Origin of the sequence: Lysinibacillus sp. NPDC097287 (genome assembly GCF_044761695.1) — a bacterium.
Lineage (GTDB): Bacteria > Bacillota > Bacilli > Bacillales_A > Planococcaceae > Lysinibacillus.
This window is the reverse complement of sequence record NZ_JBIWCX010000013.1, coordinates 57,672-115,342: the sequence shown is the minus strand read 5'-3', so window position 1 is coordinate 115,342 and position 57,671 is coordinate 57,672. Positions and strand designations below refer to the sequence as shown.

The window sequence follows — 57,671 nt, the reverse complement described above, 5'->3', positions numbered from 1 at the left end:
CAATTGCAACGACTGCAGTGCCAACGTGGATCCCACAGGCATTGCCAAACTTTTCTTGAAAACTTAATAAGAATAACTGGTATATCGATTTCTCTCGCGAAAGTAATGGCCAAATCAATTACCCAATTGTCTGCATTAAGTGCCATAAAAAGCTCTTTCACTGAACCAGCTCGCATTGCTTTTACTGCTTGCTTTATACCTTTTGATTGCTTGACCAGCCTATTTTACTTTTTCATAGGACATTTACATATCCTCCAAAGGATAGACAGTTAACTATCAACCTTCAATATATTATCATTATAGAATTCGACTGTCAACCAATATCTAAAAAAGTCCAAAGGGATAATTAAGTAATCATCCCTTTGGCGCTTATTTTGAAGCTTATTCAGCAGAAACCGTTTCTTCTAAATCAAGCTCATCTTTTTCAATACGGATTTGACGGTAACGTTGCATACCAGTACCTGCAGGAACAAGTTTACCGATAATTACGTTTTCCTTCAGACCAAGAAGTTCATCACGTTTACCTTTAATAGCAGCATCCGTTAACACACGAGTTGTTTCTTGGAATGATGCAGCAGATAAGAATGATTCTGTTTCAAGAGAAGCTTTTGTAATACCAAGAATAACAGGACGGCAAGTTGCAGGGTTTTTGCCATTTAACACAGCATCTGCATTTGCTTCTGAGAATTGGTGGATATCGAGTAATGAGCCTGGTAGTAGTTCTGTATCACCAGCTTCAATTACACGCACTTTACGTAGCATTTGGCGAACCATTACCTCGATGTGTTTATCTCCAATTTCTACCCCTTGCATACGGTATACTTTTTGTACTTCTTTTAACAGATACACTTGAACTGTTGAAACGTCTTTTACTTTTAATAATTGTTTTGGATCAATAGAACCTTCTGTCAATACTTGACCACGTTCTACAAAGTCGCCTTCTTGTACTTTCAGACGAGCATTGTAAGGTGCTGGGTATTTACGTGTTTCTACTTCACCTTCAATTGTAATCTCTTTTAGACCTTCACGAATTTCAGTGATGTCTGAAACTGTACCTGCGATATCAGAAATAACTGATTGACCTTTAGGATTACGAGCTTCAAAAATCTCTTGGATACGTGGAAGACCTTGTGTAATATCATCCCCGGCAACCCCACCTGTATGGAATGTACGCATTGTTAACTGTGTACCTGGTTCACCGATTGATTGAGCCGCAATAATACCAACTGCTTCCCCAACTTCAACCTCTTCACCTGTTGCTAAGTTCATGCCGTAACATTTTTTACATACGCCATGTTTTGTATTACATGTAAACGCAGAACGGATTGTAACTTCTTCGAATCCTAGCTCAATAATAGCACGAGCAATATCCTGATCAATTAAACCGTCTTTCGCTAAAATCACTTCACCAGTTTCTGGATGATAGATCGTTTTCTTCGTATGGCGACCAACAATACGTTCGTCTAAGCCTTCGATTAACTCTGTACCTTCCATTAACGCACCAATTGTTAAACCACGGTCAGTTCCACAGTCATCTTCACGAACAATAACATCTTGTGCTACGTCTACTAGACGACGAGTTAAGTAACCTGAATCGGCAGTTTTTAGGGCTGTATCGGCAAGACCTTTACGAGCACCATGCGTAGAGATGAAGTATTCCAATACTGTTAGACCTTCACGGAATGAAGATTTGATTGGAAGTTCGATGATACGACCAGCCGGGTTGGCCATCAGACCACGCATACCAGCTAACTGTGTAAAGTTAGATGCGTTACCACGGGCACCCGAGTCAGACATCATGAAGATTGGGTTTGTATTCTCAAGTGATTTCATTAGTTTTGATTGGATTTCATCTTTCGCTGCACTCCAGCTAGAGATAACACGATCATAACGTTCTTCTTCCGTGATAAAACCACGACGGAATTGTGCTTGAACTTTATCCACTTTGTCTTGTGCGATTGCTAAAATATCACCTTTGTCCGGTAAAACCACGATGTCAGATACACCAACAGTAATACCAGCTTTAGTTGAATATTTGAATCCAAGATTTTTCATACGGTCAAGCATTTTAGACGTTTCAGTAATGTGGAAACGTTTGAATACTTCAGCAATGATGTTCCCTAAGAACTTTTTGCGGAATGGGTTTACAACTGGCGCTGATGCAAAGTATTTGCGAAGTACAGCTGAACGTTGTGCCTCGACTTTTTCTTTTTCATCAAGTTCATTGTAAGCTGCATCAGCTTCAAGTTCTTTTAACGTTTCTTCATCAATTGTTAAGTTAACGAAGTATTTTGCTGGTGTTTCTTGCTCTAAATTGAAATCAGTCGGCTCGTTGATGTAAGGGAATGATTCAGGCAAGATTTCGTTAAAGATTACTTTACCAACAGTTGTTAATAGGAATTTGTTATTTTGTTCTTCTGTAAATGTTTCGTTTTGTAACGAACCTGCTTTAATCGCGATACGTGTATGCAGGTGAACATGACCTGTTTGGTATGCGATTAACACTTCATTTGGACCATAGAAGATTGTACCTTCACCGCGGACACCTTCACGCTCAAGTGTTAAGTAGTAGTTACCTAATACCATATCTTGAGATGGTGTTACGACTGGTTTACCATCTTTCGGGTTCAGGATGTTTTGTGCAGCAAGCATTAGTAAACGTGCTTCAGCTTGCGCTTCTGCTGATAGTGGTACGTGAACCGCCATTTGGTCACCATCGAAGTCAGCGTTATAAGCTGTACATACTAATGGGTGAAGACGAATTGCACGACCTTCAACTAATGTTGGTTCGAATGCTTGGATACCAAGACGGTGAAGCGTCGGTGCACGGTTAAGTAATACCGGATGCTCACGGATAACGTCTTCTAAAACGTCCCATACATCGTTGTTTAAACGCTCAATTTTACGTTTAGCCGATTTAATGTTATGTGCAAGACCACGTTCTACTAACTCTTTCATAACGAAAGGTTTAAATAGTTCGATAGCCATTTCTTTTGGTAAACCACATTGATACATTTTTAAGTTTGGACCTACTACGATAACCGAACGACCAGAGTAGTCAACACGTTTACCAAGTAAGTTTTGGCGGAAACGACCTTGTTTACCTTTCAGCATATGTGAAAGTGATTTTAAAGGACGGTTACCAGGACCAGTTACTGGACGACCACGACGACCGTTATCGATTAAAGCATCTACAGCTTCTTGTAACATACGTTTTTCGTTTTGTACGATGATGCTTGGTGCACCAAGGTCTAATAAACGTTTTAAACGGTTGTTACGGTTGATAACACGACGATATAGATCATTTAAGTCAGACGTTGCAAAACGACCACCATCTAATTGCACCATTGGACGAAGCTCTGGTGGGATTACAGGTAATACGTCTAAAATCATCCACTCTGGCATGTTGCCTGAGTTACGGAATGATTCTACAACTTCAAGGCGTTTAATCGCACGAGTACGACGTTGACCTTGTGCAGTTTTTAACTCTTCTTTTAAAGAGTGTGTTTCATCTTCAAGATCGATTTTGCTAAGAAGCTTTTTAATTGCTTCTGCACCCATTGCTGCTTCAAAGCCAGTACCGAACTTTTCACGGTATGCGCGGTATTCTTTTTCTGAAAGAAGTTGTTTGCTTTCTAAATTCGTTGCACCTGGTTCGATGACAACATAAGAAGCAAAGTAAATAACTTCTTCTAAGGCACGTGGAGACATATCTAGGATAAGACCCATACGGCTAGGAATACCTTTGAAGTACCAGATATGAGAAACTGGTGCTGCTAATTCGATGTGACCCATACGTTCACGACGAACTTTCGCGCGTGTTACTTCAACGCCACAGCGGTCACAAACTACGCCTTTATAGCGTACACGTTTGTATTTACCACAGTGACATTCCCAGTCTTTTGTTGGACCGAAAATACGTTCACAGAATAAACCATCTTTTTCTGGTTTTAGTGTACGGTAGTTGATTGTTTCAGGTTTTTTGACTTCACCATAAGACCAAGAACGAATCTTGTCAGGAGAAGCTAAACCAATTTTCATATATTCAAATTCATTAACATCTATCAAGGAGCCTACCTCCCTTTAGTATAGGTCTTTAAAAAGACTCTTTTACGCAGCTCGACAATCGTTTGCAAAAAATGTGTTTCTTTGACAAAAGATTAAAATTTTTATCTTCCAATAATAAAGAAAAAGTCGGACAGGGCATTAAATCCTGCCCGACTAATTTGAAATTAATTATTCAAATGACTCTACTGGCTCTTCTTCTTTATCTACATTTGGTGCAATGTTAAGCGCATCAGCTGGTTGAAGATCTTCTTCTTCGTCTAAATCACGAAGCTCTACTTCTTCATCATTGATTGTTAACATTTTTACATCCATACCTAGAGATTGAAGTTCTTTAATCAATACTTTGAATGATTCTGGAACGCCTGGCTCTGGTACACTTTCACCTTTAACGATGGCTTCGTATGTTTTCACACGACCTACCACGTCATCGGATTTTACTGTTAAGATTTCTTGAAGAGTGTATGCAGCTCCATATGCTTCAAGAGCCCATACTTCCATCTCACCGAAACGTTGTCCACCGAATTGTGCTTTACCGCCAAGTGGTTGTTGTGTAACAAGTGAGTAAGGACCAGTTGAACGTGCATGAAGTTTATCGTCAACCATGTGGGCAAGTTTGATCATGTACATGATCCCAACTGATACACGGTTATCGAATGGCTCACCTGAACGTCCATCATACAGGATTGTTTTACCGTCACGGTTCATACCTGCTTCTTCCATTGTCTCCCAAACGTCATCTTCGTTGGCACCATCGAATACCGGTGTTGCCATATGAATACCTAAGTAACGAGAAGCCATACCTAAGTGTAGCTCTAAAACTTGTCCGATATTCATACGAGAAGGTACGCCAAGTGGGTTTAACATGATATCAACAGGAGTACCATCTGGCATGAATGGCATATCCTCTTCCGGTAAGATACGAGAGATAACACCTTTGTTACCGTGACGTCCGGCCATTTTGTCACCAACGCGGATTTTACGTTTTTGAACAATATAAGCACGAACTAATTGGTTAACGCCTGGTGGTAATTCATCGCCGTCTTCACGGTTGAATACTTTAACGTCAAGTACGATACCACCTGCACCATGAGGTACACGTAATGAAGTATCACGTACTTCACGTGCTTTTTCACCGAAGATTGCGTGTAACAGACGTTCTTCAGCAGTTAGTTCTGTAACCCCTTTAGGAGTAACTTTACCAACAAGAATGTCACCGTCACGTACTTCCGCACCGATACGGATAATACCGCGTTCGTCTAAGTTACGAAGCGCATCTTCCCCAACGTTTGGAATGTCACGCGTAATTTCTTCAGGTCCTAATTTCGTATCACGAGATTCTGATTCATATTCTTCAATATGAACAGATGTATATACATCATCTTTTACAAGGCGTTCGCTCATGATTACAGCATCCTCATAGTTGAAGCCATCCCAAGTCATGAACGCAACTAGTACGTTACGACCAAGTGCAAGCTCACCACGTTCCATAGAAGGACCGTCTGCTAAAATATCACGAGGTTTTACACGTTCGCCAACTTTCACAAGTGGACGTTGGTTGTACGAAGTACCTTGGTTTGAACGAATGAATTTCTGTAATTTATATTTCGTTAAATCGCCTTTAACTTCTTTACCGTCAACAGTTTCAATACGACGAACGTGAATTGAGCGTGCTTCTACATGCTCTACGATACCGTCATATTTTGCTACAACTGCAGCACCTGAGTCACGCGCATCTACGTGTTCCATACCAGTACCAACGAATGGTGCTTCTGGGTTTAAAAGAGGAACCGCTTGACGTTGCATGTTGGCACCCATAAGTGCACGGTTAGAGTCATCGTTTTCTAAGAACGGAATACAAGCTGTCGCAGCAGATACTACTTGTTTAGGAGATACATCCATGTAGTCAATTTGCGATTTGTTGAACACCGTATTATCTCCACGGAAACGACCTACTATTTCGTCCTTCGTGAATGTACCATCTGGATTTAATAGTGAGTTCGCTTGTGCTACATAGTAGTTATCTTCTTCATCAGCTGTTAAATAATCTATTTGGTCTGTTACTTTACCAGTTTCATGATCGATACGACGATAAGGTGTCTCGATGAAACCAAATTTATTTACTTTTGCGAATGAAGATAATGAGTTAATTAAACCGATGTTCGGACCCTCTGGCGTTTCAATCGGACACATACGACCATAGTGAGAATAGTGAACGTCACGTACTTCGAAACCAGCACGCTCACGTGTTAAACCACCAGGCCCTAATGCAGATAGACGACGTTTGTGCGTCAACTCAGCTAATGGGTTTGTTTGGTCCATGAATTGAGATAATTGAGAGCTACCGAAGAACTCTTTAATTGACGCAATTACAGGACGAATATTAATCAATTGTTGTGGCACGATAGAAGCTGTGTCATTAATAGACATACGCTCACGTACTACACGTTCCATACGAGATAAACCAATACGGAATTGATTTTGTAATAACTCACCAACAGAACGCAGACGACGGTTACCTAAGTGGTCGATGTCATCAGTTGCTCCTACTTGGTAAAGTAGATTGAAGAAGTAACTTACTGATGATAATACGTCAGCAGGTGTAATGTTTTTCACTTCTTCATCAATGTACGCATTGCTGATTACATTGATTTCTTTTTGTGCTTCATCTTTTGGTGCATAGATTTTAATAGATTGGATTGTTACATCATCTTCAAGTACACCACCGACTTGTGTTAAAGTACGGAAACCAATACCTTTTGAAGTATCTTCTAGGTACGGTAAGATTTTGTCTAGTGTACGACGATCAAGAACTGTGTCTTTTTCTACTAAAATTTCGCCTGTCTCTGGATCTACAAGCGTTTCTGCAATCGTTTGGTTGAATAAACGATTTTTAATATGAAGCTTTTTATTCATTTTGTAGCGACCAACATTCGCTAAATCATAGCGTTTTGCATCAAAGAAACGAGAATATAATAAACTCTTCGCACTTTCAACTGTTGGTGGCTCACCTGGACGTAGACGTTCGTAGATTTCTAAAAGTGCTTTCTCAGTACTTTCAGAGTTATCTTTTTCTAACGTATTACGTAAATATTCATTGTCACCGATAATATCGATAATTTCTTGGTCTGAACCAAAACCTAAAGCGCGTAGTAACACTGTTACTGGTAATTTACGTGTACGATCAATACGTACATACACGACATCCTTCGCGTCAGTTTCATATTCTAACCAAGCACCACGGTTTGGAATTACTGTCGCACCGAAGCCTTTTTTACCGTTTTTATCAGTTTTATCATGGAAATACACACTTGGTGAACGAACTAATTGTGAAACGATAACGCGCTCAGCACCGTTGATGATGAACGTTCCTGTTTCTGTCATTAATGGGAAATCACCCATGAATACATCTTGTTCTTTCACTTCGTCTGTTTCTTTGTTATGAAGACGTACTTTCACGCGTAATGGAGCTGCGTAAGTTACATCTCGCTCTTTACACTCATCTACATCATACTTAGGATCGCCTAATGTATAATCGATGAATTCTAATGAAAGATTACCTGTAAAGTCCTCGATCGGCGAAATGTCACGGAACATTTCACGTAAACCTTCTTCAAGGAACCACTCGTAAGACGCCGTTTGAATCTCAATCAGATTTGGAAGCTCAAGCACCTCTTTAATACGCGCAAAGCTTCTACGCTGGCGGTGTTGTCCGTACTGAACTAGTTGACCTGTCAACTCATTCACCCCTCAATAAAGCGATATTAGGTCTTTGCAAAATCATACAAATAGTGTATGATTCCGAAAGACAAAAAGAAAACGAGTCTTCAAAAAGATCTCATTTTCGGTTAACTAAACTTATCTTGGCAAGTATACCCAACTAAAAACATTCATATACAAAAGGGCATACGACCTCAAAATAATATTTTTGCATTGTATCATGTTATCATAGCCGATTTGTCAAGTCAATATTTTATACATATTTCATTTATTTTTTCGCGCGTACTATCCAGTACCCTTTTTTCTTTTCTACAACATCGACTTCTGAAAATTTTTCTTCTAAGTAACTCACCGTTGATGGAGCACCTTGCTTTTTCTGAATAACAACCCACAACTCTCCCGATGCCACCAACTTCTCATACGCACCATCATAAAAACGATAAATTGTGTCCTTCCCCGCTCGAATTGGCGGATTTGTTAAAATTGCAGCAGCTTTCGTTTCACCATCAACACTCGATAGTCCATCACTAACAAATATTCGTACATTTTGAACACCGTTCACTTGCGCATTTTTCTGCGAAAGCGCAACTGCACGTTCATTAATATCCATCATAAAAACAGTACGTTCCGGATTTACTTTGGCAATTGACAACCCAATCGGTCCATAGCCACAACCCACATCAAAAATCGCACCTTCAACTTCAGGCATTTCAAACGTATCAATTAACACACGGGATCCAAAATCTACTTCGCTTTTACTAAATACACCTGCATCTGTTTCAAATGAAAACGTATGCCCAAGCAACTTGAATGTCCAATGACGTGGCTTACTCTCAGTTTGAGGCTTGTTTGAATAATAATGTTCTGACACTCTTTACGCCTCCCCATATAGAAAAGAACTAAAGCGTACATTCATGCTAAACGAATGCTAAGGTTCCTTAACGAAAGTGTCTCACAACCTTCCTAAAGAATCAAAGCAGGCGCACATTACAACGCTTAAGTCTCGATACAGAAATAAGTTTTACTTCCCTATCTTAAATGAAGAAAAAGCTCGCCACAAATGACGAGCTTCCCTTTGTATAAAAGTAATTAGAAATTACTTAACTTCTACAGATGCGCCAACTTCTTCAAGTTTAGCTTTGATGCCTTCAGCTTCATCTTTAGAAATACCTTCTTTAAGAGCTTTAGGAGCGTTGTCTACAACTTCTTTAGCTTCTTTAAGACCTAAACCAGTGATTTCACGCACTGCTTTGATAACTTTGATTTTTTCTGCACCAGCAGAAGCTAATACTACGTCAAATTCAGTTTTTTCTTCAGCTGCAGCAGCACCGCCAGCAACTACTGCTACTGGAGCAGCAGCTGTTACACCGAATTCTTCTTCGATTGCTTTTACTAAATCGTTTAATTCTAGAACTGTCATAGCTTTGATAGCTTCTAAGATTTGCTCTTTGTTCATTATAATTTCCTCCTAATTGGATAATGTTTTTGTTTTTTGCGGTCAAGCCGCAGAAGTTATGCTACGTAAGTAATTACGCGCCTTGTTCTTCTTTTTGTTCTGCAACAGCTTTTGTTGCAAGTGCGAAGTTGCGCACTGGAGCTTGAAGTACAGATAAAAGCATTGAAAGAAGACCTTCGCGTGATGGAAGTTCTGCAAGTGCTTTAACATCTTCAACAGATGCGATTGTACCTTCGATAATACCAGCTTTAATTTCTAAAGCTTCGTTTTTCTTAGCGAACTCGTTGATGATTTTAGCAGGAGCTACAACATCTTCAGTTGAGAACGCAACAGCGTTAGGACCAGTTAATACTTCATTGATTCCTGCAACGCCTGCAGCTTCAGCAGCACGACGAGTTAAAGTGTTTTTGTAAACTTTGAACTCAACGCCAGCTTCACGAAGTTGCTTACGAAGTTCAGTCACTTGTGCAACATTAAGACCACGATAATCCACAACTACTACAGAAGCAGCGCTTTGGAATTTTTCAGTGATTTCTTGTACTTGTGATTGTTTGTTTTCGATTGCTTTGTTCATGATGACACCTCCTATTAGAATGGGTCATTTATACCGACAAAAGAAAAGCCTCTGGGTCATATAGACACAGAGGCTGAAAGTCATCATCTTTAAAATAAGAATCCGAATTCCGATGTCCTCGGTAGGATCATTAAGTGACAAGTCACTCCTACTGTCTACGGTACAAATGGATGATTCACAACAGCATCCATCTTACCAAAGATACGGATTGCTGTCAACCGTTATATATTAAATACTATTCAATTTTGCTCAAGAGCAATGGTTGAATAAATATAAAAGATATTATTTTACTACAACACTAGCAGCGTCGATTTTAACAGCTGGACCCATTGTAGTTGTAACATTTACAGATTTCATGTAAGTACCTTTAGCTGCAGCAGGTTTTGCTTTTTGAACAACGTCAAATACAGTTAAGAAGTTTTCTACAAGTTTTTCTGTAGAGAAAGAAGCTTTACCGATTGGAGCGTGGATGATACCAGCTTTGTCAGCACGGTATTCAACTTTACCAGCTTTAATCTCTGCGATTGCTTTAGTTACATCAAAAGTAACTGTGCCTGTTTTAGGGTTTGGCATTAAGCCTTTAGGTCCTAATACACGACCAAGTTTACCAACTTCACCCATCATGTCAGGAGTTGCTACGATTACATCAAAGTCAAACCAACCTTGTTGGATTTTTTGGATGTATTCTGCATCGCCTACATAATCAGCACCAGCTGCTTCAGCTTCTTTAAGTTTTTCACCCTTAGCAAATACTAATACGCGTTGAGTTTTACCAGTACCGTTTGGAAGTACTACTGCTCCACGGATTTGTTGGTCGTTCTTACGAGTATCGATTCCTAAACGGAAAGCAACTTCTACAGTAGCGTCGAAGTTTACTGTGCTTGTTTTTTGAGCAAGTTCGATTGCTTCTTGTGCGCCGTATGCTACGTTACGGTCGATTAATTTTGCTGCATCTTGCAGTTTTTTACCTTTTTTAGCCATTTTAAAATTCCTCCTTGATTGTGGTTATAGCGGATTTTACCTCCCACGAATAAAGGTTGCGCGTTCACAAAGAAACTCCGCAACCTTCCAAAAACAAATACATCATCAAGTAAATGGGATTAGTCTTCGATGACAATACCCATGCTTCGTGCAGTACCTTCAACCATTAACATAGCAGCTTCAACTGAAGCAGCGTTAAGGTCTGGCATTTTTTGTTCAGCGATTTCGCGAACTTTATCACGTTTAACCGTTGCAACTTTATTACGGTTTGGTTCACCAGATCCAGATTGGATACCAGCTGCTACTTTAAGCAACACTGCTGCAGGTGGAGTTTTTGTAATAAAAGTGAATGAACGATCCTCAAATACTGAAATTTCAACCGGAATAATAAGACCAGCTTGATCAGCAGTACGCGCATTGAATTCTTTACAGAATCCCATGATGTTCACACCCGCTTGACCTAATGCAGGACCAACCGGCGGTGCTGGGTTTGCTTTACCAGCAGGAATTTGAAGTTTTACAACTTTAATAACTTTTTTAGCCACGAGACACACCTCCTTAAGTCCGTGATGTGGTAATTGGGTTGCCCCTCCCACTCAATATCTGTCTGTCAGCTAATTGCCGATAACATTAAAATTATCATTGTAGACGTCTAATAAACTTATGACAGTCTGACCTATGAAATGATACCACTTTTAATTTCGTTAAGCAAGTAGTAATCTTTTATAGTTTTTTGATTTGTTCAAAATCTAGTTCCATTTTCGTTTCGCGACCGAACATATCAACAGTCACTTTCAGTTTTCCTTTTTCCGTGTCAATCTCTTCTACACGTCCTTGGAAGTGTGCAAATGGTCCTTCTAATACCTCTACTACTTCACCGACAGTAATATCCATCTCGTAAACTTTTTCTGTCATGCCCATTTGCTGTAACAAACGATCCGCTTCTTCAGGTAATAGAGGTGTTGGTTTCGCACCACCACCTGATGAACCGATAAACCCTGTTACACCTGGTGTATTACGTACAACATACCAAGAATCATCTGTCATGATCAGTTCTACTAATACATAACCTGGGAAAACTTTACGCATCATTGTACGTTTTTTTCCGTCTTTCATTTCTGTTTCTTCCTGTTCTGGAACGATAACACGGAAGATTTTATCTTGCATCCCCATAGTTTCAACACGTTTCTCTAGGTTTGCTTTTACACGGTTCTCATACCCTGAATACGTATGAACAACATACCAATTTTTCTCCATAATAAATAGGACTACTCGTCCGTCCCTCCCTTACAAATAAAAGTGAAAATCATCATAGATATGAAAATTAAAATATATCTTAATTTTTCCACGGATTTCTCAATAATAAAACATAGCTTCCACCAATAGTAGCGAAAGCATGATGACTATACACCGCATAATGGGTAGTCATCACTAGCTGCTTTTCATTCATTTTACTAGGACAGCATAATCTTCATAATGAAAATATTTTACAGCTGTTTCTTTCATAAAACAAACGAAAAAACCCGTTATTGGAATGGACGGGCTATTTTCAAAAGTATTAACATTCACTTCATTAAATTTACAGTTCTAAATACCAACGGAATAGTTTAGAAATACCTAAATCTACTAACACAAAAAATAAAGCCATGATTACTACAGTCGAAATTACAACTACAGTATATTTCGTCAGTTCTTTACCTTTTGGCCAGCTAGTTTTGCGCATTTCTGACATTACGTCGCTGAAAAAGTTTTTAATCTTTCCCATTCTAGCCTAACCTCCGAATAAATCATCTTTGTTCTATTTACAAATCATTTATAACGTTTGTTTATGCACTGTATGTTCATTGCAGTGCGAGCAAAATTTCTTTAATTCGAGGCGTACAGTTGAACCTTCCTTTGCTGGAAGTGTGTAGTTTCTCGAGCTACATTTCTCGCAACTTAGCACGACTTTCTTTGCCATTTAATCACCTTTTCGGCAGTTAGTCTTTTAAAGACTAACACCTAATATTCTCGCTGTCAACAAGCGCTAACACTGGTTAAGACATTTCCTCAAGCACCAAGTGACGCTCTAATTTTCGTTTTACTCGCTGCAAAGCATTATCAATCGATTTCACATGACGATTTAACTCTGCTGAAATTTCATGATAAGATTGCCCATCTAAATAGAGTCCTAACACCTGTAATTCAAGCTCACTTAAAATCTCACTCATCTTTTCTTCTAAATAACCAAATTCTTCTCTATGAATCATTAATTCTTCAGGGTCATCCATAATGGCACCTGTTAACACATCCATAAGTGTGCGATCTGACTCTTCATCAAAAATAGGTTTATCTAAAGATACATAAGAATTCAACGGAATATGTTTTTGCCTTGTCGCAGTCTTAATCGCTGTAATAATTTGTCTAGTAATGCACAATTCAGCAAACGCACGAAAAGAAGATAGCTTGTCCCCTTTAAAATCTCGTATTGCTTTGTACAAGCCAATCATACCTTCTTGCACAATATCTTCCTTATCAGCACCAATCAAGAAATATGATCTTGCCTTCGCTCTCACCAACAAACGATATTTTGTAATTAAAAAATCTAAGGCATCTGTATTACCTTGATGCACCATTTCAATAAGTTCTTCGTCATTGAATCGTTCAAAATCTTGTGTCACTTGTACAATACTATTTTTAAACATGGTATCACCTCAGCTACAACAGATAATTAGGAACAGTATAACGGAATTGGAAAATATGCGTCAATCAATCGTTCATTTTAAATCGCGACGCCACTTTTCAAAAGCAATCGCTACATCTGGCTTTAATTCAATCCGAGATGGGGGCTTACTATCCTGTTTTCGTTTCACATCATGCGAAATTTTATGTTGAATAATGCCCATATCAATTTCTAGTTCTCTCGCCGATTTGCGCAGAGCACCATTACCAAAAATCACACTTTGCTCTGCCATATCGGAAGTTGCTACATGTATCTGTACCTGTCTACTTTTCAAATCATGCGTCATCTTTTCAATCCGCTCATCTGCTGTCTCGTTTTTTCGTGTATAAATGATTTCTACACCATTTTCTATATAAGATTGCTCTACACCTGGCGAGAGATGCGCATCAAATACGACAATGACACGCCATCCCATCGCTGCTTTATATTCAGCCATAAGCTCAATTAACCGTTTACGTGCATCCTCAAAATTCGAATCCCGTAGCGGGCGCAGCTCATTCCAAGCACCAATCATATTATAGCCATCAACAAGCAAAATGTTCTTCATACTTATTTGATCGCTTCTTGACGTTTACGATACACTTCGTACATTAAGAGTGCAGCAGCTACAGAAGCATTCAATGAATTTACATGACCAACCATTGGTAAGTGATAAAGGAAATCACACTTTTCTTTTAACAGACGGCCCATTCCCTTACCCTCACTACCAATAATAATCGCTAGTGGCAGTGTCGCGTCCATTTTGCGGTAATCTGCAGATCCTTTTGCATCTGTACCTGCAATCCAAACGCCACGCTCTTTTAATTCATCGACAACTTGGGCTAAGTTATTAACACGTACTACAGGCACATGTTCAATCGCACCTGTAGAAGCTTTCGCAACAACAGCCGTCAAGCTAACCGAACGGCGCTTAGGAATTATAATACCATGTGCTCCAATCGCATCTGCAGTTCGCATAATCGAACCTAGATTATGAGGGTCTTCCAGTTCATCTAAAATTAAAAAGAACGGATCCTCTTGTTTTTCTTGCGCCACTGCAAATAAATCATCTAGCTCTGCATAACTATACGCCGCAACAGAAGCTACAATTCCTTGGTGATTGGCATCTGATAGCTGATCGACCTTTTTCTTCGGAACGAATTGAACAATAATACCACGTTCACGTGCTAAATCGAGTAGTTCGTTGACACCTGATTTTTTTACACCTTCTGCAATCCATACTTTATTCATATCGCGGCCTGAACGAAGCGCTTCTAACACTGGGTTTTTACCGGCAATAATTTCACCATTTTGTTCTACCATTATTTTGACACTCCTTTTGATTCCTCGATTATCTGAATAGCGTACGCAATAATTTCATAAACACGCTCAAGCTCATTTAATAAATATAGACTACCAAGTACCGCCTCGAAACCCGAGCTATTGCGGTACGTTCTAACATCTGTATTTTTAGGAACAGAGCCAGATTTGGCATTGCGTCCACGACGGAACACAGCCAACTCTCCCTCTGTTAAAAAATCCTCATCCATCATACGATGCACAATCATAGACTGTGCTTTCGCTGATACATAGTGTGTCGCTTCTTTATGCAGTGTATTCGGCTTTACACGTCCAGCACGCAATAAATACTCACGTACTTTTTGTTCTAAAACCGCATCACCCATATAGGCAAGCGCTAAAGCATTTAATTGTTTTACATCTTCATTTCGGAGTTTATCCAAATCACTTACCCTCGTTTCCATCTAGTGCCTTGGCGTGTATCTTCTAAAATGATACCTTGCGCTTGCAAATGGTCACGGATTTCATCTGAACGAGCGAAATCACGGTTTTTACGTGCCTCTACACGCTCCTGTAATAGGGCATCGATTTCCTCATCTAACAGTTCATCTTCTTTAGCAAATCCAATACCTAAGACGTCACCAAGCACCTCGAAAGTTCCCACAAATGCTGTTAATACTTCCTCAGCTGTATTCGCTTCGTTTAAGTAAATATTTGCGATACGCGCAAGTTCAAATAGCACAGAAACAGCATTTGCAGTATTGAAATCATCATCCATCGCTTCTTCAAATTGCGCTTTTTGCACAGCAATTTTTTCCAACCACTCTTCTGTATGATCACCTAGACTCGCTGTTGCTGTTAAACGATGTTTTACGTTATTGTAAGCTGTACGAATACGTTCCAAACCCGTTGCTGCTGCATCCACTAGATCCTTCGCAAAGTTAATTGGGTGACGATAATGAACAGATAACATAAAGAAACGTAAAACTTGCGGGTCAATTTGTTTACGAATATCGTTCACAAGTACAAAATTACCAAGGGATTTTGACATTTTTTCATTATCGATATTAATGTATCCATTATGCATCCAATAACGCGCAAACGTTTTATCGTTATGAGCCTCTGATTGGGCAATTTCATTTTCATGATGTGGGAATGTTAAATCTTGACCACCTGCATGAATATCAATTGTATCACCTAAATGCTCTCGCGCCATGACCGAGCACTCAATATGCCAACCAGGACGACCATTACCCCAAGGGCTCGCCCAGTAAATCTCACCTGGTTTCACCGCTTTCCATAAGGCAAAATCTAGTGCATCGTCTTTTTTCTCACCAGCTTCAATGCGAGCACCAATTTTTAAATCATCTACTGCTTGGTGTGACAATTTCCCGTAACCATCAAATTTACGTGTACGGTAATATACATCACCTGCAGATTCATACGCATAACCTTTGTCGATTAGAACTTTAATAAATTCAATAATATCATCCATATGCTCTGTAACGCGTGGATGCGCATCTGCCTTTTTGCACCCTAGAGCTGTAACATCTTCGAAGTAAGCGGCAATAAAACGCTCTGTTAACTCATGAACTTCCTCACCTAGCTCATTTGCAGCTTTAATAATTTTATCATCCACATCCGTAAAGTTTGATACGAACTTAACATCAAAACCCTTGTATTGTAGGTAGCGACGTACTGTATCATAGACGATGACAGGTCGTGAATTCCCGATATGGATATAGTTATACACCGTCGGGCCACACACGTACATTTTGACCTTACCTTCTTCTAATGGCACAAACGCTTCTTTTTGTCTCGTTAAAGTGTTAAAAATTTGTATACTCAATGCTTTTCTCTCTCCTTCTGTAAGTGTCCGATTTCCTCTTGCAATACTGCAATCTGTTTCTCGAAACCTAGACAACGCTCTTCCACAGGGTCAGGGATATTTTGATGATCTAATTTTTTCTCTAAACGGATACCATCTTTCATCACAATTTTCCCTGGAATTCCAACTACCGTAGAATTCGGCGGTACTTCCTTTAACACGACCGAGCCGGCACCAATTTTACTATTCTCACCAATTGTAATCGAACCAAGCACCTTTGCACCAGTCGCTACAAGTACATTATCCTCTAATGTTGGGTGACGCTTTCCTTTTTCTTTCCCGGTACCACCTAATGTGACACCTTGATACAAAGTTACATTATCGCCAATTTCACATGTTTCACCGATGACTACGCCCATACCATGGTCAATAAAGAAGCGGCGACCAATTTTGGCACCAGGGTGAATCTCAATACCTGTAAAGAAACGACTCACCTGTGAAATCACACGTGCAATAAAATAAAACCGTTTTTTAAAGAACCAGTGTGCAATGCGATGCGACCATGTAGCATGTAAACCTGAATACGTTAATACAACTTCAAGCACACTACGCGCCGCTGGGTCATTTTCAAAAATTGTCGCAACATCTTCTTTCATTCTTTTAAACACAAGTAAATCCCCCTTTTTTTGTCATGATATGCGTTGTAATAATCCGCTACATTTGATGCTTTTAAAAAAATAAAAAGCGCCCCTATCATCTCTCCTAAAAAGAAATGACAGAGGCGCTATAATTGCGCGGTTCCACTCTGATTGAAGGCATATGCGATACCTTCCACTCGAATGCCCTATAACGGGGACTAGCCGACAAAGCCTACTAAATAATTTCAGCTTTATGCTCAAAGGTGCAATTCCGTTTTACCTAGGCTCAGACCACTTTCAGCCGGTGATGGTCCTCTCTTTTAGAGCGTGCGCCACGTACTTCTCCTTATCAACGCTTTCTCAATGTAAATTCATTTTACAACGAAAGTACAAATTGTCAATAATTTTCTATTATTTCGCGTATTTCTCTACACGAGCAATTGTTTTTTCTTTACCAATTAGGCAAATAGCATTTGGTAATTCTGGACCGTGCGTTTCACCTGTAGCTACAACGCGAATTGGCATGAATAAATTTTTACCTTTATGACCTGTTTCTTTTTGGACAGCTTTAATAGCTGCTTTCACAGCATCTGGTGTGAATTCTTCTAAAGCTTCAAGTTGCACTTTAAATGCCGCCATTACTTCAGGTACTTGTTCTCCACCTAAAACTTCATTCGCTGCTTCATCATATTCAATATGATCGTTGAAGAATAGGCTCGAAAGTTCCACGATTTCAGCACCAAAACTCATTTGTTCATGGTATAGCGCGATTAAATCAGTCGCCCAAGCACGTTGTTCTGCCGATAATTCCTCTGGTAGTAACCCTGCTTTTTGTAAATGTGGTAATGCTAATGCCACCACTTCTTCTAGCGATAATTTTTTAATGTATTGGTTATTCATCCAAGTAAGTTTTTGCTTATCGAACATAGATGGTGATTTAGAAAGACGTTTTTCATCGAACATTTCGATGAATTGTTCTTTCGAAAAGATCTCATCTTCACCTTCTGGAGACCAGCCTAATAATGCAAAGAAGTTGAACATTGCTTCTGGCAGGTAGCCAAGGTCTTTATATTGCGTAACGAATTGGATAATTGACTCATCACGTTTTGATAATTTTTTACGATTTTCATTAATGATTAAGGTCATATGACCGTAGCTTGGGTATTCCCAGCCGAACGCATCAAAAATCATCATTTGTTTTGGTGTATTTGATAAATGCTCTTCGCCACGGAATACATGTGAGATTTCCATGAAATGATCATCTAACACTACTGCATAGTTGTATGTTGGGATGCCGTTTGCTTTAACAAGTACCCAGTCACCCACATCTTTTGATTCGAATGATACAGTTCCACGTACTAAATCTTCGAATTCATATGTGACATTTTCAGGCACACGCATACGAATTGTGAATGCTTCACCGGCTGCTTCTTTTGCTGCTACTTCTTCCGCAGATAAATGACGGCAAGTACCATCATAAGTTGGCGCCGCAACCCCGCGTGCTTTTTGCTCTTCACGAGATGCTTCTAACTTTTCTGATGAGCAGAAACATTTATAAGCTAAACCTTTTTCTAATAATTGTTCAGCGTGCTCTTTATAAACATCTAAACGCTCCATTTGGCGATAAGGGGCATATGGTCCACCGATATCAATAGATTCATCATAATCAATACCTAACCATCTTAAGTTATCTAGCTGAGATGCTTCTCCGCCTTCTACATTACGCTCGATATCTGTATCCTCAATACGTACGATAAATTTACCGTTATGATGTCTTGCATATAAATAGTTGAATAACGCTGTACGTGCCCCACCAATATGTAAGAAACCTGTTGGAGATGGCGCATAACGAACGCGAACTTCTTTCGTCATAAGTAAAAGCCTCCTAATTTTCGTTCATATATCAAATACGCCTCGGCGTATTTGCGTCCAGATTTCGGACTCGAAACTATTCGAGTCAATTCCTTTACGAAATCTGTGACATCTGCCAGAGGCTTGACTGTTCACAGTCGACTTTGTTCATTTTACCACTCCGCTATAAGAATTAAAAGCGGCGATCATCCGCTTTACTTCTTAATTAAAAGAATCGTCGCCATTGACGCAATTCCTTCCTCACGCCCTGTAAAGCCTAACTTCTCAGTTGTTGTCGCTTTGACATTTACTTGTGAAGGTTCTGCATTTAGTAATTCTGCAATACGGTTTCGCATTTGCTCAATATAAGGTGCCATTTTAGGACGTTGCGCCATAATTGTACAATCTACGTTACCAAGTACGTAGCCACGGTCCTCAACGATTTTCCAAATATGTTGAAGTAGCTTTGCAGAGTCCGCATCTTTGAATGCTGGATCTGTATCTGGGAAGTGACGACCAATATCGCCTTCACCGATTGCGCCTAGTGCCGCATCTGTTACTGTGTGTAATAATACGTCTGCATCTGAGTGACCTACTAAGCCCTTCTCATGCGGGATTGTAATTCCCCCAATAATTAATGGACGCCCCTCTTCAAATGCATGTACGTCAAATCCTTGTCCTACTCGAAACATGATTAATTTCCTCCTAACTTGCGCTTGTGTAAAATTGCTTCACCAAACACTAAGTCTTCTTTAGTAGTCATTTTAACATTTTCATAGCTACTTTCCACGATATGTACCGCATGACCAAGACGTTCAACTAGCATCGCCTCATCGGTGCCGAGGAACCCCACCTTTTCTGCGACATCCTCTGCGTGAGCAATCAAATCAAATCGGAAAGCTTGTGGCGTTTGAATCATCCACAAGCTTTCACGATCAACCGTTTCCTCAATGACACCGTCACGTACTTTCTTCATCGTATCCTTCGCACGAACACCTGCAATCGCTGCACCATTATCATGCGCACTTTGTACAAGATTAGCAATAATATCATGCCTGATAAATGGACGTGCCGCATCATGGACAAGCACAATATTGACCTGATCCATCTCCTTCATGCAGGAATGGACGGAATGCTGACGTTCAGCACCCCCATCCGGTAAGCCCTTCACCTTTGATATACCATACTCTGTGAGCAACTCCTGGATAAATCCTCGCTCCTCAGGTTTTACTGCAAGCCAAATACCTGTACAGTTACTATCTTGCTCAAACACTTCGAGCGTGTGAATTAAAATCGGTTTTTCTAATAGCTTTAAAAATAATTTATTTTGACCTGCGCCCATACGCTTACCGCTTCCTGCAGCAGGTAGCACTACTTCATACTGCAATCTGTTCACTTCCTAAATGAAATTCGACATGATATGAATGTTGCTGGCACTTCATGTGCACACAGCAACTATATACTCAGATGACATTAATCCTCGTTTGGCTTAGCAAAAATCATACGACCGGCAGATGTTTGGAGAACACTCGTTACGGTAACTTTAATTGCCTGTCCGATATAACCACGACCGCCTTCCACAACAATCATCGTACCGTCATCCAAGTAAGCAACACCTTGATTGTGCTCTTTCCCCTCTTTAATCACAACAATTTGCATATCTTCACCAGGAATAACGACAGGTTTAACTGCATTTGCTAAATCGTTAATATTCAACACTTTTACCTGATGTAACTCACATACTTTATTTAAGTTAAAGTCATTCGTAACAATTTGCGTGTCATTCCCCATTTTTTTCGCTAGACGCACAAGCTTTAAGTCCACTTCTTGCACATCTTCGAAATCTTCTTCGGTAATTTCAACTTTTGTCATACGTTCATCCTGTAGCTTTTTCAGAATATCTAAGCCACGTCGCCCCCTCGTACGTTTTAACGTATCTGAGGAATCAGCAATATGCTGTAGTTCCGTTAGTACAAACTGTGGTACGACTAACGCACCCTCGATAAAGCCTGTTTGAGAAATATCCGCGATACGCCCATCAATGATGACACTTGTATCTAACAGCTTATAACTGCCAGGAGCTTCATTTGGCTCACTGCCTTTTTTCTTTGCGCTACCACGTAGTGTAAATAGCTGTAGTAACTCATCACGCTTTTTAAAGCCTACACGGAAGCCTAAATAGCCTAAAACAAACGACAATATAATTGGTAAAATCTCCGTAATGATTGGTAAACGAATGCTATCAATCGCAAAACCTAAGAAATATGCCACAATCAGGCCAATAATCAAGCCAAGTGTACCAAACAGTAACTCACCTACTGGGACTTTAAAAAGTACTTCTTCCAACCAACCTATAAGCTTTACAAAATAATCCGAAACGGCAAACGATAATGTGAACAATAAAAGTGCCCCTAAAGCTACTGATACGTAAGGATTATCAAGCCAAGGATTAGATGATAAATGAAGTAATTCGTATAATGGCGGTAAGAAAACGAGACCTAAAGCTCCCCCAATCAATAAAAAGGCAATTTGAATAAATTTTTTCATAAACTTTCACCTCCTAAGTATAGAGTTTATTATACAATAGCTTCTCTAGAAATTCGCTTTACAAGCCCATTACAAATTTATAAGGTCTTATGTAACCTTAAGATACTTAAATGCTGAAACTTTCAGTATTCTCCAAAAACATCCCGAATAAAGGTCGCAAAAATACATTAAAAAATGTGTATTTTTCCCTCGTTAAACTCGAAATTTTGGTAAAAAATTAACATACTGCAGTTCCTAAGTAATGAATAGTATAAACTCTACTTATTCGAGAAAAATTATATCATGAGATAGGAGAATCATCATGACTCAAACGCACCATGTGAAAGTTACTACAGCAGATCCATCAGCTATCGGTTTATTTGGACTGGCGATTGTTACATTTGTCGCTTCAACTCAAAAGCTTGGCTGGACAGAAGGTTTAGGTTTGGTTATTCCCTGGGCAATTTTCTTGGGTGGTATTGCACAATTTTATGCTTCAATTTTAGACGCGAAGCATAACAACACCTTCGGCACAACTGCATTTGGGGCATACGGATTATTTTGGATGGGTGTCGCAATGTCTTGGTTTGTACAAGCAGGTTTATTCGGCGAAACGCTCCAGGCTAGTGCAGACATACGTCAATTAGGTGTTGTTTACTTAGGCTACTTAATCTTTACAGTGTTTATGACGATTGGCGCTCTAGAAACAAACAAAGTATTATTCTTTATTTTCTTTTTGATTAATTTATTATTTATCGGCTTATCATTTAGCTCGTTTGGCATTATGGAACACGGTATGCATTTATTAGCGGCTTATGCAGAGTTAGGGATTGCGTTATTATCACTTTACGGTGCAGGCGCAAATGTATTAAATAAACACTTCGACTTTGAGTTCCTACCACTCGGCAAACCATTTGGCTTAATTACTGAGGAAAATTTACAAAAAAAGCATTCTACACAAGCCGTTCATAAGTGATGTAAAAGAGGTGTTGCCATTATGGCGACACCTCTTTTTTATCAATCACGGAAACTCATATTCAATGCATCTTTAATTGTCTCAACACCGACAATCTCAATACCTTGTGGAAAATCCCAACCACCAATATTGGAAGATGGAATAAACACACGCTTAAAACCTAACTTTGCTGCTTCAATCACACGCTGTTCAATACGTGATACCCTACGCACTTCTCCTGTCAAACCTACTTCCCCGATAAAACAATCAGTAGCACGTACAGCCTGGTCCTTGAAACTTGAGACAATGCTCGTTAAAACAGCAAGGTCAATCGCCGGTTCATCTAGTTTTACACCACCCGCTACTTTAATATACGCATCTTGTGCTTGTAACATGAGACCCATTCTTTTTTCTAACACAGCCATTAGCAATTGCACACGGTTTTGGTCTACACCTGTCGCCATTCGCTTAGGGTAGTTAAAGCTAGTCGGTGTAACAAGTGATTGAATTTCTACTAGAATTGGTCGTGTCCCCTCCATCGATGCGACAATCGTTGAACCCGCTGCCCCTTGGGAACGCTCCTGTAAAAATAACTCAGAAGGATTTAACACTTCCTTCAAACCGCCCTGTAACATCTCAAAAATTGCAATCTCATTTGTCGAGCCAAAGCGATTTTTCTGACTACGTAAAATACGATGATTATGATGGCGTTCTCCTTCAAAATATAAAACCGTATCTACCATATGCTCTAAAATACGCGGACCAGCAATTTGCCCTTCCTTCGTTACGTGCCCAACTAAGAAAATGGCAATGCCTTTCGTTTTCGCAATACGCATTAATTCAGCGGTACATTCACGCACCTGTGAGACACTGCCCGGCGCACTTGTTACTTCTGGATGGAAAACAGTTTGAATCGAGTCTACAATTACAAACTTCGGTTTTACCTCATCGATAGTTTTATTTAGTAACTCTAAATTCGTTTCCGAATATATATAAAGCTCCTGCGACATAACACCTAAACGTTCTGCACGTAGCTTCGTTTGACGGATCGATTCCTCCCCAGAAATATAAAGCACACGATGCCCTTTATTTGAAAGAAGCGCCGATACTTGTAATAACAACGTCGATTTCCCGATACCTGGATCACCACCGATTAACACAAGCGATCCCGGCACGATGCCACCACCTAACACGCGGTTCAGCTCATTCATTTCTGTTGCGACACGAGATTCTTCTGCCACTTCTATTTGCATAATCGGCAATGCCTTTTGTGTAACAGTTGCCGAATGCTGAAACGCCCCACGAGGTCCTTTTGCTACCATTTCTACTTCTTCCACCATCTTGTTCCACTCACCACAGCCTGGACATCTTCCCATCCATTTAGCTGACTCATAGCCACAGCCTGAGCATACAAATTTTGTTTTTTTCTTTGCCATGTGTTCGTCTCCTCGAATATTTGTTCTTATTTTAAATTGTACATGAAAAGTAAAGATCCACCTACTAATTTCAGTTGAAATAATAAATACTTCATATCTTTGTAAACTTCACAACAAAATCATACACTGCTATTTTGATTCATTTAAGTAGATTCGAAACTATGTCATCAAAAAAAGACAGCGAGGCTCAAATGCCAAGCTGTCTTTTAAAATTATTTCGAAAGCGTTACTTGCTCTTTTTTCTGAACAACAAATTCATCATTTATAAAATCAATGACAACATTGTTCCCCTTCTCAACATTACCTTTTAGCAGTTCTTCCGATAGACGGTCTTCTACTTGTTTTTGTAATGCGCGGCGAATTGGGCGTGCTCCATATTGCGGATCATAGCCTTCATCTGCAATTTTCTCAAGCGCAGCGTCGGTCAATTCTAAAGTAATATCTTGCTCTTTCAGACGTTTCGTTAAGGCACTTGCCATCATTGCAACGATTTCTTTTAAGTGACCCTTTTCTAATGAATGGAACACAATCATTTCATCGATACGGTTTAAGAATTCAGGACGGAATGCTTTTTTCAATTCCTCGAGCATTGTACCTTTCATATCTTTATGCTTCGAATCTACGCCGCCAATATTGAAGCCCAGATTTTTCTGGTATTTCAATGCATCTGCACCAACGTTTGACGTCATAATAACAACCGTATTACGGAAATCTACAACACGGCCTTTAGAGTCTGTTAAACGGCCATCTTCAAGCACTTGCAATAAAATGTTGAAGACATCTGGATGAGCCTTCTCAATTTCATCGAGTAATACTACTGAGTATGGTTTACGTCGAACTTTCTCTGTTAATTGACCACCATCGTCAAAGCCTACATAACCAGGAGGTGAGCCAACTAAACGAGAAGTCGAATGTTTTTCCATGTATTCAGACATGTCAACGCGAATCATCGCATCCTCGTCACCGAACATAACCTCCGCTAATGCGCGAGCAAGCTCAGTTTTACCTACACCCGTAGGACCTAGGAAAATGAATGAACCAATTGGACGTTTTGGGTCTTTCAAGCCCGCTCTTGCACGACGGATTGCGCGAGAAATTGCAACTACCGCTTCGTCTTGACCTACAACGCGTTTGTGTAATTCTTCTTCAAGTTGTAATAGTTTTGCTGATTCTTCATGCGCAATTTTTGACACTGGAATTCCAGTCCACATTGATACTACTGCAGCCACATCATCTACTGTCACTTTCGATTCAGCTTTACCTTGTTCTTCTTTCCACATTTTGCGCGTTGATTCAATTTCATCCTTTAACTTTTGCTCGGTATCTCTAAGGGATGCAGCTTTTTCAAATTCCTGGCTTGAAACAGATGCATTTTTTTCCGAGCGGATATTTTCTAGTTTATCTTCAAGTGCTTTTAAGTTTGGTGGTGTTGCAAATGAACGTAATCGAACTTTTGAACCTGCTTCGTCAATTAAATCAATTGCTTTATCCGGTAAGAAACGGTCTGAAATATAACGATCACCCATTTTAGCTGCAGCTTCGATGGCTTCATCTGTAATTTTCACACGGTGATGCGCTTCATAGCGGTCACGCAAGCCATGGATAATTTGAATAGCTTCTTCAACAGTCGGTTCATCTACTTGAATTGGTTGGAAGCGGCGCTCTAAAGCTGCATCTTTTTCGATATATTTACGATATTCATCTAACGTTGTTGCACCAATACATTGTAGTTCTCCGCGTGCTAAGGACGGTTTTAAAATATTTGAAGCGTCAATTGCACCTTCTGCACCACCTGCACCGATTAATGTATGCAACTCATCGATGAATAAAATAACGTTTCCTGCTTGGCGGATTTCGTCCATTACTTTTTTCAGACGGTCCTCAAACTCACCACGATATTTGGTACCAGCAACAACTGTCCCCATATCCAGTGTCATCACTCGTTTATCACGTAGGATCTCTGGTACTTCGTTGTTGATGATTTGTTGTGCTAAGCCTTCTGCAATAGCTGTTTTACCTACACCTGGTTCACCAATCAACACAGGGTTATTTTTTGTACGACGTGATAGTACTTCAATAACACGTGTAATTTCTTTGCTACGTCCAATTACCGGATCTAATGTACCTTCGCGTGCAATTTGCGTTAAATCTCTTGCAAGGCTATCTAGTGTCGGTGTATTGGCAGCTTGTGCAGCTTGTTGCCCACTTTGTGTACTATCGTTATTACCTAATAGTAATAACACTTGTTGACGCGCTTTATTTAGCCCAACACCTGCATTATTTAATACACGAGCTGCTATCCCTTCACCTTCGCGAATTAACGCTAATAATAGATGCTCTGTACCAATATATGAATGACCTAGTTTACGTGATTCATCGACAGAAAGCTCAATTACTTTTTTTGCTCGTGGTGTATAGTGAACGATTGGACCAACATCCTCTTTGCCTTTACCCACTAATTCCTCAATGCCCGCTTCAATCATTTGAGGGCTAATATCGATGGCTTCTAAAGCTTTCGCTGCAATTCCGCCACCCTCACGAATAAGCCCTAACAAAATATGCTCTGTTCCTATTGATTCGTGTTTCCAACGAATAGCTTCTTCCTGAGCAAGTTGTAATACCTTTTGTGCACGCTGTGTAAAACGATTAAACATCATATGAATCCTCTCCCTTTCCCCTTATCATAGACTTACTCAATTTTTCTTCTGATAATGTCTCGCGGAGCATCTTCGCTCGCACTCGATCACGCTCGGTAGGTTGCAATGTTTCACCTGCATAATGTTGTAAAAAACCTGGTTGCATACTAACAATACATTCATTCATTGTAGCCGCTGTTACATGGTTAATTAATTGCAGATCAATACCTAATCGAACATTAGATAAACAAGTGGCAGCTTCTTCACTCGTCAATATCCGAGCATATGTTAAAGTCCCTAAGGCACGATAAATACGATCTTCTAAAGCAAGCCCTGCCTTATCCATCAGCTTGCTTCTCGCTTGTCGTTCTTTTTGAATAATTTTTTCAGCGACACTTTGAATATCAGCTAATATGTCATCCTCTGTTTTACCTAGTGTAATCTGATTTGACACTTGGTAAACATTACCCAAATTTTCACTACCTTCTCCGTAGATCCCTCTAACCGTCATGCCTAATCTAGTCATTGCATTTATAATTTGATTCATTTGACCAGTTAACGTTAGAGCTGGAAGATGCATCATCACAGACGCCCGTAGCCCTGTTCCTATATTTGTGGGACAGCTTGTTAAATATCCAAAATCATTTCGGAATGCATACGGCAAAGAAACTTCTAAGGCTCTATCTACTTTATTCGCCTGCTCATATGCCTTTTGCAATTGAAAGCTTGCCGTCATACATTGAATGCGTAAATGGTCTTCTTCGTTCACCATGATGCTTATTGATTCATCCGATGATAATAGAACGGAGCCCACCACTTCTTTACTTGCTAACTGCGGGCTGATTAAATGTTTCTCCACAAGTATTTGCCGTTGTAAGAGTGATAAATCTTTAATGGCAAAATAAGAAAAGTTTTCATCCAGCTTTGTACTATCCTGAACGGCATGTGTCACAGCTTGCTCGACTTGTAACGCTTCGTCTTCTGAAAATGCTAGTGGAAAACGGTAACCGTCTAAATTACGTGCTAGACGAATCCTAGTACTAATGACGATATCTGAATAGCCATCTTCTACATGCATCCAATCGGGTGTTGCACGCTCTAAAAAGCGTTCGATTGTCACGACACATCACCCCCTTCAAGTTGTAGCTGTTTTTCAATTTCCCTTGCTTCATCGCGAAGTTTTGCAGCTTCTTCAAATTGTTCTTCGTCAACGGCTACTTTCATACGTTTTCGAATATCTTCAATTTGTTTTTTTAAGACAAAAATATTGCTTCGTGAACCTGGCATTTTGCCAATATGTTGCGACCCTGCTTGAATGCGATTAAAGAGCTTTGGTAAATGTTCTTCAAACGTATCATAACAATTAGGACATCCGAATTTTCCTTCTTTTAAAAATTGCTTATACGTAAATCCACATTGTGAACATGTCTGTGTCTGAGGCTGTGTTTGCTGCTTTTCGTCTACTTTTTGCTGCCATGTAGGGGAGCCGAACCAATTGGATAATAGTTGTTGGATCGATACTGGTTCTTGCTTGAACTCTGCATGGAATGGATGAAATTGCGATGCGCAGACGTCACAATAATGATGTTCAACTTTTTGACCATTCTGAACTTGTGTTACGGTTACAGTAGCATTTCGCTGCTTGCAATGTTCGCAAATCATCTCCATCACCTCTTTACTTTTGCTTCTCGTATTTAATCGTCGTCAACATCGCGCGCATAATTTTTGCGCGTATGATATCTCTTAACGGTAATTGTAATTCCAACGTCGAACGATCTACCGCCGCTAACATTAATTTCGCCTCTCGCTTTGATATTACCTGCTCATCAATTAAGCGATAAACTAAATCTTCGGCCTTCGTTTGCGATGCACCGCCCTCAATTTGATATAGCACGTCATCAATCAAATCAATTTGTGAATTTGCACGGACACGTAAAATTCGAATGTATCCTCCGCCGCCACGCTTACTTTCCACTAAATAACCACGCTCGGCTGTAAATCGTGTATTAATAACATAGTTAATTTGTGAAGGCACACATTGGAACTTTTCAGCTATTTCACTGCGCTTTATTTCAATATGCCCTTCTCCGCCTAATTCGAGTACTTGTTTTAAGTAACCTTCTATGATGTCTGAGATATTACGCATTTTAAGAATCCACCTCGTTCACTTCATTGACTTTGACTATCTTTGACTATATTATACAAAACGCTAGAAAATAAATGCAATTGATACGCATACAGAAATATCGAAAATCTTATTTACTTACCTTACCCTCTTTAACAATAAAAAAACGCAAGTATATGCTCTTAGCATATACTTGCGTCTATAGAAATTATACCCATCGACCAACAATTGGATAACGCCATGGTTCATCAGATAAAGCCTTCACAATTCCGATGATTGGTACGATAAAATTCATGACCCCGAAAACCAACAAGAATGGTAATCCAATTATAATGAAGCTTAAAATCCCTGAGATCGCAATTAATACCCACATTACGATTTGGAATAACAAGGCTTGCACAGAAAAACTTTTTACTTCTTCATCTTTACTAATTATAAAAAATAAAATAGGTATTAAAAATGGTGCAATAAACGCACTAGCATGTATGATAACTTTAGACCATTTTGTTTCCATTTATATCAACCGTCCCTTTTTTTAAATCATTTTTATTTATACTAATGTTTACGGTACTATTCCCAAAAAAGTTTCAGATTTATCCGGTTTTTATCAAAAAAATATGGAGAGGCTTGTGATAGATGATGAAATTCAACACTGAACTAGCGACGGAATATGAAAAAGGTATTCGTCGTACCTTACCAAGTTACGATGCAATGCTACGCTTAACGCAAACTTTTTTCCAATCAGTGCTTCCTGATGAAGCAAAATTCATAGTGGTAGGTGCAGGCAGTGGCAACGAAATTTCACAGCTCGCCGAGCAAAAACCCCTTTGGTCATTTGTGGGTGTAGACCCAGCTGAAGCGATGCTACATTTTGCAAAGGAACGTTTAAAACCTTTACCAAATAACATTACATTACTACACGGCACCTTGCTCGAAACAGAGTTGCCAGTCACTCAATTTGATGCTGCCAGTTGTATATTGGTCCTTCACTTTATCGAATCTTATGACGAAAAGCTCGCTACATTAAAAGCGATTGCTCATCATTTAAAACCTGGTGCTCCATTTGTGCTCGTGTCCAAATACGGGCAACTCGGTTCTTCTGAAACTGAGCTACAGTTTGATTTATGGCGAGCGTATTGGCTACAACAAACAAAACTAACTTCAGCGCAAGTAGCCGATATGGAACAGTCCATTCGTGCTCTTTCCTTTATGCGTGAAGAGGATATTTTGACCCTGCTACAGGAAGCAGGATTTACTTATCCATCACGATTTTTTGCAACAACATTATTCGGAGGCTGGATTTGCCGTAAACAAAATTGAGGTGAGATAAATGCTACATACGATGGGCATCACAAAGAACCAACAACTCGTAAAAGGATTCTCCCTTGAAAATATTAAAGAGCATCAATTTGAATGGTATTGGGTTGATTTTAATTGTCCCACAGTTGAGGAAGAATTATTACTCGATACATTTTTCCACTTTCATCCGCTCGCTATTGAAGATTGTTTAATGCGCCTACAACGACCAAAGTTAGATTTTTATGATGATTATTATTTCTTTGTCATCCATAAATTGAATGAGGAGACACTCGAAGCTGAGGAAGTAAATATTTTCGTATCTGATAAATTTATCGTTACGTTTCATAAAAATGAAGCTTCTGAAATTAATAAGGTACAAAAGTTTTTAGAAGGTCAACCAAAGAATTGGGAGCGAGGCACCATTTACCTCACTTATCAAATCATCGATAAAATTGTCGATGGCTACTTCCCACTCGTCTATAAAATTGAAGATCACCTGAATACACTCGAAGATGCACTGACGTATCAAAGTAGTGTCAATACGATGCAGGATGTATTCGAGTTCCGCAGTGATCTATTACATTTAAGACGTACAATTTTACCAATGCGCGATTTATTGTATCGCGTACTCAGCTCTTATCGCTTCTCGTTAAAAAAACCTGAACTTGCGTACTTCGGGGATATTCACGACCATTTAGCGAAGCTGACAGAAATGGTCGAGTCGAATCGCGAGCTTACGGCCGATATGCGGGATAGTTACATGGCGATGAGCTCAAGCCGAATGAACGGCATTATGATGACGTTAACAATTGTCTCGACAATATTCATACCTCTGACATTTATCGCAGGTGTTTACGGTATGAATTTCGATAATATGCCTGAGTTACGAGGAAAGTATAGTTACTTTATTGTACTAGGTATTATGATATTTATTGGTGTATTCATGCTTTCATTCTTTAAGTACAAAGGTTGGTTTAAACTGTTTAAACCATAAATAAAAGCAGCCACATTTTTGTGGCTGCTTTTTACATTTTAATGAGGCCAATGGTCGTCCACTTTATTTTCACCTTGCTGTGGAAATAAAAAGTATGCCAACACACCCGATAGTAACGTGGCCCCAATTGTAATTAATAATCGATCTAAGCTCGGTACTTCAGCGTAATACTTATCTATCATAAACATAGATGAAATAGCGACAATCACCATTATAGGAATCACAAATTTAAAACGCTTTTTCTCCATAAGACATCTCCTCTCTGAATAAATTAATACGTTATACTTAATTCTCTTATTTATTATAACACCCAAATAATACAAGTGCTTGTCCATGAAAATAGTTTTATCTATCCATAAAAAATATAGAAAAAAGTTAAATTATTAACCAAAGACATTTCAATAATAGTAGAATAGATTAAATAACAAATATTTCGACATATTCAAAATATATGATTCAAACTATTAATAAACTTATTTACACTTACTCAGATCAAACAGAATGGAGCAAACTTAAATGGGTTGGTTTACAAAGCAGAAAGATAGTAATTATTCAATTACATTAACACCCGAGTCATACAAACATAATGTACAATTAGATGTTTCAAGTTATCCCAAATTGCAAAAACAATTACAATTATTAAATTTAACAACGGAAGACTTAGCAATCGTTAAACAACTTCAGCCATTAGCGAAAGATCTAATTCCAGAAATGGTTAATCAATTTTATGCTGCTATAAGTCTGAGCCCTGATTTACTAGATATCATTCATAGAACGTCACAAATTGATCGTTTGAAAATTACTTTACATAAACATCTAAGTGATATTTTTGAAAGTCAAATTAATGAAGCCTACATTCAAGAACGACAAGCAATTGCCGAAACGCATGTCCGTATAGGGTTACAGTCAAAATGGTATATTGGATCATTCCAATCATTGATGTCGACATTTGCTAACTTCGCGAGTGAATTGGATATTTCAAAACAAGATGCCATTCGTGCAATTAATTCATTCTCGAAACTTATTAACTTCGAACAGCAACTTGTTATTGAAGCTTATGAAAAAGAGGAAGAACGCATACGCACGGCTTCTGACAATACTAAATTCGCCCTTGTCACAACTATTCAAAGTACAGCACAGGAGTTAAATGCGATTAGCGAAGAAACATCTTCATCACTTCAAGTTATCTCTGCTCAAACGGATGATATTGCCGTTGCTACACAACAAGGTCTAAACTTCGTCGCTGATACACAAGAAAAATCTAAAAGAGGTCAAAACCATCTACAGGAACAAAATGAATTAATGCACGTTATTTTACAAAGTGTAAATGACCTCGAAGTAACAATGAATCAATTGCGCTCTTCTTCACAAAAAATTTCTGAAATCGTCGGACTTGTCACAAGTATCGCCGATCAAACAAATTTATTAGCATTGAATGCTTCCATTGAAGCTGCACGTGCCGGGGAGCACGGAAAAGGCTTTGCCGTTGTAGCAGATGAGGTTCGAAAATTAGCAGAGGAAACTAAAAATGCGGTACAAAATGTTTCACATCTTATTAAAGAGACGGAAGTAAACATTACGACAATGGCCAGCTCTGTGACAAGTGTCGACCAAAAAATTCAACATAGCGTTGATACACAAGCAAGCCTTTCAAAATCGTTTAATGATATCGCTGACGCAGTCGCTGGTATTCAACAACAATACGTTCATACAGCAAAAGATATTTCTGCAATCTCTCATTTAATTACAGAACTTTCACAAGGAGCTGCACTTGTTTCATCATCTTCGGATTCACTTATTGAAGTCGTGACTGAATTAAATATCTAATACACAAAAAAGGAAATTGACGTAACTTCGTCAATTTCCTTTTTCGTTAATGTGATAATAAACGCTTTTGTTTCCGGTGCTCTCTACGGGCTGGTCCTGTTTCAAACAAACGCTTTTCTGCATCTGTTTCCGGATAAATCCCAGGAATAGTCTTTGGTTTACCCTCACTATCTACAGCAACCATTGTTACAAACGATTCTGTCGTTAACTTTTCTTCGCCTGTTTCAATGTTCCGTGACACTACTCGGACATAGACCTCCATCGAAGAACGACCTGTAGAAGAAACGATGCTTTCAATTTCAAGAATATCTCCCACATGTGCTGATGATAAAAAATCAACTGAATCAATGGAAGCTGTAACAACATGTCCCTTTGCGTGCTTCATTGCTGTTATTGCAGCAATTTCATCAATATAAGCTAACACTCTTCCACCAAAGATGGAATTGTGGTTATTTGTATCTGGTGGCAATACAAGACGCGATTGAACCGTACGTGATTGGCTCATTGGAACCGCATTGTTAGTCATAATAGGTTTTACTTCCCTTCGTGTATATGATTCCACCATCGTATCGTGATTATTATTTGAAATCAATCTTCTCTTACTAGAATGTTTTTTTCATCGTAATAAATTTCACGTCAGTCATTTCCTCAATGGCCCATTTAATGCCTTCACGGCCATATCCACTCATCTTAACGCCGCCATATGGCATATTATCAACACGGAATGTCGGAATATCATTAATAATAATTGCACCTGCCTGTAATTCATCTGCAGCACGTAATGCATCTGGCAATACATTCGTATAAATCCCTGCATTTAAGCCAAGTTCCGACTCATTCACGAGTCGAATAGCGTCGTCTAATGTTTCATATGAAACAATTGAGACGATTGGCGCGAATGTTTCCTGACAAATAATCTTCATATCCGCCGTCACATTTGTCATAACGGTCGGTGTTAACGTGCGTTCTGTAAAGCTTCCACCTGTTGCTACAACCGCCCCTTGCGTCTTCGCTTCTTCAATCCATTCCTGAATACGCGCTACTTCTCCAGGATTAATCATCGCACTGATGTCTGTATTTCTATCAAGTGGATTACCAACAACTAGCTTCTCGGTTTCAGCAACAAACGCTTTAGTAAATTCATCGACAATTGAGGCGTGCACATAAATGCGCTGTAAGGAAATACATACCTGTCCAGCAAAGTTAAATGCCCCATTAACACAACGTGAAATAATTTTATCGATTGGTATAGATGGCTCTACAATGACCGCTGCATTCGAGCCAAGCTCTAGCGTTACTTTACGTAAGCCAACCTTTTCTTTTATCCCTAGCCCAACCTTACCACTACCTGTGAACGTCACTTTCTTCACAAGCGGATGTGTGACAAGAGTATCACTTAACTCGCTTCCACTACCTGTCACTATCTGCAATGCCCCATCTGGCAAGCCTGCCTCCTTAAAGATATCAGCCATTACAAGCGAGCTAAGCGGCGTTTGTGTAGCTGGTTTTAGCACAACTGTATTTCCGACCGCAAAGGCTGGACCTAATTTATGGGCGACCAAATTGAAAGGAAAATTAAACGGGGTAATCGCAGATATTACACCTAGTGGTTCACGTTTTGTCCAACCAATACGATCGCCGGCTCCTGGTGCAGCATCCATTGGTACTGTCTCTCCCATTGGCTGCTTTGCACCCTCAGCCGCAAATTGATAGGTTGCAATAGTACGATCAATCTCAGCAAACCCTGCTGACAAAGGCTTACCTGCCTCTAACGCTAATATTTCCGCGAACTCTTCCTTGCGACCTCGCATAATGTCGACAACTTTATATAAAATTTCTGCACGCTCATAAGCTGTCGTCTTTTTAAATGATTGGAACGCCTTATGTGCACCTTCTATAGCACTCGCCACATTGTGAATAGAACCCTTCGCTACTTTCGCAATCACTTCACCACTATACGGCGAAGTAAGTTCATATGATTCAGTTGTATCTTGCCATTGTCCATTAATCCAAAGTTTTGTTTCCTTCATTATTAAAAAGCACCTCCGAATAATCTCACTATTCCTTATCTTATCACGAAGAACTTGAACTAGATGCAACAGCTGCAGCCGTTATCGTTGCCATCATTGCAGCCTGTTGAGCTTGTATCAATAACTCAATGGATGACATAATTGCCATCGATAAAGACTGCTTCACAATTGCCAAATCGTAAATTGCTATTTGAACAGCCATAAATAACACGAATTCACGATGCCATTTTAATAACTTCATACCCTTTAATTCATTGTACAAATCAATTATTTGCTGTAGCTGTACTGCATTCAATTTAAGTATTGCTAAAAAACCGAGTAATGGGTAGTGCATATACTTCACTTTCACATCCTGTTTTTTTAGCGTATCTCGTATTGTCGCAACGCTAGACACAAGATTACTATCATACTGTGCTGAAGAAAATGTCATCACCTGTGATAGCCACTGTAGTTCATTACCCCCGCCAAAATTATATGTGCGAAGCTCTTTATAATAACGATTCATTGTTTCAGCACGTAATACGACATCTTCATTTGGACCGCTTAGTAATACGGTATATGGAATATCATCAAATGATGTCAGGAAACGATGATGCTTACGAATTGCCTCATATAAAGCTCTCGCATTTTGAGCATGCTCTCTCTTCTCGTTATCGTCCTTCGTCAAAAACTGTGCACCGATAAAGCTAAAACTACCACTTTTAAACTTTGCTTCTTTTAGTATTTTTTCATTTTTAATTAGGTTTTCCACAGCTTGTTTTGAGTTTTCATCCTCCATTAAGCTCGCTGCAATGCTATGGCCAACAGAAGTACGCAGCGGAGACACCCAAGATGTTTGCTTTTTCATTTCCTGCAAAATCTCTTTATATTTCTTCGCATCAAACGTTTTACCCGAAGCTACATACGTACTGGCAATCGCCAAAACGATTTTGCGGTCAACTGTCCAACCAATTGCTTTTGCTACCTCATCTACCGTTTGTGTAAATTGATTTTCAATTATGACAAAATCCATTTCCAACACACTCCCTTTTTAATATTTACGCATTATGTATTACAAAAGATTCGATAATTTGTAATATTCGCAATAAAATGCAACGATAAATTAATGTATAAGAGTATGTTTAATATGTTTTAATAATATTAATAATAAATTAATTGAGGTGTTCCTAATGATTACAACCATTAGTAAAAAATCTTTATTCAACGTAAATCTGCAAGAACGCGTGCGATTATTTTTACTTTTACAAAAGTCTCAAAAAAATAAAAAGCTCAGCACATTATTCAAATGAATGAAAAACAGCGGCAAGAAAAATACAAGATTTTTCTCATCGCTGCTTCAACTAAACTATTCAAATCAAATTTAACTCTGTTAATTCTTCTTTAGAAAACGCTCTAGACCTTGTTAAAAATCGCTTACCTTCCACACCTTCAAGTGAAAACATACCGCCTCGGCCCTCGACAACATCTAAGATAATTTGTGTATGCTTCCAATATTCATATTGATTTTTGTGCATATAAAATTGGGCATCACCAATTTCACCAAGACATACATCTTGATCACCAAGTATTAAATCCCCAACTGGGTAACACATTGGCGAAGAACCGTCACAACAACCACCTGACTGATGAAACATAATCGGTCCATGCTTTTCTCTCAATAAATTGATTAGTGATAGCGCTTCATCCGTTGCTTTCACACGTTCGCCCACGCCTCACACCCCCTTACTGATTAGAAGAAACCAAGTTTATTCTCACCATAGCTTACAAGTAAGTTTTTCGTTTGTTGGTAGTGCGATAACATCATTTTGTGCGTTTCACGGCCAATACCTGACATTTTATAACCGCCGAATGCAGCATGTGCAGGATAAGCATGGTAGCAGTTTGTCCAAACACGTCCTGCCTGAATACCACGACCGAAACGATATGCTGTATTCATATCACGCGTCCAAACACCTGAGCCTAAGCCATATAATGTGTCATTAGCAATTTCAAGCGCTTCTTCTTTTGTCTTGAACGTTGTTACTGCCACAACCGGTCCGAAAATTTCCTCTTGGAAAATACGCATTTTGTTATGTCCTTTAAAGACTGTCGGTTTAATGTAGTAGCCATTTTCGAATTCACCACCAAGGCTATTACGCTCACCACCAATTAGACATTCAGCACCCTCTTGTTTACCTATATCTAAGTACGAAAGGATTTTCTCCATTTGTTCGCTTGAAGCTTGTGCACCCATCATTGTGTTTGGATCTAATGGATTACCTGTTTGAATCGCTTCTACACGTTGCATAACGCGTTCCATAAACTTATCGTAAATTGATTCTTGAATTAATGCACGTGAAGGGCATGTACATACTTCCCCTTGGTTTAGTGCAAATAATACAAAGCCTTCTACTGCTTTATCTAAAAAGTCGTCATCTTTATCCATAATATCTTCGAAGAAAATATTTGGGGATTTTCCGCCTAGCTCTAACGTAACTGGGATAAGGTTTTGCGAAGCATATTGCATAATTAAGCGACCTGTAGTCGTTTCACCAGTAAAGGCAATTTTGCCGATACGTGGATTCGATGCAAGTGGTTTCCCTGCCTCTAAACCGAAGCCGTTAACTACATTCAGTACGCCTGGTGGTAATAAATCCTCAATCACTTCTAGTAATACCATAATAGATACTGGTGTTTGCTCTGCTGGCTTTAATACAACACAGTTTCCTGCTGCCAGTGCAGGCGCTAGCTTCCAGACAGCCATTAGAATTGGGAAGTTCCACGGGATAATTTGTCCAACTACACCAATTGGTTCATGGAAGTGATACGCTACAGTATCATTATCAACCTGACTTAGTGCTCCCTCTTGTGCACGAAGAGCTCCCGCGAAATAACGGAAATGATCGATTGCTAAAGGAATATCAGCGTTCAATGTCTCGCGTACTGCTTTACCATTATCCCATGATTCAGCAACGGCAAGCTTTTCTAAGTTTTCCTCTATGCGATCCGCTATCTTAAGTAAAATGTTTGAGCGCTCAGTTGCAGATGTTTGACCCCATGCATCTTTAGCCGCATGTGCTGCATCAAGTGCTAGTTCAATATCCTCTGCTGTCGAACGTGCTGCTTGTGTAAAAACTTGTCCAGTAACAGGAGTAACATTATCAAAGTATTGGCCTTTTACAGGGGGTGTCCATTCGCCACCAATATAATTATCATATTTCTCTTTGAATTGAACTACCGATCCTTGAGTGTTTGGAAATGCATAAACCATTTTACTTCTCCCCTTTACACAAAATAATTAGAAAACATCTAGAAAAATCATTATTTTATATCGAAATAACAATATTTCCCTATACATCTTCTTAATCACTATATTGTCAGAAAAGAATAATAATTACAACTTTTATATGTAAAATTTTACATAGAATTTATTTTTACTAGAATAGCTTCAAAAATTCACGAGGAATCCCTTGATACGGTATACTTAAAATAATTAAAAATGTATAGGAGACAGATATGCGTATTAATAAATATTTAAGTGAAACAGGTATCGTATCACGTCGTGGCGCTGACAAATGGGTTGAAGAAGGCAAAGTAACGATTAATGGCGAGCTTGCGACTGTCGGTAGCCAAGTTGAAGCCGGAGACGTTGTTTGCGTGGATGGTAAAGAAGTGAAAAAAGAAGAACAGCTTGTATATATTGTACTGAATAAACCAGTTGGCATTACAAGTACAACTGAACAGCATATTAAAGGGAATGTCGTGGATTTCATTAATCATCCGCTACGAATTTTCCATATCGGCCGACTTGATAAGGACTCTGAAGGCCTATTACTACTAACAAACGATGGTGATATCGTCAATAAAATATTACGCGCAGAAAATCATCACGAAAAAGAATACATTGTCCAAGTCGATCATTCAATTACGGATGAATTCATTCAAAAGATGGGCGCTGGTGTAGATATATTGGATACAACAACTTTACCTTGCCATGTCGAAAAAATTTCGGATAAAGTGTTTAAAATCATTTTAGAACAGGGGCTAAATCGCCAAATTCGCCGTATGTGTTCGGCACTTGGTTACTCTGTCAAACGACTACAACGTATTCGCATTATGAACATTAAGCTTGGCAATTTAAAAGTCGGTCAATGGCGTGATCTAACAGATAAAGAACGAACAGAACTGTTCAAGCTACTAGACTACACACCAAAATAATGAATTTCACAAAGGGGACACAGATATGCTTTCAATTCAAAGTACCGAGCAGCTAACAGGTGCTCGTATCAGTGGAGATTTTTGGGATTTAGATGAACTTATCAATGCTATATATGCTATTACAGGTGACGAAAATAAATACTATGACTACCAAGGTGCGCGTAATCGCATCCTTGGTGTCTGTTACAATCTTCGTCATGCTACTCAGGGTGACTATCATATAGAATTTGTCGGTAACGGCCTGAACAAAAGTATTCTAACGCAACATCAAATGGTTGTACCTGAAAAAAATGTATACTTTTCAACGGAAATATTTTGGCCAGAACTTATTTTTACTGCAATTGCATTAAATGACTTTATTCGGCTACATCAAGAAAGAATTGATGCTTCTGATTGGAATATACATATTGCCACGATTCGAAAATTCCAAGCAACCGTAGCTGAATCTTTAGAACAAGAACTTGATGAAGAAGAATATCTTTTATTTTTAAAAATGCTACATACGAAGACGCCATTGACATTTCGTTATGCTACACAATATGTTGATGTATTAAATATTGAATACATCCATTTAAGTACAGAAGAACGCAAGGCACATTTAGCGGCCTTTGCCCTGCGTCTTATGCTCGAAGATGAGGAATACATAGCTTTAAAAGAACAACTGATAGAAGCTGCAAAAACAACGAAAAACGCCCTACATGAACTTCAAATTAACATCAACTATCCAGATGAAATTATTTGGTAAATTCATCTTACAAAAAGAGGATATCTCAAGAAATTTTGAGATATCCTCTTTTAACTATTCATTCAATTTTCTCATACGCCATTTTGCGAATTACTGCCTTATGCTGTGGGAAATCGGCTAACAGCTCTGCCTGTGTAAACAATTCAAAATCAGCGAAGTCAAATCCTGGCGCAACCATACAACCAACTAGACTAAATGTATCTGTATCATCCACTGAAGAACCGAAGATTGTATTCTTTGGCACGACCACTTGTGGCACTTCCCCAGCTTCTAAATTTAATCCAAGCTTCTTCGCTTCATACGTACCATCTGGGTAAATCATATGTACCGTAAGTGAACTTCCACCATGGTAATACCATAGTTCATCTGATTTCAAACGATGCAAATGCGAAATATCTTGTGAGCGTAGTAAAAAATAGATGCTTGTATACAATGGTCTTTCTACTTCTCGCACAGCTATATGATCTTCTGCACGAAAGGTCGATGTATAATAGCCACCTTCCGGATGTTCCACTAAATTTAAATTATCGATAAAATATTGTGCTGAATACTGCATAGATGTTCACTCCTTTCCCCCACTTTACCAAAAGATTATGGATGTATGCCACCTCTGTCCTTCAATTAAATGAAAAAAGCCACGACAATAAAAGCTGTCATGACTTTTCTTCTTATAGACCACCTAAATAAGCTGCTTTTACTTGTTCACTTTCTTGTAGTTCCTTCGCTGTTCCTGACAATACGATACGCCCGGTTTCTAATACATATGCTCGGTTAGCAACTGATAATGCCATATTTGCATTTTGCTCTACTAACAACACTGTTGTACCTTCTTTGTTAATCTGCTCAATAATATTGAAAATATTTTTTACCATTAATGGAGCTAACCCCATTGAAGGTTCATCCATCAATAATAGCTTTGGCTTTGCCATTAACGCACGGCCCATCGCTAGCATTTGCTGTTCCCCACCAGATAGTGTGCCTGACTGTTGTTTACGACGTTCTTCTAAGCGTGGGAATAACTCAAATACACGATTCATATCATTTTTAATGCCTGCTTTATCATTACGAAGATATGCACCTAAATCTAAGTTTTCTTCTACTGACATATTGGCAAACACACGGCGCCCCTCTGGTACATGTGAAATACCTGATTTTACGATGGATTGTGCAGCCTTACCAGCAATCGAAAACCCTTCATATTCAATAATGCCGCCTTTTGGTTTTAGTAAACCTGATAATGTCTTTAGCAATGTGCTTTTACCTGCACCGTTCGCACCAATTAACGTTACAATTTCACCCTCATTTACTTCTAAAGAGAGGCCCTTTAATGCTTGGATGTTCCCGTAGAATACATCGATATCTTGTACTTTTAGCATTAGCCGATAACCTCCTCACCTAGGTAAGCTTCAATTACCTTTGGGTTGTTGCGAATTTCCTCTGGCGTACCATCAGCAATGAGTTGCCCATGGTCGAGTACGTAAATACGTTCACAAATCCCCATGACTAAACTCATATCATGCTCAATAAGAAGGATTGTTAAGCCGAACTCTTTACGGATAAATGCGATTAATTCCATTAGATCATGTGTTTCCTGCGGGTTCATCCCAGCAGCCGGTTCGTCCAGTAACAACAATTTGGGATTTGCAGCAAGGGCACGTGCAATTTCTAAGCGACGTTGCATCCCATATGGTAGATTTTTAGATAGCTCATCTTTATAAACATCTAAGCCAAATATTTTTAAAAACGCAATCGATTGTTGCTCCATTTCTGCTTCGCCCTTGAAGTGATTTGGTAAGCGGAAAATCGATGCCCACATTGAGTGCCTCGCAAGCGAGTGATTCGCTACTTTTACATTATCTAAAACAGATAGCTCTTTAAACAGACGAATATTTTGAAACGTACGACTAATCCCTTTTTGCGTTACTTGATATGGCGCTAAACCATTTAGTTTTTTACCATCGAACATTATTGTGCCTTCAGTTGGTGTATAGACCCCCGTTAGCATATTAAAACTTGTTGTTTTACCTGCACCATTTGGTCCGATAAGTCCAACTAATTCACCACTATTCAGGTACAGATTAACGCCCTGTACCGCCTTTAAACCACCAAACTGAATACCCATGTTTTCGACGTTTAGAAGAAGGTTACTAGTCACTATTTTGTACCTCCTTTTTTACCAAACTTGAATAAACTCGTAATTTCTTTCGTGCCCATTAAGCCAGCTGGACGGTACAGCATTACGATAATTAGCACTAAACTGTAAATAATCATACGTGTTTCTGGGAAGTTTGCTAGATATGTTGAAACGATTGTTAAGAAAACTGCCGCAATAACAGAACCAGAAAGACTACCTAAACCACCCAATACTACATAAATTAAAATATCAAATGATTTTAAGAAACCAAAAGTCGTCGGTTGGATAATATAGAAGTTATGAGCAAAGATTGCCCCTGCTAAACCAGCAAAGAATGACCCAATCGCGAATGCTACTACTTTATAGTACGTTGTATTTATGCCCATTGCATCTGCTGCAATTTCATCTTCACGAATCGAGATACATGCACGTCCATGGCGCGAATTTGTGAAGTTTGATATCACAATAATAGTTAATACTACGCCTATGAATGCATATGTCCAAGTCGATAAATACTTCACTTGCATCCCCGCTGCGCCACCTACGTAATCTGTGTTTAAGATCACAATACGAATAATTTCGGCAAATCCTAGTGTCGCAATTGCTAAATAATCCCCTTTTAAACGTAGTGTTGGAATACCTACAATTAAACCAGCAACTGCAGCTGCCAGTGCCCCTAATAAAATGGCTAACGGGAACGGCAACATTAATTTTGTCGTAATAATTGCCGAAACATAAGCCCCTACAGCTAGGAAACCGGCGTGCCCGATAGAGAATTGACCGGTAACGCCAATAACAATGTGCAAACTTACCGCTAACATAATGTTAATACACATGGTGATTAACATATTTTTGTAATACATATCAATAGCGCCTGTTGTGATTAACGCCTGAACCACTGCATAGATGACTAGCGCTAATACGGCATAGCCCCAGAAAATTTTAGACTTTTTCATCATTACCGCTCACCTACACTTTCTCGCGGGCGTTTTTACCGAAGATACCCGATGGTTTGAAGATTAAAATTAAAATCAAGATAACGAATGCCGCTGCATCGCGCCATAAAGAAAAACCAAGTGCACTTACAACCGACTCCACGACACCCAGTAGCATACCGCCGACCATAGCACCTGGAATAATTCCAATTCCACCAAGAACAGCTGCAATAAATGCTTTAACTCCTGGAATGACACCCATTAACGGATCGATTTTTGTATAGTACACACCGAAGATTACGCCAGCTGCACCAGCTAAAGCCGAACCAATAGCGAATGTAGCTGAAATTGTATTATCTACGTTTATTCCCATTAGCTTCGCTGCGTCTGCATCGTGTGATACTGCACGCATCGCCTTACCAATTTTTGTTTTATGTACGATGAATTGTAAAAGAATCATCAGTACAATAGCTACCGATAAAATTAAAATCGATGTACTACTGATTTGAACACCAAACACATCAAACGACTTATTTTTGATAACTTCAGGAAATGCCGCTGGTTGCGCGCCTCTAAAGAAAATTGTTGTGTATTCAATTAATAGCGATACCCCAATTGCAGTAATAAGAGCCGCAATACGAGTTGCATTACGTAAACGTTTATAAGCAATACGTTCAATTAACACACCGAATATCGCACAAATTGCCATTGCTAATAAGAGCGCTGGAAAGAAACCTAGTTCCCATTTAGCAATAGCGTAAAAGCCAATAAATGACCCAATCATAAACACATCACCGTGGGCAAAGTTAATAAGCTTAATAATTCCGTATACCATCGTATACCCTAACGCTATTAACGCATAAATACTACCTAGTGAGATACCATTCACAAGTTGTTGTATCCATTCCATGAACATTCACTCCTTTTTAATTTATTTTTAGAAATACAAAAACGGGACATATTTCTACATATGCTATTGCAGAAAAACAAGTGTCCCTCGTAAACAAGTATTTTCGATTCCTTCTGTTAGAATCTATGCTCGTATCTAGTAACCTATTTGCTCTATATACAACATTGAAAAAAGGAGGCGAGTTTGTCCGCCTCCTTTGCCCATGAAAATTAAGGATTTATTTTAGAGTTGAACACTTGTTTACCGTCTTTAAATTCAAGAACTGATGCAGATTTAATTGGATTGTGATTTTTGTCAACTGAGAATGTACCAGTTACTAATGCTAGATTTTCTGTTTCTTCTAAAGCTTTTTTAATTGCTTCACCGTCAGTAGAACCTGCGCGTTTAATTGCATCTGCAATATAATAAATACTGTCATAACCGAGTGCGTTAAATGCATCTGGAGATTTATCACCATTCGCTTTTTTGAACGCTGTTACAAAATCTTGAATTTTTTGCTCAGGATCTTCTGAAGAATAGTGGTTTGTAATGAATGTATTATTTAATGCATCCGGACCAGCTAATTCTACTAGAGTTGGAGAATCCCATCCGTCAGCACCCATAAGTGGTACCGTAATACCAAGTTCACGTGCTTGTTTAACGATTAGACCTACTTCTTCGTAATAACCCGGGATGAAGATGAAATCTGGATTTGCTGCCTTAATACGAGTCAATTGTGTACGGAAGTCTGCATCTTTTGCTACATAAGCATCCTCCGCAACTACTTTGCCACCATTTTTAGTAATTGTTTCATTAAAAGCAGCTGCTAAACCTTTAGCATAGTCAGAAGCATTATCAGCAAAAATAGCTACGTTTTTAGCACCCAATTCAGCACTTGCAAAGTTCGCAGCTACGGTCCCTTGGAAAGGATCGATAAAGCACGTGCGGAATGCATACTCATTTACTGAGCCATCATCATTCACTGTGATGTTTGGTGCTGTACCTGAGCCTGTAACAATCGGTATTTTATATTGATTAGCAATTTGTACTGTTGCTACTGTATTACCAGAAGTAGCTGGAGCCAGCATTGCTACTACTTTATCTTTTTCTGCTAACTTGATAGCTGCCGATGTTGCCTCAGCGTTTTCTGATTTGTTGTCTACTTTAATAAATTCGATTTTTTTACCATCGATACCGCCAGCATCATTGATTTCTTTAATCGCTAACTCAGCACCGAGTGCAATTGAAGAACCATATGAAGCTACGCTACCCGAAAGTTCTAAGTTTCCTCCGATTTTAATTGTATCTCCGCCTGATGAAGTTGAATCACCACCTGATGATGAGCTATCTGAACCTGAATCCTCTCCGGCACCACAACCAGCTAATACACCAGCAAGAAGTGATGAAGCTACTAGAAGTGAACCAAACTTTTTAAGCTTTTTGCTCTCTCTCATAATTAATCCCCCTGAGTTTTCTCAAATTTTAGATATTTCTGATAATTATAAACAATTAAATCTATTTCCTCAATAGCTGAAGTAATATTTTATAACTACCTCTCTGGAAAATATAACAATAATTATTTGAACCTTTTACATTGTAAAACATTCTATATATTTAGTCTAGAGTGATTTTTCAGTATAATTAGTTTTTTGTGAATAGTCACTCATTTAGATGACTACATATTTAAATTCGTTATTCTTGTGCTTTAAGCATGTATTTCGAAATTTATCCTACTGTACTTCACACATCTTTTTTTTGAAAATTGATTGCCATTTGTCCTTCGGTTTTATTTACTACCCCCATCACAAGTATTTAAACAATATGATTTATTGAAATATTAAAGGGTATACCAATTTATTTTCCGCAAAATAAAAAAGCCTAGAGTACTAAGCTTTTTTCAATGTAAACACGCAGAGACGTTCATTTATATTCGTTTCGTCACGTAAGTAGATTTCATGTGCTAATTCAAAAGGGGTCCCGTATTCAAGAAATTGCAAATAGTCATGAGAAGGATAGTACAAAATTATATGAATTTCACGCATACTTTGCTCGTAAGACTTCCAAATATTATGGACAACCGTTCTGAAAATTTTAATGGAAAAGGGGTTAAAAAAGAAAAATACATTATCAACGGATTTAATCGCATATTCTTCGGCAATTACATGTTCAAAGGTAATGGATGCACCTTTATGTTTTTTTTGAACGTAATTTGTTTTATTGTGCTCCGCTTCCGCATGAAAACCGGCATCCATTTCTACACCAACTGTCGGAATATGAAATTTATCGTGTATATAAATTGGTACACGCCCTTTTCCGCACCCCATATCAACAAATACAGGGTTCATAGGTAACTCGTATTGCTCAAACAACTGCTCTAGTCCCGCATATGGCGTCGGTTCATAACGATGATAGTGGGCTAACTTTGGAAAACCATACTGCTCTCCTATTGTGTTTATATTTAAATACTTATCAAATTGTTGTTCATTCAAATATAGGACTCCCTCGGAAAATGAATGACTAATTTTAGCACGTGAAAAGGCAAAAACCATACCCAAAAGTTTGGATATGGCTTATTTTTTAACGACCGCGTCGATTAAATCGGAACACCCATATAAGTGCACACATTAAGACTAGTAGAGAAATGAGAATGGTGATTACCGTATTTTTATCAATTCCTGTAGACTGTACTGTTTGCTCACTAGATTGTCCCGGCATACCCTTTACACCATCATTTCGGTCAGGTGGTTGTATTTGGTTACCCTTCTCTCCACCTTGCTGTTCCCACCCTTGTGGCACTTGCGAAGGATCAAAATCCTCTGACAATTGACTTGGTTCAAAGTCAGATGGCATTTGTGGTGGATTATTATTCATCTCACCCGCTTGTTCACCATTTTCTTTTGAACCTCCTCCTTGTGAAGACGTATCAGCCTCTACAACAAGCTCACCAGACAATTGTTTTAAGATGGATGCTGAACGTTGTTTCGCAAACTCTGGTAGACTATTGTCCCCTTCCACTCCTTCTAAAAATTGCTCGGTTGTAGAGAATTTTGTAGGGTCAGCCTCAACATAAGTTGTTAACATCGCCGCTAAATTATTTGTAATATTCTGTACGTAGTCTTCTGTTAAATAGGTTGTAGCTAACTCTTCTAAATAACCTTCATAGATTTCACGATATTTATCATTTGAAAGCAATGCATTCAATAAAGGACGTTCTTCTAGAGTCGTGCCTGATACAGGGGTTGTAATACTAAAGTTGATAGCACTATCAGACATTAAGTTGCTCGACATGCCCATATCCATGCCACCACGTTGTGGGCGATTCTCATCATGCTGCTGTGTATCAGCATTAGTGGCTACATTTTCTTCTGCTACAGTATCTTTATTAGTATTTGTGTTAGCTTGCGTTTCTTCCTGTACAGGATTTTGATTTTGTTCAATCCCTGGTTTTTGAGCTGCGTCGCCATTCATTATAGGGGGTTGATCTCCTTCTCGTTGTGGATCCCCCTGTGGTATTTCCCCATTTAGTGGCGGTTTCATGTCTTGATTATTCATCAATGTATCAGTGGCCGTCTCGTCTGTATCGCTTGTGTCAGTAGCTGTATTTGCTTGTACTTGGTTTGGTCTACTACCCATTCCACCTCCACCAACACCGAATCCACCGAATGACATATTGTAATCCCATGGAATAATAGAGAATACACCACCATCCTCATACAAATAGTAATTGTGTTTCATATTGCCTTGATAACTGTCTAGATTCACAAGTGCCGTATTGACAGCGAAATAACGCAGCATTTCATCAACATCAATGTACTGTTCGAGATCGCCACCGTTATTGATAACATCTAGCATTTCTATCAGCTTAGAATCCTCTATATTATCCTCATTCGTTTTTAGTCCAATACCCGTGTAATCATCGATATTATCGCTAATATACTTCAAATCACTTCCTGTACCATCAGGCTTAAACAAGAAACCATCGTTGGAGCCGAAATTTTTAGCAAGGAATGTCTCATCGACAGCTTCAACGCCTAAGTACAATCCTCGTTCTTCACCATTTACTGTGACATACATATACGAGTGACTAGGGGTTGGGAGCCCCATTTTCTCCATTAACTCATACGAAATATACTCTCGCATTAACGTTGTATCACTATAGTTATTATTTAAGTTTAATTTTTTCAAGCCATATAAGCTTTGGCTATTATCATAGTAATCAAAGTCAATTTTCAAACTGTAACGATCTGAATCACTATTAACAACTGAACGAAGCGATAAGTTCCCCTTCGTACGAATTGCCACGTTTTCAATTCTTTTGCCATTCACTGTGACGTTTGCTTGTTTCAATTCCTCATCCGCTGCATTTGCCAGCATATCCGCCCAATCTTCCTCAGCTATTTCAATATCTACCGTTGTTACTTTGCTCTTATTAAAAACGAGTGTCTCATAGGAAAACTCATCATTTTTCATTTCAATATTTAGATTTGGGAGCACGGCTAACATCACGATAAAGAGTACGAGCAGAATCGCCGTACACGAATAGACAACTCGGTTTTTAATCATAATGTAGTTCCTCTTTTCTTCCTATTATTGAGAAGAGACCTGACGTACATCAGATCTCTTACTGTTTTGATTAAGCTGTAAAATTACCATCATAGCTAAGCATTACTGCTGATTTTACGCCAGGCACTTTTGTAATTGTGTCCATCACTTTTGCATCATTTTGTTTCACTCGAATTTCATAAGTCGATTCAATTTCATAGTCTTGAATGATTGATTTTGATTTTAAAGCATATTTTTTAGACTGCGCTGCAATGATGCGTTCTACTTCTTCACAAGCGATGTCCTCCTCAAATTTCACAACGAGTAAGTAAGGATTTTCAACCGTAATTTTGTTCACAAATACAAGTAATACTAAGCCAATTAGTACAGCTCCAATAATTACAAGAGGGATGAAACCAGCACCACAAAGGATACCCGAAACTATTGCCCAGAAAATATATACTAAATCCATTGGATCTTTAATCGGTGTACGGAAACGCACAATCGATAATGCCCCCACCATACCTAGTGATAATAGAACGTTTGAGCTAATCCCCATGATGACTAATGAAGTGGCCATTGTCATAATGAGTAATGAGATATTAAAAGAATGTGAGTAAATTACACCATTGAATGTTTTTTTGTATACTGCATAAATGAATAGCCCAATGAAAAAGGCTACGACTAACCCAATTAATGAGTCAGTTAGTGAAAACGAAGTTGTCTTTTCTAAGAAATTAGATTTAAAAATATCACTAAAATTTGTATTATTCATTGTCAATCTCTCCTTCTTTAGTACATAACTAGATTAGCCGTACATACGACTAAGTTGATATTTTGAATAAGCTTCTGCACGTGTATCCACTGATTGCAGTAAAAACTTAATGATGTCAGGTAAATACTCGTCATACTTTACTTCTAAAATGACGAGATTAGGCTCTAGTACATCAACCATTGGTAAGTTCTTATTGAACATGTCCGTATTTCGCATGCTCGATTGGACTTTACTGTCGAATGTGACACGTACGTTACCGTAGGGGTAGGTGTATGCCTCCCGCTCATAATCGACAACTGTCATTGGTTTCAACTGACTGTATTTCATTTCATGGAATAAATCCCGTATCAATGCACGTTCATCCGTTTCCATCCATGAAAAATCACCTATGCGCATCTGTTCAAATTCATTTTGTGTAATCGTACATTTTGATTTAAAAGTTAGGTTATTGCGTTTACTTTTTCGTTCTAAATTTATGACTGCAGCAGACTTCCCATAAATACGGACTCGGTATTTGTCACGATTTATATAACCTTCTTTTTTCTCATTCAATACTTTATTCTCAAAGTTATCGAAATACGTACTGCGAATTAAATACTTACCATTTATTCCTGCATTTCGATCAAGTTGCATCACATGCTGCAGCTTGCTTTTTAAAATGGCGTAGTCTGCATAGGAAATAGCTTGTTTTATTTCTTTCCGACCGTTGGGATTAAAAGAAGTTTGTATTGGCACCATAGTCACTCCTTATTTTGTTAATTTTGTCTCAATGTCATATTCGGCTTTTTTGTCAGTTACCCACGCTGCATACTCGTCATTCACACGAGATTCAAGTACCGCTTCATATACTTCTTCTTTCACATCTTCAAATACCGCTTCTTCCGCTGGTACTTTACCTGTTACTTTAATGATGTGATAGCCTTCTGGCGTTTGCACTACTTCGCTCACAGCATCTTTCTCAAGTGCAAACACAGCTTCTTCAAAGGCTTCATCCATTTGCCCTCGGCTGACATAGCCTAAATCACCGCCATCTTCTTTGGTTTCTGTATCGGCAGAATACTCTTTTGCTAATTCTGCAAAATCCTCACCTGCTTTTACTTTTGCTAAGACTTCTTTGGCAGTCGTCTCATCTTCAAGTAAAATATGGCTCGCTACAACTTGTTCTTCTTGCCCGTAATTATCTTTGTTGTTCTCGAAATACTCCTCTACTTCCTCATCAGTAATCTCAATGCTTGCTGCAATAACTTGCTTCGTTAATTGGTAGGTACGAATATTGTCTTTTAGCGCATCCTCTGTTAAACCATTTGCTTCAAGCACTTCATTTACTGAATCTACACCGCCGTATGCTTCTACAAATTCTTCATACTCAGCTTGGATGAGCTCATCCGAAACAGTAATATTTTGCTTCTTCGCTTCGAGCTCAACAATTTTATTGGTGATTAATGTGTCGAGCACCTCTGCACCGTATTGATTGCGTAATGTCTCATCAAGCTCTGTTTGTAAAATTTTTTCACCCTCTACTTTCGCTACATAATCATTACTATGTGAGCAACCAACTAGCAGAATCGATAACATGATCGGCAAGGCCATCACTAGGAAACTCCTTTTACACTTCAACATTTTTATATCTCCCTTCCTGAACGATGTAGCTTTATTTACATTGACTACTATAAAAGTCCAATGTGTCAGCCAGATGTCAACTTCACTTTTTCTTCAAGAAATTTTTACAAACAAAAAAAGAAGTATCTCAAAATCTTTGAGACACCTCTCTAATCGAGCAGAGCATACTACACAACCATGTTAAAGTGTAGTGTTCTTCAGTAGTTTAATTTCAAAGCATGTACCTGTTGAATTACTCTCCACTAAACGTAAATCGCCACCAATTGATTGGGCCATCATTTTACTTAGTGCCAAACCCAAACCAAGACCACGCACCGTATATTTTTTATTTTCCCCTCTATAGAAGCGTTCAAAAATAAAGGCTTGCTCAGCTTCTGGAATACCGCATCCTGTATCCTTAACCCACACGACCACATTATTAGCTGTCTGCGCTAATGTCACGATAATAGTCCCTTCTTGCATTGCTTGCTTAGCATTCGTTAAAAGGTTCGTCATAATTTGTTGCATCCGTACAACGTCAGCTTGTACTTTTACAGACGCATCAAGCAAATTTACTTGTACTTTCACAGTATCTTCATCTTGCATCACTTCCCAATGTGTCACCGCATCACGTACTAAACTATTTACATCTGTTATCACAAGATTTACAGGAATTGCATCAACTGCGAATGAGTTAAATGCTAGTAAATCACCGACCATTGTTTTCATTTTTGTCGTTTCTACAAGGGCCATCTGGACAAACTCTTTGGCATCATCACCTGTGACAACCCCGTCTCGTACAGCTTGTAATAGCCCACTAATTGATGTCACTGGTGTTTTCAATTCATGTGTCACACCTGCAAGAAGCTCCGTTCTTGTTTTTTCTAATAGCTGAAGCTTTGTTGCCATATCTCTAAACGAAGTCACCAACTCATATACTTCTTCTTCTTTTATAGTTTCAGGTAGGTCAATCTCATAATTACTTTCTTGCACCTGCCTCGCTGCAATAGCAACTTGTTTAATCGGCCGAGCTAATCGCTTCGATAAAAAATAAATGGCTCCCCAACCAAGGATCGCAAGTGTCCCAATTAGTAATGCCAATTGTCCATACTCTTGGTCTACCTTCGTTAAATTTTTCTTCGACTCTAAAACAAGAACCCACCCAATGATGACATCATCTTTTTCAATTTTCTTTTTCACAACATATTGAATAGATGCATCGTTGTCATCCACTTTAATTTTTGTTGTACCTTCTGTCCCATCCAGTAAACTCTCTAAATTTTTGTTACTCCCTGGTGGCATCGGACGATTGCTCGATAGTACGTTTCCTTCAGCATCTACTAGATACAAAATCGGGTCAATATCTTTCATACTAAAACGTTCACGTTTTCCGATAAACCCCGGAATACCATTACCCGGTTCATTCACATCCGTCAAACGATACACTGTTTCGTCTGCTAAAAACTCCATCATTTCAAGGCGATTTTCAAGTGCCGTATGGCGAATCCAAGCAGCTGAAATAAGCGAAATAATGGCAAGACCCACGAATAGTGTTAGTAGATAACGACTTGTCCAATAGTTGAGTAACGACACACGCTTATTTTTTGTGAACACTTAGCTGATACCCCAATCCACGTAAAGTTTTAATCTCACCTTCTGATTCATCCCAACCTGCCAATGCTTTACGTAGGCGCTTTACGGCTAAATCAACCGCCCGATCACTTCCGTCATATTCCCATCCCCAGACTTGTTCAATAAGCTGATCACGTGTGAATGTTTGATTTGGATGCTCAGCTAAAAACATTAGTACCGATAGATCCCTTGGCGTTAATACGATTTCCTCACCCGCAAGCAATACCCGGTGAGCTTGTATATCAATTTCAAGCTGACCAAATTGCTTCTTTACAGAAGTATCACTACTAGCTTCTGAACGCCGTAGTACAGCCTTCACTCTCGCCACTACCTCATCTGCAATAAAAGGTTTTGCAATATAATCATCTGCTCCTTGGTCAAATCCCTCTAGACGATAATTTACATCCCCTAATGCCGTCAGCATAATTACTGGACAAGTACTTTCCTCACGAATTTCTTGTAAAATCGCCCAGCCATTTTTCTCTGGTAGCATAATATCGAGCAACACTAAATCAGGCCGATGCTCTTTAAATAAGTTCATCGCTTGTCCACCGTTATAGCACTGTACAACGGTGAATCCTACTTTAATTAAATAAGCTTTTAAAACCTGACTAATCGCAAACTCATCTTCTACAATTAATATTTTTGTCATAAAGCCTTCCACCTCACAACTACGTACATTATTATAACTATCCAATTTTTGATTTATTATAGCATTCAATTACGTCCGTTTAATGTCAAGATAGCCTTTCTTCCTTGTACTTTTCTTAGTAGTTATGGACAACTCTTATTTGAGAGATAAAGCACGATAAATAAAAAATTATTTTGTTCCCGCTTAATTATATTTCTAAAAATCGGTCGATCGGTTATATTCTGTTTTTGTACACTTGCACGCCCTTCAGAAACATAAATATGACAGTAACAGCCTTCAAACCGGCTAATTGATGCCACTCATCTCCCATTCATGCAAATGCAAATTTTATATTTTATGATTAAATTCTAGTAACCTTTATCCTTTATATTTACAATAAAAATTACAGAATATATAGAATCAGAACCTTTTACAAACATACGTGCTATTGACAATGCCTTCCTACTCAACTTATCATTGATTGCGAATGATAATCACTTTCACAAGAAGAATTATCCATTCGTACAGAAGATTGTTCTATTTTTAAAACTGATTAGGGGGGCAATACAATGATTATTGTAACGAATCGTATTCAAGTGAAGCCTGGCTTCGCAGCAAAAATGGCACCAAACTTTACTAAGCCTGGTCCACTTCAAAAATTTGAAGGTTTTCATAAAGTGGAAGTGCTTATTTCAACAGATGATCCTACATACGACGAAATGAGCGTCAATATGTACTGGGAATCGAAAGAGCATTTCCAAGTTTGGCGTGAAAGTGACGCATTTGCTGCAGCACATAAACGTCCAGAACCCGGTTCAGAAGCAGCAAAACCAGAAAACAGCCCACTAATAGGTAGTAAAATAGTTATTGCTGAGCTTGCTTCATCTATAGAAGCAGCACATTAATCAATTCCCAATAATTCATCTTCTGATTCTATCTAAAAACGCCCGCATATATCGACTATATGCGGGCGTTTTCAATTGTATATAAATAAGGAATATACTCTCTTTTATTGAAACAACACAACTAGTATATACCCTAGGACGGATAAGCAAACTGAACCGATGAGTCCTGCAGCAAACGCTTTTCCACCTAATTGTTTGAAGGTTTTTATTTCAACATTTAACCCCAAACCAGCCATTGCCATGCCAATTAAAATATAGGCAATATTGACCATCATTTCTGCAACAGCTTGAGGTACAATGCCAGTTGAATTAATGGCACTCATCACTAAGAATCCTACGATGAACCAAGGAATTATTGAGGCAGAAAACGCCCCTTTTTCTTGTCCCTTCTCACTTCTTCGATACCAAATACCGATCACAATTGCTACAGGTACAAGTAATGCGACACGCGTTAACTTTACAATTATCGCCATATCCACTGCTTCATTTCCACCAGCTGCTGCTGCTGCAATGACATGTGCAATTTCATGTAATGTTCCACCTGAAAATACACCATACTGAGCAGGAGTTAAGTCAATTAACGAATACAATAGTGTATAAACTAGTGTAAATACTGTTCCGAGTATAGCTACAATCGCCGCACCTACCGCTGTTTCTTTTTCATTTGCTTTAATTTGTGGCGCAATGGCGACAACCGCAGCAGCACCGCAAATAGCTGTACCACAGGCTGTTAAAATACCAAGCTTTTTATCTACATGAAACATCCTCGTCAGTCCATAAACGACAAATAACGCAAATACTAAATTAATGAATGCAATCAAAAACACACTAGCCCCTGCATGATAAATATCTGCTAAATTCAAACGCATTCCAAGTAAAATAATACCTAAGCGTAATAATTTTTTACTCGAAAAGGATATACCCGTATGCCATGCATCTGGCACACTAAACAATGCTCGCAATATCATCCCTATTAAAATTGCTATAACAAGCTGCCCCATAATCGAGAAAAATGGAAATGTTGATATATATTTTGCAACCACTGCAATTCCGAGTGTCAATAATAACCCTTTTGCAAAAGGTGCTGATAAATATTTATTCATCCAATGTTGTCTATTGACCATCCTGTTCACTTCTTTCATTCTTTATGGCTTTTACTTTATTAAATATCCAACCATTAGTAAAATACATTTAAATAATCATTACTATTAAGAATTCTAATTATTAGGAGTGCTGTTGATGCAATACGATGCGTTAAAGACATTTATTACATTAGCCGAGGTAAATAATTTTACAAAAACATCGGAGATACTACATATTTCTCAACCGAGCGTAAGCTTGCATATAAAAAATTTAGAACAAGAATTTCAAACGACTTTATTTATACGCTCCCCAAAATCAGTACAAATTACACCCACAGGCCAGATTTTATATGAACGGGCAAAGCAAATCGTCGCGATTTATGAAGCAGCCAAGGAAGATATTTTAGCCCATCATCACGCGATACAAGGTACACTCGTTATTGGGGCAAGTTTTACAATCGGCGAATATATATTACCGCCGATTCTGGCGCGGTTACAGCAGCAATTTCCACAACTTGAAGTACAAGTTATTATCGGTAATACGGATGAAATCATTCAATCTGCAAAGCTACTACACATCGATATCGGCTTAATTGAAGGTCAATCTCACGATCAAGAACTCGTTATCCACCCATTTATGCAAGATGAATTATTTATTGTTGGAGCCAGCGATCACCCACTTAACAACCGATCGACGCTTACTATATCAGAACTCCAGCGTCAAAACTGGGTTGCACGTGAAGCTGGTTCTGGAACACGAACTTATTTAGACCATCTATTTAGAATGAACGGACTCCAAGTACAGTCCTTACTAACAATTAGTAGCAATCAAGGTGTGAAGGAAAGTGTGATTCAAGGGCTTGGGTACGCTTTGCTATCAGGCTGTGCCATTGAACGGGAAGTGAAAAATGGGGATATGACTGTATTACCACTTGAAGAACACCATTTCACGCGAACATTTTCATACTTATATTCCCCTACGATGAAGAATAAAAGAAACGTTGAAGCACTCATTGAATTTATTACGTGAAAATAGACACTTTCACCCATGGAATCTAAACTGCCTAGAGCAGGTGGCGCAAATGCCTAAATATAAAAAAGCTTAGCACCCTTGGTTGCTAAGCTTTCATTACGTTCTTTTATTAATCCTTCTGTATTCCTGTTTATTTTCGAGAATTTCTACAAACTTTGTAGAGGCTCGGGATAACGGGACACTTTTTAAATGGCAAATACCAATACTTCGCTTCGGAATGTCTTTGCTTAATTCCAACTCATACAGCAACCCACGCTCTAAATAATCCTTAGAAAACTCCTTTGTCACGCACGCTATCCCTAAGTTACTACGTGCAAATTCAAGGACCAAATCATGTGAGCCTAACTCAAACTCAGGTGAAATAACAATCCCTTGTGACAGCAGATAATTCTCTACATAATTACGAGAATTTGATTTTTTCTCTAAAAAAACAAGCGGGAATTTCAGTAAATCCTCATAGCTTAAGCTCTTAGTCGCAAGTGTACGGTATTTCTCTCCACACACAAAAATATCTTGCACCTCGGTACAAGGTGTCAGCTGCAATGTTGGGTCTTCAATCGGAAAATTACACAGTCCTACATCCGCTTCCCCTGACTTAATGAAATTGCAAATTTCTGAAGTTGTCCCATTTAACATTTGCAGTTTAATATTAGGATACATCGTATGAAATGCTTCTAAATACGGCATCAAAAAAAAGCGAGAAATTGTATCCCCTACACCTATTTTCAACTGTCCTGTCGTTAAATTTTTGAATTCGAAAATTTTCTCTTCCCCTACATGAAGTAAACCTATCGCAGAATTCACATATTCATACAACAAGCTACCTTCTGTCGTCAACGTAACCCCTTTAGGCGTACGATTAAACAAACGTGTATCTAGTTCCTTCTCTAGTTGCATAATTGCCTGACTAACAGCTGGTTGTGTCATATACAAGTCTTTCGCAGCCTTAGAAAAGCTACTATTTTTAGCAACAATACTAAAAACACGATATAAATCCAATTTCCCTATCATATAAGCTCTCCTTATATCTATTATACAAACTATTAATTTTACTTATATCACTAAAAAGAAGTATAGTAAATCCATATTGTTTTAACATTATTAAAAATTTATATATACATTTACCTTTAGAGGAGAGATTATTTTGGAACGTGTAGTTGGTACAGTAGTAAGAGGTCTTCGTGGCCCAATCATTAACGAAGGTGACGATATCGTACAAATCGTTGTAGATACAGCTTTAAATGCTGCAAAAGTAGAAGGTTATGCAATTGAAGACCGCGACATCGTAACAGTAACAGAATCAGTTGTTGCTCGTGCACAAGGTAACTATGCATCAATCGATGATATCGCAGCGGACGTAAGTGCGAAATTTGGCGACGATACAGTTGGTGTGATTTTCCCAATTTTAAGCCGTAACCGCTTCTCAAACATTTTACGTGGTATTGCAAAAGGTACGAAAAAAGTTGTGTTAATGCTAAGCTATCCTTCTGATGAAGTAGGTAACCACTTAGTAACGCTTGATGAACTTGATGAAAAAGGCGTTAACCCATGGGCAGACGTTTTAACTGAGAGCGAATTCCGCGGACATTTTGGCTACAACAAACACACATTCACTGGTGTTGACTATATTG

56 protein-coding genes and 2 other annotated features (1 of these 58 only partly in view) are annotated in these 57,671 nt (G+C 38.8%); of the genes, 9 read left to right on the top strand and 47 right to left on the bottom strand.

Going from position 1 to position 57,671, the window contains the following annotated elements; genetic code table 11:
• Positions 1-381: 381 nt before the first annotated feature.
• From rpoC to ACIQ2D_RS16950, 20 genes are all read right to left on the bottom strand, one after another.
• A complete protein-coding gene (rpoC, locus tag ACIQ2D_RS17045; RefSeq protein WP_402866133.1) occupies positions 382-4,068 on the bottom strand; it encodes a DNA-directed RNA polymerase subunit beta' in 3,687 nt (1,228 codons plus the stop codon).
• Between the two features lie 168 nt (positions 4,069-4,236).
• Entirely contained in the window at positions 4,237-7,812 is a 3,576-nt protein-coding gene (gene rpoB, locus ACIQ2D_RS17040; RefSeq protein ID WP_402866131.1) for a DNA-directed RNA polymerase subunit beta, read from the bottom strand.
• 241 nt (positions 7,813-8,053) lie between these two features.
• Positions 8,054-8,656: a class I SAM-dependent methyltransferase gene (locus tag ACIQ2D_RS17035; RefSeq protein WP_402866129.1), complete on the bottom strand. Its 603-nt coding sequence runs from the start codon at positions 8,654-8,656 to the stop codon at positions 8,054-8,056.
• Between the two features lie 225 nt (positions 8,657-8,881).
• Positions 8,882-9,241: a 50S ribosomal protein L7/L12 gene (gene rplL / locus ACIQ2D_RS17030; RefSeq protein WP_402866127.1), complete on the bottom strand. Its 360-nt coding sequence runs from the start codon at positions 9,239-9,241 to the stop codon at positions 8,882-8,884.
• 73 nt (positions 9,242-9,314) lie between these two features.
• Complete coding sequence (gene rplJ / locus ACIQ2D_RS17025; protein ID WP_402866125.1) at positions 9,315-9,815, bottom strand: 50S ribosomal protein L10; 501 nt, start codon at positions 9,813-9,815, stop codon at positions 9,315-9,317.
• Positions 9,816-9,847: 32 nt separating this feature from the next.
• Positions 9,848-9,994, bottom strand: a sequence feature (ribosomal protein L10 leader region).
• A gap of 103 nt (positions 9,995-10,097) precedes the next feature.
• A complete protein-coding gene (rplA, locus tag ACIQ2D_RS17020) occupies positions 10,098-10,796 on the bottom strand; it encodes a 50S ribosomal protein L1 (protein ID WP_402866123.1) in 699 nt (232 codons plus the stop codon).
• A 119-nt stretch (positions 10,797-10,915) separates the two neighbouring features.
• A complete protein-coding gene (gene rplK, locus ACIQ2D_RS17015) occupies positions 10,916-11,341 on the bottom strand; it encodes a 50S ribosomal protein L11 (protein WP_188227259.1) in 426 nt (141 codons plus the stop codon).
• A gap of 178 nt (positions 11,342-11,519) precedes the next feature.
• Positions 11,520-12,053: a transcription termination/antitermination protein NusG gene (gene nusG, locus ACIQ2D_RS17010; protein ID WP_402866121.1), complete on the bottom strand. Its 534-nt coding sequence runs from the start codon at positions 12,051-12,053 to the stop codon at positions 11,520-11,522.
• A gap of 322 nt (positions 12,054-12,375) precedes the next feature.
• Positions 12,376-12,561 carry a preprotein translocase subunit SecE gene (secE, locus tag ACIQ2D_RS17005; RefSeq protein ID WP_402866119.1) on the bottom strand — a complete coding sequence of 62 codons (186 nt, stop codon included), beginning with the start codon at positions 12,559-12,561 and terminating at the stop codon, positions 12,376-12,378.
• 48 nt (positions 12,562-12,609) lie between these two features.
• Positions 12,610-12,756, bottom strand: coding sequence for a 50S ribosomal protein L33 (gene rpmG, locus ACIQ2D_RS17000; protein ID WP_402866117.1), 147 nt, complete (start codon positions 12,754-12,756; stop codon positions 12,610-12,612).
• A 76-nt stretch (positions 12,757-12,832) separates the two neighbouring features.
• Positions 12,833-13,480, bottom strand: a complete 648-nt coding sequence (gene sigH, locus ACIQ2D_RS16995; protein ID WP_402866115.1) for an RNA polymerase sporulation sigma factor SigH — start codon at positions 13,478-13,480, stop codon at positions 12,833-12,835.
• A gap of 72 nt (positions 13,481-13,552) precedes the next feature.
• Complete coding sequence (locus ACIQ2D_RS16990; RefSeq protein WP_402866113.1) at positions 13,553-14,065, bottom strand: NYN domain-containing protein; 513 nt, start codon at positions 14,063-14,065, stop codon at positions 13,553-13,555.
• 2 nt (positions 14,066-14,067) lie between these two features.
• Positions 14,068-14,820, bottom strand: coding sequence for a 23S rRNA (guanosine(2251)-2'-O)-methyltransferase RlmB (gene rlmB / locus ACIQ2D_RS16985; RefSeq protein ID WP_402866111.1), 753 nt, complete (start codon positions 14,818-14,820; stop codon positions 14,068-14,070).
• Positions 14,820-15,260: a Mini-ribonuclease 3 gene (locus ACIQ2D_RS16980; RefSeq protein WP_402866109.1), complete on the bottom strand. Its 441-nt coding sequence runs from the start codon at positions 15,258-15,260 to the stop codon at positions 14,820-14,822. The genes rlmB and ACIQ2D_RS16980 overlap by 1 nt, the downstream gene beginning before the upstream one ends.
• Positions 15,245-16,645: a cysteine--tRNA ligase gene (gene cysS / locus ACIQ2D_RS16975; protein WP_402866107.1), complete on the bottom strand. Its 1,401-nt coding sequence runs from the start codon at positions 16,643-16,645 to the stop codon at positions 15,245-15,247. Before cysS ends, ACIQ2D_RS16980 begins: the two co-directional genes overlap by 16 nt.
• Complete coding sequence (gene epsC / locus ACIQ2D_RS16970; protein ID WP_402866105.1) at positions 16,642-17,292, bottom strand: serine O-acetyltransferase EpsC; 651 nt, start codon at positions 17,290-17,292, stop codon at positions 16,642-16,644. Before epsC ends, cysS begins: the two co-directional genes overlap by 4 nt.
• 106 nt (positions 17,293-17,398) lie before the next feature.
• Positions 17,399-17,624 (bottom strand) — a binding site (T-box leader).
• Positions 17,625-17,673: 49 nt separating this feature from the next.
• Complete coding sequence (gene gltX / locus ACIQ2D_RS16965; protein ID WP_402866103.1) at positions 17,674-19,134, bottom strand: glutamate--tRNA ligase; 1,461 nt, start codon at positions 19,132-19,134, stop codon at positions 17,674-17,676.
• A 194-nt stretch (positions 19,135-19,328) separates the two neighbouring features.
• The gene (gene ispF / locus ACIQ2D_RS16960) at positions 19,329-19,805 is read right to left on the bottom strand and encodes a 2-C-methyl-D-erythritol 2,4-cyclodiphosphate synthase (protein WP_402866101.1); all 477 of its coding nucleotides are present in this window, start codon (positions 19,803-19,805) and stop codon (positions 19,329-19,331) included.
• Positions 19,806-19,807: 2 nt separating this feature from the next.
• A complete protein-coding gene (ispD, locus tag ACIQ2D_RS16955; protein WP_402866099.1) occupies positions 19,808-20,500 on the bottom strand; it encodes a 2-C-methyl-D-erythritol 4-phosphate cytidylyltransferase in 693 nt (230 codons plus the stop codon).
• Between the two features lie 86 nt (positions 20,501-20,586).
• Positions 20,587-21,660 (bottom strand): PIN/TRAM domain-containing protein, encoded by a 1,074-nt coding sequence (locus tag ACIQ2D_RS16950; protein WP_402866097.1) that lies wholly within the window; start codon positions 21,658-21,660, stop codon positions 20,587-20,589.
• Between the two features lie 301 nt (positions 21,661-21,961).
• On the opposite strand from ACIQ2D_RS16950, the gene ACIQ2D_RS16945 reads away from it, so the two are divergent.
• The gene (locus tag ACIQ2D_RS16945) at positions 21,962-22,615 is read left to right on the top strand and encodes an acetate uptake transporter (protein ID WP_402866095.1); all 654 of its coding nucleotides are present in this window, start codon (positions 21,962-21,964) and stop codon (positions 22,613-22,615) included.
• A gap of 41 nt (positions 22,616-22,656) precedes the next feature.
• On the opposite strand, the gene radA is transcribed toward ACIQ2D_RS16945, so the two are convergent.
• The 6 genes from radA to ACIQ2D_RS16915 all read right to left on the bottom strand — a co-directional run bounded on the left by radA (position 22,657) and on the right by ACIQ2D_RS16915 (position 29,305).
• Positions 22,657-24,030, bottom strand: a complete 1,374-nt coding sequence (radA, locus tag ACIQ2D_RS16940) for a DNA repair protein RadA (RefSeq protein WP_402866094.1) — start codon at positions 24,028-24,030, stop codon at positions 22,657-22,659.
• Between the two features lie 212 nt (positions 24,031-24,242).
• Positions 24,243-26,687, bottom strand: coding sequence for an ATP-dependent Clp protease ATP-binding subunit (locus ACIQ2D_RS16935; protein ID WP_402866092.1), 2,445 nt, complete (start codon positions 26,685-26,687; stop codon positions 24,243-24,245).
• Positions 26,677-27,786: a protein-arginine kinase McsB gene (gene mcsB / locus ACIQ2D_RS16930; RefSeq protein WP_402866090.1), complete on the bottom strand. Its 1,110-nt coding sequence runs from the start codon at positions 27,784-27,786 to the stop codon at positions 26,677-26,679. Before mcsB ends, ACIQ2D_RS16935 begins: the two co-directional genes overlap by 11 nt.
• Entirely contained in the window at positions 27,783-28,328 is a 546-nt protein-coding gene (locus ACIQ2D_RS16925; protein ID WP_402866088.1) for a UvrB/UvrC motif-containing protein, read from the bottom strand. Before ACIQ2D_RS16925 ends, mcsB begins: the two co-directional genes overlap by 4 nt.
• 13 nt (positions 28,329-28,341) lie before the next feature.
• Positions 28,342-28,812 carry a CtsR family transcriptional regulator gene (locus tag ACIQ2D_RS16920; protein WP_402866086.1) on the bottom strand — a complete coding sequence of 157 codons (471 nt, stop codon included), beginning with the start codon at positions 28,810-28,812 and terminating at the stop codon, positions 28,342-28,344.
• Positions 28,813-28,999: 187 nt separating this feature from the next.
• Positions 29,000-29,305 carry a DUF4870 domain-containing protein gene (locus ACIQ2D_RS16915; RefSeq protein WP_402866084.1) on the bottom strand — a complete coding sequence of 102 codons (306 nt, stop codon included), beginning with the start codon at positions 29,303-29,305 and terminating at the stop codon, positions 29,000-29,002.
• 122 nt (positions 29,306-29,427) lie between these two features.
• On the opposite strand from ACIQ2D_RS16915, the gene ACIQ2D_RS16910 reads away from it, so the two are divergent.
• Complete coding sequence (locus tag ACIQ2D_RS16910; protein ID WP_402866082.1) at positions 29,428-30,111, top strand: class I SAM-dependent methyltransferase; 684 nt, start codon at positions 29,428-29,430, stop codon at positions 30,109-30,111.
• A gap of 10 nt (positions 30,112-30,121) precedes the next feature.
• Complete coding sequence (gene corA, locus ACIQ2D_RS16905) at positions 30,122-31,084, top strand: magnesium/cobalt transporter CorA (protein ID WP_402866080.1); 963 nt, start codon at positions 30,122-30,124, stop codon at positions 31,082-31,084.
• A 38-nt stretch (positions 31,085-31,122) separates the two neighbouring features.
• Here corA and ACIQ2D_RS16900 read toward each other — a convergent pair whose 3' ends face one another.
• Positions 31,123-31,332 carry a hypothetical protein gene (locus ACIQ2D_RS16900; RefSeq protein ID WP_402866078.1) on the bottom strand — a complete coding sequence of 70 codons (210 nt, stop codon included), beginning with the start codon at positions 31,330-31,332 and terminating at the stop codon, positions 31,123-31,125.
• A gap of 268 nt (positions 31,333-31,600) precedes the next feature.
• Between ACIQ2D_RS16900 and ACIQ2D_RS16895 the strand changes: the two genes are divergently transcribed.
• Positions 31,601-32,911, top strand: a complete 1,311-nt coding sequence (locus ACIQ2D_RS16895; RefSeq protein WP_402866076.1) for a protoglobin domain-containing protein — start codon at positions 31,601-31,603, stop codon at positions 32,909-32,911.
• 46 nt (positions 32,912-32,957) lie between these two features.
• Here ACIQ2D_RS16895 and ACIQ2D_RS16890 read toward each other — a convergent pair whose 3' ends face one another.
• The 5 genes from ACIQ2D_RS16890 to adh all read right to left on the bottom strand — a co-directional run bounded on the left by ACIQ2D_RS16890 (position 32,958) and on the right by adh (position 38,191).
• Positions 32,958-33,437, bottom strand: a complete 480-nt coding sequence (locus tag ACIQ2D_RS16890) for an acyl-CoA thioesterase (protein ID WP_402866074.1) — start codon at positions 33,435-33,437, stop codon at positions 32,958-32,960.
• A 76-nt stretch (positions 33,438-33,513) separates the two neighbouring features.
• A complete protein-coding gene (locus tag ACIQ2D_RS16885; protein ID WP_402866072.1) occupies positions 33,514-34,941 on the bottom strand; it encodes an aldehyde dehydrogenase family protein in 1,428 nt (475 codons plus the stop codon).
• A 43-nt stretch (positions 34,942-34,984) separates the two neighbouring features.
• Positions 34,985-35,953, bottom strand: coding sequence for a DUF4003 family protein (locus ACIQ2D_RS16880; protein ID WP_402866070.1), 969 nt, complete (start codon positions 35,951-35,953; stop codon positions 34,985-34,987).
• A 337-nt stretch (positions 35,954-36,290) separates the two neighbouring features.
• The gene (locus tag ACIQ2D_RS16875; RefSeq protein ID WP_402866068.1) at positions 36,291-36,650 is read right to left on the bottom strand and encodes a DUF779 domain-containing protein; all 360 of its coding nucleotides are present in this window, start codon (positions 36,648-36,650) and stop codon (positions 36,291-36,293) included.
• A gap of 20 nt (positions 36,651-36,670) precedes the next feature.
• On the bottom strand, positions 36,671-38,191 hold the full coding sequence (gene adh, locus ACIQ2D_RS16870) for an aldehyde dehydrogenase (protein ID WP_402866066.1): 1,521 nt from the start codon (positions 38,189-38,191) through the stop codon (positions 36,671-36,673).
• Between the two features lie 245 nt (positions 38,192-38,436).
• Between adh and rluF the strand changes: the two genes are divergently transcribed.
• Both rluF and ACIQ2D_RS16860 read left to right on the top strand, forming a co-directional pair.
• On the top strand, positions 38,437-39,138 hold the full coding sequence (rluF, locus tag ACIQ2D_RS16865) for a 23S rRNA pseudouridine(2604) synthase RluF (protein WP_402866064.1): 702 nt from the start codon (positions 38,437-38,439) through the stop codon (positions 39,136-39,138).
• Between the two features lie 25 nt (positions 39,139-39,163).
• Positions 39,164-39,883, top strand: a complete 720-nt coding sequence (locus tag ACIQ2D_RS16860; RefSeq protein ID WP_402866062.1) for a DUF6904 family protein — start codon at positions 39,164-39,166, stop codon at positions 39,881-39,883.
• A 58-nt stretch (positions 39,884-39,941) separates the two neighbouring features.
• On the opposite strand, the gene ACIQ2D_RS16855 is transcribed toward ACIQ2D_RS16860, so the two are convergent.
• The 13 genes from ACIQ2D_RS16855 to ACIQ2D_RS16795 form a co-directional block, all read right to left on the bottom strand.
• The gene (locus ACIQ2D_RS16855) at positions 39,942-40,439 is read right to left on the bottom strand and encodes a cupin domain-containing protein (RefSeq protein WP_402866060.1); all 498 of its coding nucleotides are present in this window, start codon (positions 40,437-40,439) and stop codon (positions 39,942-39,944) included.
• A gap of 112 nt (positions 40,440-40,551) precedes the next feature.
• Positions 40,552-41,259: an ABC transporter ATP-binding protein gene (locus tag ACIQ2D_RS16850; RefSeq protein WP_402866058.1), complete on the bottom strand. Its 708-nt coding sequence runs from the start codon at positions 41,257-41,259 to the stop codon at positions 40,552-40,554.
• Entirely contained in the window at positions 41,259-42,038 is a 780-nt protein-coding gene (locus ACIQ2D_RS16845) for an ABC transporter ATP-binding protein (RefSeq protein ID WP_402866056.1), read from the bottom strand. The genes ACIQ2D_RS16850 and ACIQ2D_RS16845 overlap by 1 nt, the downstream gene beginning before the upstream one ends.
• Entirely contained in the window at positions 42,038-42,973 is a 936-nt protein-coding gene (locus ACIQ2D_RS16840; protein WP_402866054.1) for a branched-chain amino acid ABC transporter permease, read from the bottom strand. The genes ACIQ2D_RS16845 and ACIQ2D_RS16840 overlap by 1 nt, the downstream gene beginning before the upstream one ends.
• Positions 42,974-42,986: 13 nt before the next feature.
• Positions 42,987-43,862: a branched-chain amino acid ABC transporter permease gene (locus ACIQ2D_RS16835; protein WP_402866052.1), complete on the bottom strand. Its 876-nt coding sequence runs from the start codon at positions 43,860-43,862 to the stop codon at positions 42,987-42,989.
• A gap of 209 nt (positions 43,863-44,071) precedes the next feature.
• Complete coding sequence (locus ACIQ2D_RS16830) at positions 44,072-45,295, bottom strand: ABC transporter substrate-binding protein (protein ID WP_402866050.1); 1,224 nt, start codon at positions 45,293-45,295, stop codon at positions 44,072-44,074.
• 432 nt (positions 45,296-45,727) lie between these two features.
• Positions 45,728-46,330: a class I SAM-dependent methyltransferase gene (locus ACIQ2D_RS16825; protein WP_402866048.1), complete on the bottom strand. Its 603-nt coding sequence runs from the start codon at positions 46,328-46,330 to the stop codon at positions 45,728-45,730.
• Positions 46,331-46,418: 88 nt separating this feature from the next.
• Entirely contained in the window at positions 46,419-48,404 is a 1,986-nt protein-coding gene (locus ACIQ2D_RS16820; protein ID WP_402866046.1) for a CotH kinase family protein, read from the bottom strand.
• A gap of 70 nt (positions 48,405-48,474) precedes the next feature.
• Entirely contained in the window at positions 48,475-49,158 is a 684-nt protein-coding gene (locus ACIQ2D_RS16815) for a DUF4956 domain-containing protein (protein ID WP_402866044.1), read from the bottom strand.
• A gap of 33 nt (positions 49,159-49,191) precedes the next feature.
• A complete protein-coding gene (locus ACIQ2D_RS16810) occupies positions 49,192-49,896 on the bottom strand; it encodes a polyphosphate polymerase domain-containing protein (protein WP_402866042.1) in 705 nt (234 codons plus the stop codon).
• 9 nt (positions 49,897-49,905) lie between these two features.
• Entirely contained in the window at positions 49,906-50,748 is an 843-nt protein-coding gene (locus ACIQ2D_RS16805; RefSeq protein ID WP_402866040.1) for a peptidylprolyl isomerase, read from the bottom strand.
• Positions 50,749-50,958: 210 nt separating this feature from the next.
• Positions 50,959-52,371: an ATP-binding protein gene (locus ACIQ2D_RS16800; protein WP_402866038.1), complete on the bottom strand. Its 1,413-nt coding sequence runs from the start codon at positions 52,369-52,371 to the stop codon at positions 50,959-50,961.
• Positions 52,355-53,041 carry a response regulator transcription factor gene (locus ACIQ2D_RS16795; RefSeq protein WP_402866036.1) on the bottom strand — a complete coding sequence of 229 codons (687 nt, stop codon included), beginning with the start codon at positions 53,039-53,041 and terminating at the stop codon, positions 52,355-52,357. Before ACIQ2D_RS16795 ends, ACIQ2D_RS16800 begins: the two co-directional genes overlap by 17 nt.
• A 548-nt stretch (positions 53,042-53,589) precedes the next feature.
• Here ACIQ2D_RS16795 and ACIQ2D_RS16790 point away from each other — a divergent pair.
• Positions 53,590-53,925, top strand: coding sequence for a heme oxygenase (locus tag ACIQ2D_RS16790; RefSeq protein WP_402866034.1), 336 nt, complete (start codon positions 53,590-53,592; stop codon positions 53,923-53,925).
• 104 nt (positions 53,926-54,029) lie between these two features.
• Here the strand turns inward: ACIQ2D_RS16790 and ACIQ2D_RS16785 are convergent, their stop codons facing one another.
• On the bottom strand, positions 54,030-55,028 hold the full coding sequence (locus ACIQ2D_RS16785) for a YeiH family protein (RefSeq protein WP_402866177.1): 999 nt from the start codon (positions 55,026-55,028) through the stop codon (positions 54,030-54,032).
• Between the two features lie 136 nt (positions 55,029-55,164).
• On the opposite strand from ACIQ2D_RS16785, the gene ACIQ2D_RS16780 reads away from it, so the two are divergent.
• Entirely contained in the window at positions 55,165-56,037 is an 873-nt protein-coding gene (locus ACIQ2D_RS16780; protein WP_402866032.1) for a LysR family transcriptional regulator, read from the top strand.
• A 99-nt stretch (positions 56,038-56,136) separates the two neighbouring features.
• Here the strand turns inward: ACIQ2D_RS16780 and ACIQ2D_RS16775 are convergent, their stop codons facing one another.
• The gene (locus ACIQ2D_RS16775) at positions 56,137-57,051 is read right to left on the bottom strand and encodes a LysR family transcriptional regulator (RefSeq protein ID WP_402866030.1); all 915 of its coding nucleotides are present in this window, start codon (positions 57,049-57,051) and stop codon (positions 56,137-56,139) included.
• Between the two features lie 133 nt (positions 57,052-57,184).
• On the opposite strand from ACIQ2D_RS16775, the gene ACIQ2D_RS16770 reads away from it, so the two are divergent.
• Positions 57,185-57,671 carry the 5' portion of a coenzyme F420-0:L-glutamate ligase gene (locus ACIQ2D_RS16770; RefSeq protein WP_402866028.1) on the top strand. Its footprint extends 704 nt past the window's final position, so the window shows 487 of its 1,191 coding nt (coding positions 1-487); it begins with the start codon at positions 57,185-57,187; the stop codon falls past the right edge of the window.

What these genes read in the sequence shown, in the direction of transcription:
- ACIQ2D_RS16945 (WP_402866095.1), top strand. Translation starts at nt 21,962, where the DNA reads ATGACTCAAACGCACCATGTGAAAGTTACTACAGCAGATCCATCAGCT.
- ACIQ2D_RS16920 (WP_402866086.1), bottom strand. Translation starts at nt 28,812, where the DNA reads ATGCGTAATATCTCAGACATCATAGAAGGTTACTTAAAACAAGTACTC.
- rplJ (WP_402866125.1), bottom strand. Translation starts at nt 9,815, where the DNA reads ATGAACAAAGCAATCGAAAACAAACAATCACAAGTACAAGAAATCACT.
- ACIQ2D_RS16935 (WP_402866092.1), bottom strand. Translation starts at nt 26,687, where the DNA reads ATGATGTTTAATCGTTTTACACAGCGTGCACAAAAGGTATTACAACTT.
- ACIQ2D_RS16815 (WP_402866044.1), bottom strand. Translation starts at nt 49,158, where the DNA reads ATGAATAATACAAATTTTAGTGATATTTTTAAATCTAATTTCTTAGAA.
- ACIQ2D_RS16895 (WP_402866076.1), top strand. Translation starts at nt 31,601, where the DNA reads ATGGGTTGGTTTACAAAGCAGAAAGATAGTAATTATTCAATTACATTA.
- ACIQ2D_RS16810 (WP_402866042.1), bottom strand. Translation starts at nt 49,896, where the DNA reads ATGGTGCCAATACAAACTTCTTTTAATCCCAACGGTCGGAAAGAAATA.
- ACIQ2D_RS16980 (WP_402866109.1), bottom strand. Translation starts at nt 15,260, where the DNA reads ATGGAAACGAGGGTAAGTGATTTGGATAAACTCCGAAATGAAGATGTA.
- ACIQ2D_RS16885 (WP_402866072.1), bottom strand. Translation starts at nt 34,941, where the DNA reads ATGAAGGAAACAAAACTTTGGATTAATGGACAATGGCAAGATACAACT.
- ACIQ2D_RS16990 (WP_402866113.1), bottom strand. Translation starts at nt 14,065, where the DNA reads ATGAAGAACATTTTGCTTGTTGATGGCTATAATATGATTGGTGCTTGG.
- ACIQ2D_RS16790 (WP_402866034.1), top strand. Translation starts at nt 53,590, where the DNA reads ATGATTATTGTAACGAATCGTATTCAAGTGAAGCCTGGCTTCGCAGCA.
- ACIQ2D_RS16880 (WP_402866070.1), bottom strand. Translation starts at nt 35,953, where the DNA reads ATGGATTTTGTCATAATTGAAAATCAATTTACACAAACGGTAGATGAG.
- rplA (WP_402866123.1), bottom strand. Translation starts at nt 10,796, where the DNA reads ATGGCTAAAAAAGGTAAAAAACTGCAAGATGCAGCAAAATTAATCGAC.
- nusG (WP_402866121.1), bottom strand. Translation starts at nt 12,053, where the DNA reads ATGGAGAAAAATTGGTATGTTGTTCATACGTATTCAGGGTATGAGAAC.
- ACIQ2D_RS16840 (WP_402866054.1), bottom strand. Translation starts at nt 42,973, where the DNA reads ATGAAAAAGTCTAAAATTTTCTGGGGCTATGCCGTATTAGCGCTAGTC.
- adh (WP_402866066.1), bottom strand. Translation starts at nt 38,191, where the DNA reads ATGGTTTATGCATTTCCAAACACTCAAGGATCGGTAGTTCAATTCAAA.
- ACIQ2D_RS16835 (WP_402866052.1), bottom strand. Translation starts at nt 43,862, where the DNA reads ATGGAATGGATACAACAACTTGTGAATGGTATCTCACTAGGTAGTATT.
- ACIQ2D_RS16890 (WP_402866074.1), bottom strand. Translation starts at nt 33,437, where the DNA reads ATGACTAACAATGCGGTTCCAATGAGCCAATCACGTACGGTTCAATCG.
- rplL (WP_402866127.1), bottom strand. Translation starts at nt 9,241, where the DNA reads ATGAACAAAGAGCAAATCTTAGAAGCTATCAAAGCTATGACAGTTCTA.
- rpmG (WP_402866117.1), bottom strand. Translation starts at nt 12,756, where the DNA reads ATGGCAAAGAAAGTCGTGCTAAGTTGCGAGAAATGTAGCTCGAGAAAC.
- radA (WP_402866094.1), bottom strand. Translation starts at nt 24,030, where the DNA reads ATGGCAAAGAAAAAAACAAAATTTGTATGCTCAGGCTGTGGCTATGAG.
- ACIQ2D_RS16830 (WP_402866050.1), bottom strand. Translation starts at nt 45,295, where the DNA reads ATGAGAGAGAGCAAAAAGCTTAAAAAGTTTGGTTCACTTCTAGTAGCT.
- ACIQ2D_RS16925 (WP_402866088.1), bottom strand. Translation starts at nt 28,328, where the DNA reads ATGATTTGCGAACATTGCAAGCAGCGAAATGCTACTGTAACCGTAACA.
- ACIQ2D_RS16795 (WP_402866036.1), bottom strand. Translation starts at nt 53,041, where the DNA reads ATGACAAAAATATTAATTGTAGAAGATGAGTTTGCGATTAGTCAGGTT.
- ispF (WP_402866101.1), bottom strand. Translation starts at nt 19,805, where the DNA reads ATGTTTCGAGTAGGACAAGGATTTGACGTACATGCATTTGAAGAGGGG.
- ACIQ2D_RS16950 (WP_402866097.1), bottom strand. Translation starts at nt 21,660, where the DNA reads ATGAAAAAATTTATTCAAATTGCCTTTTTATTGATTGGGGGAGCTTTA.
- ACIQ2D_RS16785 (WP_402866177.1), bottom strand. Translation starts at nt 55,028, where the DNA reads ATGAATAAATATTTATCAGCACCTTTTGCAAAAGGGTTATTATTGACA.
- secE (WP_402866119.1), bottom strand. Translation starts at nt 12,561, where the DNA reads ATGGGAAAGATTAAAAACTTTTTCAGCGACGTAATGTCAGAAATGCGC.
- corA (WP_402866080.1), top strand. Translation starts at nt 30,122, where the DNA reads ATGCTACATACGATGGGCATCACAAAGAACCAACAACTCGTAAAAGGA.
- sigH (WP_402866115.1), bottom strand. Translation starts at nt 13,480, where the DNA reads ATGTTTAAAAATAGTATTGTACAAGTGACACAAGATTTTGAACGATTC.
- gltX (WP_402866103.1), bottom strand. Translation starts at nt 19,134, where the DNA reads ATGACGAAAGAAGTTCGCGTTCGTTATGCGCCATCTCCAACAGGTTTC.
- ACIQ2D_RS16855 (WP_402866060.1), bottom strand. Translation starts at nt 40,439, where the DNA reads ATGCAGTATTCAGCACAATATTTTATCGATAATTTAAATTTAGTGGAA.
- ACIQ2D_RS16775 (WP_402866030.1), bottom strand. Translation starts at nt 57,051, where the DNA reads ATGATAGGGAAATTGGATTTATATCGTGTTTTTAGTATTGTTGCTAAA.
- ACIQ2D_RS16780 (WP_402866032.1), top strand. Translation starts at nt 55,165, where the DNA reads ATGCAATACGATGCGTTAAAGACATTTATTACATTAGCCGAGGTAAAT.
- ACIQ2D_RS16850 (WP_402866058.1), bottom strand. Translation starts at nt 41,259, where the DNA reads ATGCTAAAAGTACAAGATATCGATGTATTCTACGGGAACATCCAAGCA.
- rlmB (WP_402866111.1), bottom strand. Translation starts at nt 14,820, where the DNA reads ATGGTAGAACAAAATGGTGAAATTATTGCCGGTAAAAACCCAGTGTTA.
- ACIQ2D_RS16860 (WP_402866062.1), top strand. Translation starts at nt 39,164, where the DNA reads ATGCTTTCAATTCAAAGTACCGAGCAGCTAACAGGTGCTCGTATCAGT.
- ACIQ2D_RS16805 (WP_402866040.1), bottom strand. Translation starts at nt 50,748, where the DNA reads ATGGCCTTGCCGATCATGTTATCGATTCTGCTAGTTGGTTGCTCACAT.
- ACIQ2D_RS16915 (WP_402866084.1), bottom strand. Translation starts at nt 29,305, where the DNA reads ATGGAAACAAAATGGTCTAAAGTTATCATACATGCTAGTGCGTTTATT.
- rluF (WP_402866064.1), top strand. Translation starts at nt 38,437, where the DNA reads ATGCGTATTAATAAATATTTAAGTGAAACAGGTATCGTATCACGTCGT.
- ACIQ2D_RS16820 (WP_402866046.1), bottom strand. Translation starts at nt 48,404, where the DNA reads ATGATTAAAAACCGAGTTGTCTATTCGTGTACGGCGATTCTGCTCGTA.
- ACIQ2D_RS16910 (WP_402866082.1), top strand. Translation starts at nt 29,428, where the DNA reads ATGATGAAATTCAACACTGAACTAGCGACGGAATATGAAAAAGGTATT.
- ACIQ2D_RS16900 (WP_402866078.1), bottom strand. Translation starts at nt 31,332, where the DNA reads ATGGAGAAAAAGCGTTTTAAATTTGTGATTCCTATAATGGTGATTGTC.